Source organism: Campylobacter concisus (genome assembly GCF_001891085.1).
Lineage (GTDB): Bacteria > Campylobacterota > Campylobacteria > Campylobacterales > Campylobacteraceae > Campylobacter_A > Campylobacter_A concisus_O.
Window position 1 is genome coordinate 288357 of record NZ_JXUP01000001.1, and the last position, 57671, is coordinate 346027.

A 57671-nucleotide genomic window follows, 5' to 3' on the forward strand; every position below is an offset into this window, starting at 1 on the left:
TTTGCTTGAGGGCAAAAATCAAACTTTAGTTGAAAAACGCATGGATGAAGTTGAGAAATTTTTTGTAAAAGCCCTAAATGCGTAAAAGCTTAGTTAAATTTTTCATCGCATTTTTTATCATTTTTATCGTTGATCAAGCGATAAAGATGATATTTATAGATGGTTTTTCGTGGGACGGAGAGTTTTTTTCGCTAGTTCTTACATATAATAAGGGCGTTGCATTTTCGATGTTAGCCTTTTTAGATGAGTGGCTAAAATTTATCCAAATCGCCCTCATTTTAGGCGTTTTTGTCTATCTGGTCGTTGAGAAAAAACTGCTTTGCTCGCATGCCATTTGGCTTGGAGCTTTGCTAGGAGCTGGCAGCTCAAATATCACAGATAGATTTATCCATGGCGGCGTCGTGGATTACGTCTTTTGGCATAAGTGGTTTAACTTTGCGGTCTTTAACTTCGCCGATGTGATGATCGATCTTTGCGTGGTGATGATACTTTGGCAAAGTTTTAGGAAAAGGAGAGAGAGTGGGAAATAATATCTACGTCGCATACGCGCTTTGGCTACTTACTGGCTGGCTTGGAGCGCATAGAATTTACCTTGGTAAATTTATCACTGGTTTTTTGATGATGGGACTATTTTTTATCGGTTACTCTTTGCAAATCATCCTCATTGGCTACTTATTTTTGGCTATTTGGGGCATTTGGTGGATCATCGATGCATTTTTAGTTGGCGCTTATGTCGAGAAAAATTTACAAAAAGTCGAGCTAAAAGAGAGACTAAAACTAAAAGATAAAGAGGACGACTTAAAAAGGCTTTACGAGCTTTTTGAGAGTGGTGCGATCAGTAAGGCTGAATTTGAAGCTAGAAAAGAGATACTTTTTAGATAAGGAGACGTTATGGCAGAATATTATCTTTACTTAAAATACCTCCACTATTTGTTTTTCATCTCGTGGATGGCAGTGCTGTTTTATCAGCCAAGGCTCTACGTTTATCACGTAGAAAACATGAACAAGCCAGACTTTGTAAAAGTGGTCGAAGTGATGGAGTATAAGATGTATCACTACATCGGTTGGGTCGCACTCATTGGCTCATTTGTAACTGGCATTTTGATACTTATGGCTATGCCTGATCTTATAAAAACTGGTCACATCCATGTTAAAATTTTAGTTGTCATCTTAATGGCTATCTATCACCTAGACCTTGGACGCTACATGAAGCAGCTCAAAGAAAAACGCTGTAACAAAAGTGGCATCTTTTTTAGAGCCTACAACGAAGTGCCAACTATCGCGATGCTTATCATCATCTGGGTCATGATAGTAAATCCATTTTAAGGGAATTTGATGAAGAAATTTTTAGCATTTATTGCTTTGCCGGCACTCTTACTTGCAGCGACTCAGTACTTTGAGCCGATGCAGATAAAATTTGACAACAGACTCTACTCGCTAGCAGGCTCAGCCAAGCCTGTGCCAAATTTATTCACGCAGGAGTACTTACTGCCTGGCGAAAAGCTAGATAGTTTTAGCTACATGCTCTCGCTAAACACGCTTAAATTTGACGCTACAGTCGAGCAAGCAGTCGAGCAAAAGATAAATGATCTAAAAGAGCTAAAAGCAAAAGGGCTAAAAGTGGCTTATAAAAAGGGCTCACTAGCAAATGAAATTTATCTTGATATCACGATATTTTCAAACCTAAATGGCGTGCCAACAGCCGAGCACTCGATATATCGCTACACCAAACAAGGCGGAAATTTAGTCCTTTTTACCATCCAAAGGCGCGCTTATAAAAAAGAGGGCATTCAAAGATTTGCTGCAAATTTCACAATAGAGTCGCAAGATTTTAGCAAAAAAGCCCTAGCCACACCTTTTCCACAAATCATCAATAGATAGAAAAATTTGAGTGTAAATTTAGCCTTTGCACTCAAATTTTAAAACTAGACTTAATAAATTTATCTAAAAATAAAACGAATAGTTATATGATAGGAAAAACTCAAAAAGGATAGCCTATGATACATAAAATTCTTATCGCAAATCGTGGTGAGATCGCAGTTAGGATAGTCAGAGCTTGTAGGGATTTACACATCCAAAGCGTAGGAATTTACACAGCGCCAGATAGCGAGTGCTTGCATGTAAGGATCGCTGATGAGGCCTATCAAGTAGGCGAAGATCCGATCAAAGGCTATCTTGACGCCAAAGCGATCGTAAAGCTTGCTAAAGAGTGCGGGGCTGATGCGATACACCCAGGATACGGCTTTTTAAGCGAAAACTACGAATTTGCAAAGGCAGTTGAGGATGCTGGGCTTATCTTTATCGGTCCAAAGGCTGAAGTGATAAGAAAAATGGGTGATAAAAATATCGCAAGATACCTAATGAAGAGAAACGGCATACCAATCGTTCCAGGCACAGAAAAGCTAAATGACGAGAGTATGGATGCCATAAAAGAGCACGCTAGACGCATCGGCTACCCAGTCATTTTAAAAGCAAGCGGTGGTGGTGGTGGCCGTGGCATCAGAGAAGTTTGGCAAGAAGAAGATATGCAAGATGCCTTTGAGTCTTGCACCAGAGAGGCAAAGACCTACTTTAATAACGATGAAGTTTTTATGGAGAAGCTTGTCGTAAATCCTCGCCACATCGAGTTTCAAATTTTAGGCGACAACTACGGCAACATCATCCACCTTTGCGAGCGTGACTGCTCTATCCAAAGGCGCCACCAAAAGATTATCGAGATCGCACCTTGCCCATCGATCAGTGAAAATTTAAGAAAGATTATGGGCGTGACTGCGGTGGCCGCTGCAAAGGCTGTGGGCTACTCAAACGTAGGAACGATCGAGTTTTTACTAGATGACTACAACAACTTTTACTTCATGGAGATGAACACTCGTATCCAAGTGGAACATGGCATCACCGAAGAAATCACCGGCCACGACTTAGTCGTTAGGCAGATAAGGATCGCAGCTGGTGAAATTTTAGAGATCGAACAAAGTGACATCAAGCCACGTGGTTACGCGATAGAGGCAAGGATCACAGCTGAAAATGTCTGGGAGAATTTCATCCCAGCACCAGGCACTATCGAGGGCTACTATCCAGCACTTGGTCCATCTGTGCGCGTCGATAGCCACGTCTATAAGGACTACACCATACCGCCATTTTATGACTCTTTGATCGCAAAGCTGATCGTAAAGGCGACCGACTACGATCTAGCGGTAAATAAGCTTGAAAGAGCACTTGAAGAATTTACCATCGAAGGCGTGCGAACGATCATCCCATTTTTGCTAACGATCAGCAAAAGCAAGGAGTTTAGAAGAGGATTTTTCGATACTAGCTACGTTGAGAAAAACTTAAAAACTATCCTTGAAAATACCTATGATGATATGAACAAAGAGCCAAATGACGACCTAGAAGAGGTCATCGTAGAGGCGATAAAAAGATATAAAAAGAAGAGATGAATTTATCTCATTGCGGCTTTGGCGATAAATTCCGCCAAGGCTAAATTTTCGCGCAAACTGCGTAAATTTTAGCTCCGTCATTTGCCAAGGCGTAGAGCCTGCCACCGCTTACTAGTATAATCTGATCTGTAACTAAACCAAAATTTCAAACCCTATCTCTTTTAAAAGCAAGCCATTTCTAGCGCTTATCAAAACTGGCTTATTTTTGTGATTTGCGAACAAAATTTGACCATTAATCCAAGCAAAGTACTCCGTGCAACTGGTTTTAAATTTAAATATCGCCCGTCACTTTTTACATCCACGGCGTAGAGATATAAAGTAAAACATCCCCCTCACACAGATAAACTGGCGTGTGGAAATATGTGCCAAGCTTTAGCCACCAGATAGTTTTGCCTATTCTTGTACTATGCTCTTTAGGCGGCACACTCGCGTTTAAATTTTCATCTTTTGCTTCATTATTGATCGCTGCGCCACCCAAAATTTCTTTGCACTCCATCATAAATGGCGAGCTCATGCGCACGCAAAAGCCTCAAGTTCGTATGTTTTAGCATCGTTATAAATCTCTTTTATGGGCTACGCTGCTTTATCAAGCTAATTTACCTCATCATTAACTCTTTGCAACATCTCGCATTTAGTGATTGCTAGTTTTCTTAGTTATCTCTGCCAGCTTCTTAAATTTATGAAGATTGTGGTCTAAATTTGGGGACAAATGGGTCAAAATTAAAAGCGCACCGAGTTAAATTTGATAAAATTTGCCAAAATTTAGCAGATTAAAGGACTGATATGTTTTTAAAGTTAAACCAGATAGCTCAAAAATTAGATCAAATTTTCTTGCCACTAGAGCAAGAGGGTATGACTGGCATGAGACTCTTGCTTCAAAATGATGTTAAAGCCACCGCACAAGCACTTAAAAACGCACAAGAAGCTCTTGGCATAAATTTCCCAGCTAAATTTACAAAGCTTTTAAGCAAATTTGACCTTGGAAATTTTGAAATTTGCAATGTCAAATTTGGCTCCAAAGGCGATTACGTGAGTGAGCTAGTACGGCTAAATAGCGTAGATGAGTTTGGTGGCAAATGGTGGCAAGGTGAAGCTCGCCCTTTAAATTTGATAGTCTTTGCCGTGGGTGATCCGTGGATATTTTTGCTTGATTGCACGAGTGGCGCGGTCTATGCATGGCTCTTTGGAGATGAGGAGCTTTGCAGCAGGTGCGTCGCAAGCGACTTTGAAAAATTTTTCATAGCGCTTGCCAGCACCTATATAGCAAGACTAAATGATGAAGCCATGCCATCAGCCCAGCATATCCTAAATTTTGTCCAAGCAGACGACACAGCACTTGATTTTTGGCAAGAGATGGCGCAAATTTAGTAAATTTAGGCTCCACTCAGCCTAAATTCTATTTTATAAATTTATCCCAGCGATCGAAACAAAAACCACTTTTTATAAATTTAGTTTCGATATGTAACGCTCATTGCCTAAAATAAAAATATAAAAATAAATTTAAATAAAAATTTTTTCTATGAGAGTTAATATTCAACTACGAAAATTTGACGAATAGGAGCCAAAATGAGCGAGTACATCGAAAAAACGATGGAGTGGATAAAAAAGACCAATCCGGGTCAAGGCGTCTTTGTCCAGGCTGCGACCGAGGTTTTAAATAGCCTCGAGCCGCTTATAAAAAGAGAGAGCAAGTACCAAAAACACGCAATCCTAGAGCGCATCGTCATCCCTGAGCGCACGGTGATATTTCGCGTCACATACACGGGCGACGACGGCAGACCGCAGGTAAATAACGGCTACCGCGTGCAGTTTAACTCAGCCGTGGGCCCCTATAAAGGCGGTATCAGACTGCATCCTAGCGTCGATCTTGGCGTACTAAAATTTCTTGGATTTGAGCAAATTTTTAAAAATTCGCTCACGGGCGTAAATATCGGCGGCGCAAAAGGCGGCAGCACCTTTGATCCAAAAGGCAAGAGCGAGGGCGAGATAATGCGCTTTTGCCAAGCGTTTATGAGCGAGCTATACCGCCACATCGGCAACACTGTAGACGTACCCGCAGGCGACATCGGCGTGGGCGCGCGCGAGATCGGCTATATGTTTGGGCAGTATAAAAAACTCACGGGCAGATTTGACGGCATACTCACGGGCAAAGGCTTAAACTGGGGCGGCAGCCTAGCGCGTACGGAAGCGACTGGATACGGGTTAGTCTATTTTACGCAAAATATGCTGCAAAAAGCTGGGCTTGGGCTAGAAGGCAAAAAATGCAGCATAAGCGGTAGCGGAAACGTCGCCATATACACGGTAGAAAAGCTCTATCAAGTAGGCGCGCTGCCTATCACGGTTTCTGATTCAAACGGATACGTTTACGACGCCGAGGGCATCGATCTAGCGGTGCTTAAAGAGCTAAAAGAGGTCAAACGCGCGCGCCTTAGCGAATACGTTAAATTTAGACCGAACGCAAAATACGTAAGCGTGGGCGAGTACAAAGAGGGCAGAAACGGCGTGTGGGACGTGCCGTGCGACGGGGCGTTTCCGTGCGCGACGCAAAACGAGCTGCATCTAGCCGACATAAAGACGCTCTACGCTAACGGCTGCCGTTTCGTGGCTGAGGGCGCAAATATGCCAAGCACGCTTGATGCGATAAATTTTATGCTAGCGCAAAAGGATTTTTACTTCGCTCCGGCAAAGGCGGCAAACGCGGGCGGCGTGGGCACGTCAGGTCTTGAGATGATGCAAAATGCCGGCATGACCGCATGGAGCTTTGAAAAGGTCGATCACAGACTGCACGGCATAATGAATCATATCTTTGAGCTTAGCTACGAGACTAGCAAGGAGTTTGGCGACGAGGGAAATCTGGTGCTTGGCTCAAATATCGCGGGCTTTAGAAAAGTGGCCGACGCGATGATAGATCAGGGATATGTGTAGGGCTGATTTTAGCTCTTGCTCTATAAATTTGCGTCCAAGCTAAATTTGGACGTAAACCAATATGAAATAAGTTTGGGCTTTTAGCTAAAAGAGAGTTTGCCTTTTGTATAGCAAATTTTACTGACAAACTATCAAATTTACGCTAGTTTGAAGTATTTTATGCAGCGTTCGTTTTGACAAATTCGTGGTGGCGTGATAGATGTGGATTTGAAGCTCGCCTAAATTTAAAATATTGATACTAAGGTGGCGAGCAGATCACTATTTTTAGAGCATTTAATAGAAATTTTGTCAAAAAAGCTGGCGTGGTGGCAAATGGTGGAGTGGCGAGGTTGTGCAACAAATTTGAAAGTTTTTGCCATGTATGCTTTTGCTTGATTGTACGAGTGGTATGTTTATGTGTGGCTGTTTAAAGATGAAGAAATTTGTAGCAGGCGCGTTGCGATCGAGAAATTCTTATAGTGTTAGCTGGCATCGATATAGCAAGGCAAAATGAAAAAAGTTCTGGTAGAGAATGAGCAAACACTAAATTTTATCCAAGCAGATTATAGGGTATTTGATTTTTGCCAAGAAATGGCTTATAAAATTTAGTAAATTTATGCTCACCCAGCCTAAAATTCTCTTTTATAAATTTAAACTACAAACAAGCGAATTTTTTAGCAAGTTTAGCCTGCTATTAAGCGAAATTTAACTTAAAATGTTAAGCACAAGTACCATAAACTTAAAAATTCACAAGAAGTTATCAAATTTACTCTAACAGGTTACCCTTACCTAGCCAAATTTCAGCAAAGCGCCCATGTAATGGTTGGCAGAAAAAGGATGAAGCAAATTCTAGTAAGCAAAAATTAAAATTTGCTCCATTTAATCCACGAACAATCAAATTTATCGTCAAATTTGGTCGCCACATAAAACCAAGAGTAGTCAAAGCTTTTTGTAAAAAGTATTATTAAAGCGATATCCCATTACCAAATTTAGCTAGATATTAGGCAAAATTTAGCTTAAAAATACTCACGCAAGCACTCAAATTTTGTAAGCTCACAAGAAATATTTTCAGCACAACATCCATACGAGCGATAACAAAGCGGGTAAATTCCAGCAAGTAAAGACCAAAATTTACTAAATTTAAACCACATCCAAATTTTGCCTATCAAATTTAACCATAAGGTATATCAACCCTGCAAACGCCTTTGCATAAATTTAACACATATAAAAATGATAGGATTTTTGGAAAATAATTATTTATAAGTTTTTGTATTAAAAATTTAATGTAACAAAGAGCAAGCCCTAGCCTGCTCTTTGTGAAAATTTAACCCTTTTTTGGAGTTACAAGCATATTTACATAACGACCTTCTATTATAGGCTCTTTGTCGCGGTCAGCCTCATCCTTGATCATCTCCCAGACCTTCTCAAGCATGGCTACGCCAGCCTCTGGGGTGCTCATCTCGCGACCCTTTAAAAATACACGAAATTTAACGTATTTGCCATCTTGCAAAAACTCGCTTGCGTGTTTAACCTTGTAGTTTATATCGTTTTGGGCGATCTTGACAGAGAGTTTTATCTCTTTTATCTCGATGGTTTTTTGCTTTTTCTTAGCCTCTTTTTGCTTTTTCTCTTGCTGATAGCGGAATTTACCATAGTCCATTATCTTGCAAACTGGCGGCTTCGCGTCTGGCGCTATAAGCACTAGATCAAGCCCAAGCTTATTTGAGATCTCTAAAGCCTCTTCTCTTGAGATGACACCGTATGCCGTGCCATCATCCCCTACACATCTTACCTCTCTCGCCCTTATGTCCTCATTGAGCAATACTTCATTTTCCTTACTCAAAAATGTACCTCACTAAGTTTCTCCTTCGTTAAATTTATAAATTCCGCCAAGCTCATATCGCTCTGCGTCCTAGCCTGTCTATCGCGCAACGCAACGCTCTTGTTCGCTACTTCGTTGTCTCCTAGCACGACTATCATAGGCACCCTTTGTTTTTCTGCCGTTCTTATTCTCTTATTTAAACTCTCATTTTTACTTGCTATCTCGCTATCGACGTTGATCTTTCTTAGCTCACGTGAAATTTCTTTTGCGTATTCTAAATGCGTGTCACTAATAGGCACGATGACGACCTGAGTAGGAGCGATGAAAAATGGCAACTCACCAGCAGTGTGCTCAAGTAAAATTCCTATAAATCTCTCAAAACTACCAAGTAAAGCTCTGTGGAGCATTACAGGGCGCTGTCTTTCGTTATTTGCGTCGATGTAGCCTAGATCAAAACGTTCTGGCAAGTTAAAGTCCACCTGTATCGTGCCACACTGCCATTTTCGCTTTAGCGCGTCAGTGATTTTAATGTCGATCTTTGGACCGTAGAATGCGCCGCCGCCCTCATCGATACCGTATTTAAAGCCATTTTCATCAAGAGCTTCTTTTAGCGCTTTGGTCGCCGTTTCCCAAATTTCATCTCCGCCGATCGCTTTTGCAGGTTTGGTCGAAATTTCCATCTCATAGTGAAAGCCAAAATTTTCCATTATCTTGCCAGCAAATTTTAAAATTTCTAGGATATTTTCTTTGATTTGACTTGGCATACAAAAGATATGTGAGTCATCTTGTGCAAATTCGCGAACTCTAAAAAGTCCATGTAAAACGCCACTTTTTTCATGGCGATGTACGACGCCGTATTCGAAAAATTTAAGCGGTAGATCGCGGTAAGACCTGATATCACTTTGATAGACTTTGATGTGACCAACGCAGTTCATCGGCTTGATGCCATACTCTGTCTCGTCGATCGTCGTAAAGTACATATTTTCTTTATAGTTTGCGTAGTGGCCGCTTCTTCTCCACACGTCAGCCTTTAAAAGCTCAGGTCCTCGCACTGGCTCGTAGCCACGGTCGCGGTGAGCTTTGTATAAAATTTGCTCTAACTTAGAGCGCAAGCGTCCACCATTTGGTAACCATATCGGCAAGCCGCCACCCACTTCTTCATCAAAAGTAAATAGTTTCATCTCGGTGCCAAGCTTTCTGTGGTCGCGCTTTTTGGCCTCTTCGATGATTCGGATGTGCTCTTTTAAGCTCTCTTTATCTGCATAGGCTGTGCCGTAAATTCTAGTTAGCATCTCACGGCTCTCATCGCCGCCAAGATATGCGCCAGCCACGCGTGTAAGTTTGAAAAATTTTAAAAATTTAGTATTTGGTACGTGTGGTCCGCGGCAAAGATCTTCAAAATCCCCTTGCGAGTAGCTGCTCACTTCGCCATCTGGAATTCTTTTTAAGACCTCTTGCTTTAGGTCGTCATCTTTAAATTTATCGCTCATATTAGCTTTGGTTGAGCAGGTTTTGATGATATCAAATTTCTTCTCAGCAAGCTCTTTCATCTTATCTTCGATTGCAGCTAGATCGCTCTCGCCTAGCTTCGTGCCCTCATCATCAACTCTAAAATCATAATAAAATCCATCTTCTACGTTTGGTCCGACAAAGAATTTCGCCTTTGGATAGAGTGATTTGATAGCTTGTGCCATGAGGTGCGCACAGGAGTGTCTGATAACGTGTAGTGCCTCTTTTGAGTTGTCAAAATAGATAGGCTCAGCACTACTCTCACGCCCTGCGATACTTTGAGTATCGACTATTTCGCCATTTAGTTTGTATGCGATGATATCGCTCATTGTTTTTCCTTATATCAAATTGTCTTTTTTACGATAAAAGAACGATTAAGGATTTTATCTAAATGGGCTTTAAGCTAAACTTAATATTTACTAAGCAAATTTTTATAAATTCTTTTTAAATCCACAAGCTTTGATCTATAAATTTATTTATGAAATATATATATTTATATTTAAATGTGTAAATCCCTAAATTTAAAGCTTTTTATTTATATAATTTATTATATTTTAAGATTATGCCTGATAATATTTGTTCTTGAAATGAATTTAGCAATTTCTCGTCTTTGCATTATTTAAATTCATTTTTCTCCCGACAATATTTAGTGCTAGGAAGTGGTTAGCCTAGCACTTTTTTATTCTGCAAAATTTATTAGCATTGGTTGCACTATCTTTGTATAATCTTTTGTATTTAAAATGATCGATCTATCGAGTAGTCCCGCATTAAATGCGATCTCATCGTTTCTTTGTAGTAGCCTTTCATCAACTACAATGTGTAAATTTTTATGAAAGCTAAATGGTGGCACTGAACCAAAAACACAATCTGTCAATGCCAAAACCTCATCTGGACTAGCTAGGCTTGCTCTTTTGCCGTCAAATTTTTGTGTCAAGCTATCAAGATTTGCTTGCATATCGGCTGGCAAAATAGCCAAAATATAAATTTTACCAGCCTTCATCGCTGGCTTTTCATCGCTTAGTAAATAATCATTTAGTACATTTTCATCTTTAAAAATTTGCCTAAATTTCTCCTCATCCACTCCTTTAATAGAGCAAACTAGAGCCTTTGCGCCTTGGCTCATCTTTGTTCCTCTAAGTTTTGCCACCTCTTCTGAAGTGGTCGCACTCTCATGATCTATCACTCTAAATTTAGCCTCGTTTTTACTAAGGAGATCGTGGATTTTATTAAAAATTTGCTCAGACACAGCTCTTTCCTTTGGATAAATTTTAGTTAAAATTATACCGCTAAAACTTACAAAAGGCAGGAAAATGCAGATAAATTTAGATGATATAAAGATCGAGCCAAGTTGGAAAGAGGTGCTAAAAGATGAGTTTTTGAGCGAAAATTTCGCTCGCATCAAAGAGAATTTCTTAAAAGCAAAGAGTGCTGGCGTCGTCTATCCACCAAGTCCACTCATTTTTAATGCATTTAATCTAACGCCATTTCACGATGTCAAAGTCGTAATCCTAGGACAAGATCCATATCACGGCGCAAATCAAGCCATGGGGCTAAGCTTTTCGGTACCAAATGGCGTAAAAGTCCCACCAAGTCTTGTGAATATTTATAAAGAAATTTACGCTGATCTTGGCATAAAAGAGCCAAATAGCGGCGATCTCACAAAATGGGCAAAACAAGGCGTGCTGCTTCTAAACTCAACTTTAAGCGTTAGCGCTGGAGTGGCAAATTCCCACGCTAGCTTTGGCTGGCAGGGCTTTACTGACGCTGTAATAAAAAAGATTAGCCAAAATTTACAAAACGTAGTTTTCATGCTTTGGGGCAATCCAGCTAGAGCCAAAGCACCGCTCATTGACGCTAGCAAGCACCTCATCTTAGAGGCAGCACATCCAAGCCCACTGGCTCGTGGCGCATTTTTTGGCTGCCGACACTTTTCAAAGACAAATATCTATCTAGCAAACCATGGCAAAACGCCAATAGACTGGGATCTAAACGTAAAAATTTGATCTATTTTTTTAGATCATTTAAAAGTTTGTTTGTCTCTTCAAGCTTTCTTTTGCAAAATTTCTCATCTTTGTTTTGCAAAATTATGGCTTCTTGGCCGCTTTGTCTTTGTTTAAACTCATCAAATTTAAGCTCAAAAAGCCTTAACGCCTTTTCATCATTTGCGAGTCGTTTGCTCTCTTTTGCATAAAACTCGTCAAGATAGAGCCTACTTTGCTTGATATATTCATTGCAAACATCGTTTGCATGGACTAAATTTACGCCAAGTAAAATGGCAAAAATAGCTATTTTTTTCATGTTTTTCCTTGAAATTTTTGCGTTATACTAGCCTTTAAGCACTTAAATTTTAAAATGCTTTTTCAAAAAGAGGATAAAAAATGAGACGAAAAGATAGAGAGCTAAGCCGTGAAGATGGCTTAAAAATCATAGATGAATGCGAATATGCGGTAATTTCATGTGTGGATGATGAGGGAGAAATTTTTAGCGTACCGATCTCGCCTGTTAGAGTTGGTGAAAGTATTTTTATACACGGAGCTACCGCTGGCTGTAAGGCAAAACTACTTCAAGATGGACGAAAAGTAGAGTTTGTCTGCGTTAGTTTTAACAAGGTCCCGCATCTAAGCGAAAGCGAGCTAGATGCGATAAAAGACGATGGCAAGGCACTTGGAGGCAAGGTTTTTACGACTGAGTACAAAAGTGCCATCGCAAAAACTAAAGTTTACGAGATCACAGACGAAGCTAAAAAATATGAAATTTTAAAAATTCTCAGCCTAAAATATACAGCTTATGCGATGAACACCTTTGAAACAGCGGCTCAGTATGGGCTAAAGATCACTAAAATTTATGAGTTTAAGATAGAAAGTCTTAGCGCGAAAGCTAAAATTTTGCCAAAACCAGCAAAGTAAAGGAGTAAATTTGAGCTCACTTGCACTGATGTTTAGACCAAAAAACTTGGATAAAATTTGCGGACAAAAGGCGGTTAAAGCGGCATTTTTAAAATTTATAGCCTCTAGCAAAATCCCACACTCCATCTTTTATGGTCCAGCAGGCTGTGGCAAGACGAGCTTTGCAAGAGCTGTGGCGAGTGGGGCAAACTACGACTTTTACGAATTTGATGGCGGAAATTTAAAGATAGATGACTTTCGCAAAATTTTAAAAAACTACGAAAACGCCTTAAATAAGCCACTCTTTTTCATAGACGAGATCCACAGACTTAGCAAAACCCAACAAGAAGCACTGCTAATTCCCATGGAAAACTACAAAGCCCTAGTCATCGGCGCTAGCACGGAAAATCCCTTTTTCACACTAAGCTCAGGCATCAGAAGTCGCTCGATGCTATTTGAGTTTAGGCCGCTTAGCAGCAACGACTTTGAGGAGCTTCTTGGCAAGATCAGGGAGCAAATTTCATTTAGCATAGATGAAGAGGCAAAGGAGTATCTCTTTAAAAGTAGTGGCGGCGACGCAAGAGCTATGCTAAATTTATTAGAATTTGCCGTCACACTTGATGAAAATGTGAGCTTAGAAAATTTAAAAACACTTCGCCAAAACGCCCTAAAAGAGGGAGCAAAAGAGGACGACACGCACTACGAGCTAGCAAGTGCTTTTATAAAAAGCCTGCGTGGCAGCGACGAAAACGCCGTCATATACTATCTTGCAAGACTCATAGACTCTGGCGAGAGTGCAGACTTCATCGCTAGAAGGATGGCGATATTTGCCAGCGAAGACATCGGCAACGCAAATCCAAATGCACTAAATTTAGCTGCCAGCACGCTTAGCGCGGTAAAAGAGATAGGTTTTCCAGAGGCTAGGATCATACTGGCTCAGTGTGCTATCTATCTAGCCAGCTCGCCAAAGTCAAACTCCAGCTACAACGCGATAAATGCCGCACTAAGATACGTGCAAAGCGAGGAAATTTTAAAAATTCCACCATATCTAAAAAATCACACAAAAGAGAGCAAGGACTACCTTTATCCGCATGATTTTGGCGGCTGGGTCGAGCAAAAATATCTAGAAAAACCGCTCGTTTTTTACAAAAGCAAGGGCATAGGCTTTGAAAAAACGCTAAATGAGTGGCTAGAAAAGATAAGGTCTAAGGGCTAAATTTTGGGCTTTACTCTGTCGGATTTATGGAGCAAATTTTAAAAGAAATGTAAATAAACTAGCAAAATTTAGCGTACATCGCAAATTTAAAGATAGAATACGTGCCTTGGGATAGATTAACGACGGCTTATGGCAGAGCAAGCAGCTTTCCAGAAATTTTTAAACAACTTTGGGCGGCGATCGGCGAGAAAAATTTGACGCAAAGTTTGGCTACCGACAGGTCAAATAGCGGATAAAATATGGCAAATCCAGCAAATAACAACGAAGCAAAATTTAACGCCAAAGCTTTTTAAACGCCTTTGATAAAATTTTCAACAAAACCAATAGCCAAATACGTTTTGCCAAGTTATATCCACGCAATAAAGATTGCAAATTTCTCACAAAAGCCATCTAAAATACATAAAAACCTAATTTTAAGATCCAAAAATCAAGAAATAATTTTAGTCCTCATAAGCCGTCTTTGCGGAATAAATTTAGAAATTATCAATCAAAAAACGCCTTAGAGCGTAAAAATATTGGTCACAAAATCTTGTTAGTAAAAGCAAGTTCACCGCGAGTAAGCCGAAAACTAGCGCAAAATTTTAAACCAAGCTAAAAAATTTTTCTTATTTATTTTAATTTTATATTTTTTTAAATATACTCGCTCTCTAAACTACACCAATGAAAGTCAAGAAAATGCCTACAAATTTTGCTGAAATTTTAAATAATTGCGTTGAGAGTATAAATTCATTTCTTTGGGGTCCATACTTCCTTATCGCCCTACTTTGCGGCACTGGACTATTTTTTACTATTAGGCTTGGGTTTGTTCAAATTTTTAAGTTTAAAATGGGCTTAAAAGAGCTTTTTGGGAATTTCTCGCTTCACGGCGAAGCTGCTGGTAAGGCCGGTATGAGCCAGTTTCAAGCAGTTGCAACTGCGATCGCCGCACAAGTTGGCACTGGCAATCTAGTAGGTGCGACAACAGCTCTTATCATGGGTGGTCCTGGAGCGATATTTTGGATGTGGTGCGCTGCGTTTTTAGGCATGGCTACAAATTTTGCTGAAATTTGTCTAGCTCAAATTTACCGCACAAAAGACGATAGCGGGCACACGATAGGCGGTCCGGCATTTTATATAAGTCGTGGATTAAAGGGAAAATGGGCAAAAATTTTAGCTGGCTTTTTCGCTATCGCTATCATTATCGCACTTGGATTTATAGGCAATATGGTGCAAGCAAACTCGATCTCAGATGGCTTTAAAGGTGCCTTTGGCATACCTCAGTGGATAACTGGAGCTTTTTTAGCAATCGTCTGCGCAGTCATCTTTATAGGTGGCGTAAAGGCGATCGCAAGAGTAGCTGAAAAGATCGTGCCTTTGATGGCTTTACTTTATGTAGGTGTTGGGCTAATCATTATCGCTTTAAATTTTCACGAAATTCCAGATGCAGTTTTGCTTATCTATAAAGCAGCATTTGATCCTTCAGCTGCGTGGGGTGGAGCGACTGGAGCTAGCATAGCGGCTGCGATGAGATACGGCATCGCAAGGGGTCTTTTTAGCAATGAAGCTGGCATGGGCTCAACTCCGCACGCACACGCCGCAGCTAATGTCAAACACCCGGTCGATCAAGCAGTACTTGGCATAATGAGCGTATTTGTAGATACTTTTATCGTTTTAAATATCACCGTTTTTGTAGTGCTTACTGCAAATGTTATTAGCTTTGAAAATGGCAAAGCAGTCTTTACAGGCATAACCTTAGTGCAAGAGGCTTTCTCATCGCATATCTTTGGCAAGGTTGGCGGATATAGTTTCGTAGCTGTTTGCCTATTTTTCTTTGCATTTACAACGATTCTTGGATGGTACTATTTTGCTGAGATCAACGTAAGATACCTTCTTGGGGCAAAAGCGGTCAGAGCTTTTCAAATTTTAGTAGTCGTTTTTGTATTTTTGGGAAGCTTGCAAAAGGTTGATTTTGTCTGGAGCCTAGCAGATATGTTCAATGGCTTGATGGTCGTACCAAATTTAATTGCCATCATCATTTTAAGCCCTATCGTGGCAAAGCTTTTAAAAGATCACGATGCTGGCAAAGAGTATGATGTGAAAGATTATTTGAAATAAATCTTTACCGCATCTTTAGAAAATTTACTAATAATTAATTTTTAAATCTCTTGTTTAGGATGTTTTATTAGAAGTGGTGGCCCCGAATGGACTCGAACCATCGACCACTACCATGTCAAGGTAGTGCTCTACCAACTGAGCTACGGGACCAAAGATTTGGGATTATATTTTATTTTCTATTTTATTTAGCTTAATTCCTTGGTAATTAAATTTATTTATAACCAGTAAATGCAATGGAAAAATTAGAATTAGCTGGCGCTTACTTTGTAGTTATCGGCAAAGATGAAAACTACCCGGTCAATATCGGCAACTCACATGTCGTCATAAAAACTCCTTTATAGCGATAAAGAGCTAAAATGTGTAAGCTGTCTCTATGATACAGGTCACAGCACTGGTTTTAGAAACTACCTTGAGTACTGGAAGCCTTCATATAAAATTTACGATAAGAAGATGCTTGAAAAGAGGATAGAAACTAAGCAAAAATTCTTCAAAGATGAGTTTAAGCCTACAAAAGATGAATAGGAATTTTTAAAACAAAAGGCCAATAAGAACAATATAAAAACTAGTTGGTGGACTAGTGGGTTAGAAGTCTAGCTTAAAAAACTAACCAGCTTGTCTTAGTTTTTATTATTTAAATCACGATAAGTTTGCTAAAATCCAGTCAATATAAATTTTTAAATTAAAAATCTAAAAATGGCAATGTGCTATTTCCCAATAATAATCTTTGCAAGTCTTTCATTCTTTTCATTTATATTAAATTTTACTTCAGCTATTTTTCTGCTTTCCATACCCATTTGGACTATCATTTCTGAATTTTGTATAAAATAAATCATCTTTTGTGCCAAAATTTTACTATCAAATGGCGGCACCAAGAATCCATTTACTCCATCTTCAACAGTTTCTTTGCATCCTACACTATTTGTGGTTATTACTGCCCTTCCTATCGCCATAGCTTCCTGCGTACTTCTTGGTACACCTTCTCTGTAATACGAAGGCAAGACAAAAATGGAACTATTTACTATCCGTTCTTTTATATCATTTACGAAGCCAGGATATATAACTACGTCACTATCAAGATAAGGTTTTAGCTCTTCTTGCGTTAATCCAAATGGATTGTGCTCATCAAAACTACCAAATATATAAAACTTTACATCTTTATATTTTTCTTTTACGATTTTAGCTGCCTCTAAATACTCAAATATTCCCTTTTCTGCAAGAAGTCTTGCTATAAAAATAAAACTTATAGGATCAGTTGGTGCTTTAGTATATGAGAATTTATCAAGATCAACACCTATACCGCCTAATATATTTATGGACTTTACTTTTATATCAAATCTATCAATCAAGTCCTTTTTATCGTCATTATTTAAAAATATAAGCTCGTCAAGAAATGGTAGTGAAATTTTATATAAAAGAACTTGTATAGTTTTGATGATTTTCGCCTTTTTTGTTTGCCCATTTTTATAAACCGTAAAAGCCCCACCGAGCCCTTCTATCATGCCTACTATTCGTGGTACTCTTGCTATTTTTGCGGCTATAGTTGCAAAAATAACTGGTTTAACAAAAAAAGAAAAAATCGCATCTGGCCTATGCTGCCTAAATAGCTTAACCAAATCATATGTAGCAACGAGATCTTTACATGGGTTTAGTCCTTTTGTATTTAAAGTGTGGTCAAGCGGTATTGCACCTAATGAGATTATTTTTTTTCTACTTTCTTCATTGTAGTCACTAACTAAACAGTAGACATCATGCCCTTTTGATACAAGTAGTTTTATGAGCTCTTCTCTGAAATTTATCATCATAGACGAGACATTACCGATTATAAAAATTTTCATAGCAACTCCAATCATATGAATCTAAAAATTTCTAAGCCTAATAAATACTTTTTTTGCAAAAACAAAAATTTGCGGAAACCCTATAAAAACAGTGCTATATAAAATTTTATAAATTATATTTCTATTGATTTGAAAAACATATTTTATATTATTTGCTTCTGGGCATATGGCATTTATTTGTTTTTTAAAATCACTTTCAGAATAATCCAAAGTAAATTTTAAAATAGTAGGAATGTGAAATTTAAAATATTCATCGAAAAGATCTTTTTGTATCAAAAAATTCTTTACAGCTCTGCTAAAATCAGCAAAATCATCAAGAGCTTTTTTATTATTTGAAAAACTACTAGAAAGCGAATTAGGATTTGTTCTATAGTGATAAAATGGTTTTGCAATGTGAGTAATTTTTTTTGCCCAATAAAAAAGCTGTAAATTTACAAAACTATCTTCACAGTGCGAAAAATATGGAAATTCAATATTTTCATAAAGCTCTCTTTTAACCAATTTATCACACATGGAAACAGAAATTTCATGAGATAAAATAGCTTTTACGAAGTTCAAATTAGACTTTGGATGATTTTTTGTATAAAAAAAACTTTTTGCGATACTTTTTTTATTAAATTCTTTAATATAGTCAAAACAAACTATGTCCGCATAACTTTTTCTAGCTTCATTAATCAAAGAACTTACCATATCTTTATCGACCCAGTCGTCACTATCTACAAACAAAACATATTTACCACTTGAAGCATCCAAACCGTATTTTCTAGTAAGACTTGATCCACTATTTTTTATATTGTTGATAATTTTTATATCATCTTTTCTATTTGGGTATCTTTCAATAATATCCTTCAAAATTTTCATAGAACTATCTGGAGTGCAATCATTTACAAAAATGTACTCTATATTGTTATAGTCTTGCTCTAAAAGCGTAGTTGCACATTTTTCTATATATTTCTCCACATTATATATAGGAACTATTATAGAAACATTATATTTTTCCATTATTTGCCTTTGAGAACACTAGCTACGCCAAACCAAAAATAGCTATAAAATATAGCTCTAATATCTTTATGGCAAATAAGATTATACAACCATCTTCTACCAAGTACTTGTTTTAAAGTAGTCAAGTCTACTACTTGTTTATTCTCACTGGCTTTTAAAATTTTATCAAAGTAGTTCTTTATACGTTTTAATTCGATTTTATTATTTTTTATTCTTGCATTATCGGATATTATAAAATGTACTTTCATATCTTCTTCGTTTATACTTAAATCAACTGCCTTAAGAGCTTCTTTAAAAATATCTTTTAATACGTTATATCTTTTTGAACAATCCTTGTCTGATAATCTTGTAATGCTTGTTTCTAAAAATCTATATTTTAAGAGTATTTCTGGGATATTATAAAATTTACCAACCTTTGCAAGCTGAGTCCAAAGATGATAATCTTCTGCATTTTTAAACCTTTCATCATACAAAATATTATTATTTGTAAAGGCATCTTTTCTAATCATTACTGATGGATGAGCAAAACAACAAGAAACAAGCAAATTTGCTTTTATTTGTTTGTCGTGTTCAAAATATCTAGCAACTTTTTCATTTATATTTTCCCCAAAAATATTTATCCAACTTCCGCAAACAACTATATCTTTTTCATGCTCCATCACCTGCAGTTGTTTTTCTATCCTAAACGGCAAACTTATATCATCTGCATCCATTCTTACTATATACTCACCTCTTGCTTTTGCTATCCCCTCATTTAAGCTCGATATTAGTCCTCTATTTTCCCTGCTGACTAAAACTATGCGATCATCTTCATTCTTATATTTTTTAATTATTTCCAGGCTCCTATCATTTGAGCCATCATTGATAATGATAAATTCAAAATTATTATATGTTTGTTCCAATATGCTTCGTATAGCAGCATCTAAATATTTTTCAGCATTATACACAGACATCACAACAGACACGACTGGATTTTTATTAATGTCTATCATTTTTTATATTACCCTTTAATACACCATATATTCTTTTTGCTATACAAAAAAGCCCAATACCTTTTAAAAAAATTATTAATTTTGCCCTAGCCTTTATATTTATATAGAATAAGTCCTGTTTGATTCCATTTATTAGTTTCTTTAAATTATTATTTTCTATCAAAGCTTCCATTATTTTACAATCATTTATATCCTTTTTTTCATGGCGATTTTTTTTCATTTTATATAATTGAGCAAATGATACAAATTTTAAACCATTAAAATAAAAATAATTTGCTGGATTGTAAATAATATCGCTTTTTTCTTTTTTATGATACATCAATTCTTCATCGTGGGCTTCAAATTCCTTATTCTCAATTTTTATGCTTGAAAAATAATCTATATCACGAGATTCTCTTAACCCATAAACGGATAAGATTATGCTGCCATCCAACACTACATCATCAGTATTAAGTTTATTATCCACTATAAACTTCTTAAATTTATCTATATTTCTGTGAGTGGCAATATATTTATTTGGTTTTGCATAGTTTAAAAAGTGAATACTGTTATCATTTAAAACTATATGTGATGCTCTTATAGCTTCTTCTTTAGTGTCAGTTATATGTATAGAATGTTTTCCAATATCAAAAATATTTCTTATTTTATCTTTTATTTTTAATACATTATTTAAACTATCTTCTTGAAACACCACAATTCTTACCGGATTAAAATTAGTAAAACACTCTATAAGCTTGCCTTTGGACCCACTAAAATTATCCTCTACTCTACCCAACCACTCTTCTCCATAATATATTTGAGAAAGTAAATTGTGCGCACCATTTGGATTAAGTTTTATCTCTTTTTTATATACTATTCTTGGAACTATTTCTTCTATTTCTTCGTCATGTCCTTGTGCCGTAGGCCATATAAAGGCAATGTATGTATTGTTAGCATATTCTATAAATTTAGTAACTACAGCATCTAAGATTTCATTCGACACATTTCGCTCATAGAAAAATTTATAGTTATAAATATGGTCTGCAGTCTCTATTTGCACACATCCAACATCTATATCCATATATATAGCACTAGAAACCCTATGTGCTCCATTTGCTATAGACTTATTTTTTGAAAGTGGCACAATAGTTTTACGACAGTCAAATCCATTTTTCTTAATACACTCAAAAGTAACATCAAATTCTTTTATGAAAGAATTAATACCATTTTTGTTTTTATTACCAAACTCAGTAAAATTCCCCAAACTAAACGCACGTATATGCTCTTCATAAACTTTTTTTGCAAAAGCACTATCCTTATTTATCATATCAAGGTATAAAAGTTTAAAGGCTAGGTCCAATCTAGTATGAGTTAATAAATTTATAGCTTTTATTGTTTTAATTTCATAATAATCCTTGATTAGATCTCCTTGAAAATGTGGCTCAATTAGTTTTTTAAGATCATTTATAGCAATATTCATTTAAATGCTCCCTAATAATCTCTACTTCTTTTTTATATTTGGGATATTTTTCCCAAAGTCTAGTCCAATTTTTAGATACATCTGGATTAAAATATTGTCTTTTTTTTATATGTTCTTCTTCTGCTAAACCTAGAAAATTATACAAACGCTCTAATGACTTATCATACTCGTATATAAGTTCTTCTATCATCATATAAACTACATTATCATTTTTTTTCTCTGTTTTTATATGTTCCCTCATTGTCTTATACCAATTTATATATTCATATATATTAGTTGTGTCGCAGATATAAGATGCGCCATTCCAGTGCGTCTCATTCAACAAAAAAAGATCCCTTGGATCACGATCTACTACAATTACTTTTAAATTATCAACATAGTTAAAATATCTATTAGTATTAATAGACGGCACCAATTGATCTATGGCAATAAATTTATATTTATTATCTGTATCCAATAAACTAAAAAGTTTGCTAGTATACTTTTTAGTTTCGATATAAAATCTGTTTTTATCTGGAATAGAATAATATTTATCAATCAGACGTATCTTTGGTGAAAATTCAAACGTATCTTTTTTTAATATTTTTTTTATCCCAAGCTGCATAATCGGATAAATTTTAAAGTACCATAGTTTCAAAAAACTATTACTTACTTCATAATCACTCAATGCTTTCCTAAATCTTGCATCAACTAAAGAATTAATATATTCATTTGAATATTTAATAAAATTTTCACCAAAAAATTTATTATAAAAAGCACTATGGGTTTTTATATATTTAATAAATTTGCTGATTGCCATACTAACTTTAGATCTATGATTCCCATCTATTAAATAATACTCTAGATCAGATACCCCATCATAGTCTTGCAAGAACCAAAATTCAGCATCACCCATAGAAATTCCAGAATCAAACTCTTTAAGTAGATCAGTTATGGCACTACTGCCCGTACCACCATAGCCAGTAGAGGTAATTATTTGTTTATGCATTATTCTTTCCTAAAATTGGCTTCCATTTAGGTGATATATTTTCTATATGAAATTTCTTTGCATACTCTTTAGACATTTTTCCAAACTCTAGTCTAAGATTAAAATCATCTATCAATTTCTTTAAATTTGTCGATAAAGTAGCAATATCTCCAGTGCGACACACTAGTCCATTTTTGCCATGTTTGACTAAAAATTTAGCTCCGACATTATCAAAGGCTACTATGGGCAAGCCACACTCCATGGCCTCTATTACAACCATACCATAGCCTTCTTCTATGGAAGACATTACATAAATTGAACTATCAATATAGTATTGTTTAATATCGAATTGCTGTGGTATAAATTCAATATTTCTTGTATCAAGCTCTTCACATATTCTTTTGAGATTATCTTCTTCCTGTCCGCTGCCGATAATCCTCAGTCTCCACCCTCCAACATCATCACAAATTAATTTCCATGATTTTATCAATAAATCAAATCCTTTCACTTTGTCAAGTCTTCCTACAGCTAAAACATTTTTTTGCATCAAATTACTAGGATTTTTAACATAAAAAGTGACTGGATTTGGTATATACACTATTTTACTTGCGATCTCTTGCCAATAATCTTTAAAAATTTTATCAATTATTTTTCTTTTAAATGTTTTCTTAACGGTAGAACTATCAAAACTATCGTAATCATTATGTAATGCAATAACATTATCAAACGTACAAGCTATCATATAATTTTTAAAATTATCATACAGTGTTATAAAATCACTACTTCCACCATGAGCAAAATAAACCAATTTTATACTTTTATCTATCAAACCTATTTTTTTGAGTAAATACAGGTATGGTATATATAGGGCTTTGTTGTAAATGTGTATTTCATTTTTTCTTTTATCTATAAATTTAAATATTTTAAAAAAAGTCCTAGTTCTCGACCGTTGTTGAAATTTATCAATACCCAAGATGGAATATTTAACTTTTTTATTAAAATCATAGAAAAGAGATACATCAATATTAGATACTATCTCTACATCGTAGCCTTTATCTATAAAATGATTACTCCATAAATTGATAACTCTAGCTGGTCCACCAGCTTGCATTGTAGAGTTTAAAAAAACTATTTTCTTCATTATTTGCCTAGTATTTTTTGACAGTTGCAAGCAAACCAAAATGATCTAAAATATTTCTAATTCCATTTTCAAGAAGGAATAAAACATTTTTAGCTTTTATTTGAAACGAATTAAATTCTTTCATTTTCTACCATCATTTTTAAATCTGCCGATTAACAAATCCTATCCTAATCTTTTTGAAAATTAATTTTAATAAATCAATAAAATTATCTATTAAAACAAATAGATTTTTTAGAACTATTTTTCCGTCTGCTATCTCTATATCATTAGCAATATTATATGTATGAAAAGCTATATAGCCTTTTGGTGGATAAATCATTTTAGATACTTCTTCTTCATATTCTGTGTCGGTTATTTTATTGACTTTCATAAAATTAATTTTATACCCATATCTCTTTTTACAATCTTGGGAAACTCTAAAGAAGCCAGACTCACCTTCTATAAACCGTCCCCCATTTCTAACAAATTCTTTATCTGTAAGCACTGGGTTATTATGAACCTCTACGAAATCATCGTTTAAAAGGTCATTAGACTGATATATAGATAAATTCTCAGAGTGTAAACATCTACTATGAGCATAAATACTAGTAAATAAATAAACTTTTTGATCTTTAAACAAAAGGACATTGTCTGCTGCACTTATATCATTTACTAATGTTTTTATTTTTACTATACTATATGGAAAATTTATAAATTTATACAAGTCTATTGTTTTGTTTTCACTACTTTCTGGAATCATGTAATATTCATTTTTATATAAAAAGACATTTGGAAATGATAAGTGGTATTTTTCATTCAATATAACTCTTATGTTTTTAATTCCATTACAATTCTGACAATACTCTCCAGCGCATAAGTAGCCGTGCCTTTTTTTTATATCAAATTCTTCAAAAAATATATAATACTTACCATCTTTATATACGATAAATGGGTCTGCTCTACTTACATCTTTTGGTTGTTTTAGTCTGACCCATACACTTTCATTTGACTTTTTTATCAAAATACACCACTGATGTGTCTTAAAAAGATTCTCGATAATTTTTTTTATAATATTAAACATTTTTTACCTTAATAGCATAAATTACCGAATCAATATAAAGATTGGTTGTTTTTTGACAAAACTTTAAATTTAGTAATCCAATTAAATTTAAGAAAGGAGTAACTAACAATTTTAAAATTCTTCTTAGAAACTTAAAAGTAATTTTACCAATCATATCATTAAAATATACGTTTGCTAGCAAAAATAGTGAGCTTAAATTTGGATTTGTTTTTTCTCGTTTTATAATTTCAAATCCATAATCAATAAAAAGCTTTTCTGCGTAATAAGTAGAAAATTTTCTCTCGGAGTGCTTTTCGCCATCAAACCATATAAACGGTACAGAAATTAAAATTTTACCGTTAATTCTTAGTACTCTGTTAATTTCTTTCATAATATTCTCAATATTATCTGCCTGGTATATAGCCTGAAAACTAACAAGACCATCAAATGAACTATCCTCAAAAGGGAAAGTATTACCATCATAAAAAAAATCGGCATTGTTCTGCCCCCCCCCTATTAGTTCAAGACCTATATATCTCTTACATTCAAATAGATCGATATAAGGTTTTGTTCCGCAGCCTAAATCCAAAATAGAGCCATTAAAATTTTTTGAAAATTTTTGAATATATCTCCAAAGTTCCTTTCTCTCTAAAAAATTTGCATTTAAAAAGAACTCTAATATTTTTGGATTCCAGTCATTTCTTTTAAACATTACATAACCTTATAACTTTTTTTATAGAATTAACCCAATTTTCAAGGCTATATCTTTTAGCCATATTAGAATTTATATATGAATTAATATTATCTATATACTCCAAATACCTTTTATCTTCTATGCTAGATATAAATGCATGCATTTCATCAATAGAATTAAATTGTCTAAAATCTACAAAACATTCTTTCGGGATAATTTTTTCAATATTTGGTGCCCCCCAATAGATAGGAACCGTACTGGCCAAAAAACAATCAAATATCTTTTCACTAACATAATCTTCCACATTATTTGCATTTTCAAAACAAATCACAAACTTGTACTTACTTATAGTTGCTATCTTGTCTTCAACAGTGCCTTTATAAGAGATCCTTTTAGGCGCCAATAGTTTTGAGCTAAATATAGTTTTATTTCTAATTTTTAGTATATATTTATCCCACCCATAGCCATACAAATCAAAATCATTAATATATTTTTTTTCAAACCATCTAATGATTTTAAATCTATGTGAGTACAATTCCCCTTCTATATTTGATGATAGATTACTATTAATCAAAACACATAGCTTTCTATCTAGATAGTCTTTAACTGTTGCCCTTTCTGAAAAAACATACCTTGTAGATGGGAAGAAAAAATACTTTTTATTATCTATTAAACTATTTTTCCATGTTAGAATAAAATCAAATTCTTGGTGTCGTTTTTTATCGTAATTGATTTTATTTATAATTTCTGCTTCTCGTAACATTACTATTGATTTTGTTTTTTTCTTATTTATGATCTTGTTTATACTAAAAGTCGGCATATCCAAAAAGATACAAATGTCCGGATCAATGTTTTGTTTTTTATATATATCTAGAGTATGAATTTCATACCCTATTCTTTTTAAGTCATTAGTCAAACTAACATATTCATTTGTTAATGGATATTGAAGCAAGAAATAATCATCGTTTACTCGTTTATCGTATTCACAATAAAATGCTATTGTTTTCATATCTATAGCAACTCTCCACCAAGAGATTGCTTTAAGTAATCTTTATGCACATAGATATCATCCAAGCCGATTATTCTTCCCCATAAAACAAAATCATTTTTTAACATAATTTTTCTTATTGACTCATCTCCATAAATCGGAGAGCAAGGAGGGTTATTTTCTATAGTTAATACATTAATTCTAACGGCATTAAAATCAATTCCTTCTAATACATTTAATTCGTGCCCTTCAACATCTAATGATAAATAATCTATATGAGTAATATTTTCCTCTTTCATAACTTCTCTAAAGGTCCTAGCCTTCACTAAAATTTCTTCCGTTTCATATTCATAATCTATAGTTCTTGTTTCTTTGACAAAAGAAAGCATGTCTTCCCATCCGGTGGTATTTTTTACAATAGTAAAAACCATTTCCTTTTCAGCATCAGAAAGAGCATAAGAAAAAAGCTTTGCCTTCCTGTGCCTAATCCAAAGATCAGCCAGATACGGCAAAGGTTCAAAGGCTACACCGTGCCAGCCTAATTGCTCGAAATATAAAGTATTATTTATCTTTAACGGATGATTCCCGCCAATGTCGCAAAAAAAACCATCTTTTTTATTTTTAAAAAAATTTTCATATATGATATAATCTTGATTATCTTGTGAGAATAATTTTCTATTGCCCTGAGAAATAGGACCAAATATTTTTAAGTTTGGGTAGTTATCTTTTAACTTATTAATAACCTGTTTTTTTCGCATTTCACTCAATTTTCTATATAGTCTTGGCATTATTATTTTTGCCATTCTTCTAATTTTAGATTGCATTTTTATTCCTTAATATTATTTAGTGGTGTCCAACATACTAGTTTTAAATAATAATATTCTCTTAATTTCGGATCCAACAAATCAAAAACATAACTTACACATATTAGTGTAATTAGTGTCGCCATAGCAGCACCAACAACACCATGTGTATTAATTAAAATATAGTTAAGTACTATATTAATTAATACACCAAATGTGCTTTTATATAAATACCTTGACTCAAATTTTTCAACATAGAGTATTTTTACAAAAACTGCATCAATCGATGCAAAGATAATACACCATGAAAGGACAGATAAAATATGCGGGGCACTAGCAAACTTTTCACCATATAATATTGTAATAATAAAACTACTACAAAAGGTCATTATTAAGGCAATCGGAATAGATATCCACAATACCAATCTATAAAGTTTTTCAAGTAGTTTTAAATAGCTGTCTTGATTTTGTAATTTTAATTCTACTAATTTTGGATATATAGAAGCCACGATAATACTAGGAATAAAATAAAACAGTTCACTAACTCTTATTGCTGCTGCATAGTTCCCATTTGCATCGTTCCCAAGCATATGTTTTATCATAATTTGATCAGTTCTTGTATATATAAATGCTGTTATAGATACCATAAGCATTGGTATAGAAATTTTTATATATTTTTTTAACAATACTTTTTCAATTTTCCAACCTAATATATTTCCGCCCTTGTAATTATATATAAACAAACAACTCAATGCTAAAAAAAGACTATCGAACACAAGCGCATATGCAAAATACATTAATGGCATACTAAAATAAACTAATAATATTTTTATAAAAGATGAAACCAAAAAACCTGTATTACTAGCAAAAACTATATATTTTGATAAAACTCTTGCTTGGAAAAAACTTTCAATTAAAATATAAAAAACTTGAAAAATAACAGTTATTGCCACTATATTTACTAATAACCTAGTTTGAGATTCTTTATAAATAAAAAAACTTAATATAAAAATAACTCCCATGGATATAATAGACGAGGCAAACATCATAAAAAATGCGGTTCCAAGCACCTTATCTACATTATTTTGATCGTTTACAATATCTCTTACTATAATTTGACTTAGACCTAAAGAGGCAAATGCAATAAATATACTTACAAAGCTCTGAGCATATGAAAGCAAACCAAACCTTTCTGGGCCCAAATATCTTGTTAAATATATAACTACAAAAAAAGATATTAACATTTTGAAAATCTTATCAAAAAGTAAATATGATGTATTATTAAAATATTTCATAAACTCATTATTTGATTTTAATGATTTTATTTTTTTAATCATCTGTTTAAATACTCTTTTAAAATTACAATAAAATCTTCAATATCTTTACTATCTATCTGCCCTATATTTGCAATCCTAAAAGTATTAAATTCTGCCACCTTTCCAGGGTAAATAGTAAAGCCTCTCTCATAAAAATAATTATGCATATCATTGAAATCTATACCATCAGGTATATGAATAGAAGTGATAATTTTAGAGTGATATTTGTCATTTACTAAATAAGTTAACCCCATCTCTTTTAGGGCTTTTATTAAAGTTTCCCAAGATTTACAATACCTCTTGTATCTATTTTCTATACCCTCATCTTTAGCTTCAATAATAGCTTGTTTAAGGGCGTATATGGTTTGTACTGGTGGAGTAAATCTCATTTGATAATTTTTTTTAAAATTATCATACTGTTCATAAAGACTTAAATAAAAAGTTCTTGGTGTTATGTTTTTTAACTCATCCAAAGAAGATTTTTTAGCAACTACAAAACTGACACCGGCCATACCTTGAATATTTTTGTTACTACTAGAGGCCAAATATGAAATATTTTGTTTTTGCATATCGATTGGGATAGCAGCATAAGAACTCATAGCATCTACTATAAACTCTATATTATATTGTTTTGCCAATTTTCCTAAATCACTAAGGTTATTTAAAATACCCGTAGTAGTCTCGTTGTGTATAACAGCAAGATGAGAAATGGAGCTATTATTTTGCTTTATTACTTCCTTTACTTTTTTTAAGTCCACTGGCTCTATAGATGAACTTTTAAATTCTATATATTTTATCTTATATCTTGATGCTATTTGACACATTCTTGTTCCATAAGCACCATTATTTATAATCAGTATGCTCTTATTGTATGGAACAACGGAAGTTAATATAGCTTCTACAGCTGCTGTACCACTTCCACCAAATAATACCGTGGTATAGTCATTAGTATTAGCAACAATGCTTGTAAGCTCAGACGAAACATATTCCATGATATCACCAAATTCTTTTTCTCTTGGGCAAATATCTGGTACAACTTGAGCCGTTTTGACAGTATCGGTTGTTGTTGCTGGCCCTGGATTTAATAATATATTTCTTTTAATTTTCATATTTTTTGCCTTTATTTTAGGTAGTATTTTTTCAATTGCTCTTCTTAAATGGTCTTTGTCATCTATCTCACACCATATAAGACCGTTTATCTTTTTAACAAAAAATGAACTTTTACTTGAAATTTTAGCCATGATATTTTCATAATCTATTTTTAGATTATCTTGTTTTTCAAAGGTCTCACACATAATCTTATAATTTTTTAGTGAAACTTTCGATATCCCAACAAGTTCTCCGTATATAGATCCTAATTCTTCTCTTTTTTTTGACAAAGAAACAAGATTATAATTTTCATCGATCTCTATATATACTTCATCATTCGAATTTGTTTTATCACTTACCAAAACAATATTGTCCAATTCATCTTCAAGAAGAAATTTTAATGCATCTTTTTCATATAATAAATCAGATTCAAGGAGCAAAAAATCATCATTTAACTTTTCTTTCATACAATAAAGAGTATACATACTACTAGTTATCTCGTACTTATCACTTTTAACTGTTTCTATTTGTGGATAATTAAGTGAAAATTTTTCATATATTTCAGCCAAATAGCCAGTACCTATATATATTTTTTCAATTCCACATGATAATAAATTATCTATACTTCTTTTGACAAGAGAAATGCCTTCTATTTCTAAAAGACCTTTTGGTTTTAATTTTGTCCTTTCTTTTAATCTACTTCCGAAACCTGCTGCCAGTATAACTGCTGTATTTATCATATCTTTTTTTAAAATATCCCTTTTATTAAGTTTATTTGTATATTTTTAATTAAATTTATTAACTTTTATAACTTCTAGTGGCGGTCTTGGCACTTCATTGTCTAGACCACACTTCACATGGATAAATTTTAATCCTTTAACATTTCTTACTTTTTGTTCAAATTCTTCAACACCATAAACTATGTTATCAACTACATATAGTCCACACGCTTTTGCGATGCTTATATAATCTAAATGCTTTTGATATGTACTCTGTCCACCGGTAGATTTATTTGACTCATTATCAAATAAAACGTAAGTTAAATTTATGTCATTTTTATATCTTCCAGCAGTAGTAAGTCCTCCCATATGCATGACAAATTCTGCATCACCACCACATACTATAACATTTTTACCTGCCTTAGCAGCTCCAAGTCCAATACTTAAAGCTCCACCCATATTTCCAACCATATAAAAATTATTTGTATTTTTCATAAATGTATACATTTCTCTTGATGTGTTTCCAGTGGTTCCAATAATTAGCACATCATTATCTTTAAAAATTCTGTTCAAAGCCTCTAAAAACTTGCTTCTAGGAATATAAATAGACAAATCCAATTTATTTTTATCCTCAAGCTCAACTTTAGTAAAACTATTTTTTTCTATAATCCCAATAGTTGGTGTATTATTGCAGATTTCAATTTGTCTTATGGCATCATCAATATTATTATTATTTAATATCTGGCTGTTATATCCATATGTAGATATAAGAGACGGCAATCCTGTTGCTAGATGCTCATGTTGTATTTCACTATCTCCATCACTATACGTTCTCCAACTAGATAAAATCGGAAAAGTAATATTATATGGTTTTAATAGGCTGGTAATGCAACTACCCATGTTTGTAATACCACTGGACTGGACTAATACAATTGGCTTTTTATCTGCCATTTTTAAACCAGATGCTATACTGCAAGCAACTGCCTCACTGGCACATGGGACATACTCAATATTCGGATTATTTATTGCCTCATTTATAACATATTTTATAAAACTACATGGAACAACGCAAAGATGTGTATATCCGTTCGCTATTAATCTACTAATAAAATCTCTTGTATCAAGTGCCATTATTTTGTACCTGGTATCAGTTCTAAAATAGCCTTTATGGGCATACAGTCAGGTTCTGCTTCAAGCGACCTTTTATGTTTTAAAATAGACTTTGCAACCTTCATCATACCTGGATAAGCAGCCCTTAACATATGGTTTGCATATATCACAACATTTACCCCCATTTCAGAAAATTCATCTATTGTAACAGTATTAAATGATGTTGGAACAACTACTATAGGGGTACTATTGTCTTTTTGTCTAAACTCTTTTATAAAATTTATTATTTCAGTTGGGTCTTTTTTTCTTGAATGTATCATTATTCCATCTGCGCCAGCATCTATATATGCAAAAGCTCTTTTTAGAGCATCTTCCATACCTTTATCCAAAATTAAGCTTTCAATTCTAGCAATAATCATAAAATCATCTGTAATTTGTGCCTTTTTGCCAGATTTGATTTTATAACAGAAATTTTCTACAGTATCTTGTGTCTGCTCTACTTCTGTTCCAAAGAGAGAATTTTTCTTTAATCCAGTTTTATCCTCAATAATTACAGCGCTAACTCCAATTCTCTCTAATGTTTTAACAGTAAATTCAAAGTGTTCCGGTTTTCCTCCAGTATCTGCATCATATATAAGAGGCTTTGTTGTTACTTCAAAAATCTCATTTATGGTTGTTAACCTGGCTGTAGTATCTACAGCCTCAATATCTGGCTTGCCTTTTGAGGTAGAATCAGTAAGTGAACTAGACCACATGCCATCAAATGTTACAATCTCTTCATCTTCTAGTACTTCACTAGCATTTTCAACAATAAGACCGCTTAAAGCATTATGAACCTCAAGTATTTTTAAAACTTTTTTTGCTTTTAGTAGTTTTTTTAACCTGCTTTGTCTGGCAGTAGATGTTATGCCTAATTTTTTAATATTTTCCTTTACTTTTATTTCATTTATATCATGACTATAAGGCACTTCTATTAATTTTCCATTCCATTGTCTTAATAATTCTAAAACCTCTGTACGATATTTTTTTTGATAACCAAATTGCCAATCATCACCATGAATAACAAAATCTGGTTGTATTTTTAACAAATTATCTTTATAACTGGCACTATCTTGTGGAACAATATTTTTTATCATAGAAAAATTTTCTAGAACTTCTTTCCGTTTATTATAATCTAAATAAGGAATATCATTTAACTCACCACATGCTTTTAATGTCAAAAGACCAACTGTAACTTCTCCGTATTTTGCGGCTTCTTTTAAAATTTTAATATGTCCGGCATGTACCAAATCAGCTATTATACTTACATAAACTTTTTTCATTTATTACTTTCTTTATTTTTTAATACCACTTATAAAGCATCTTTATTCCATCTTCAAGCTCTACTTTATGTTTCCAACCAAGAGAGTGGAGCTTAGAGGGGTCCGTTAGTTTTAACATCGTGCCATCAGGTTTGCTATCATTAAAGCACAGCTCTCCTTTAAAGCCAACTATATTTTTAACCAAATTTGCTAGCTCTTTTATAGATATATCTTTGCCAGTACCTATATTTATATGCGTATTTCTTATCTCTTTGCTATTTTTGTCATAAGTATCTTTAAAGTCTCTATTTTCCAGTAAAAATATGCAAGCATCGGCCATATCTTCTGAATATAGAAACTCTCGCCTAGGTTTTCCTGTGCCCCAAATTTCTACTCTATCTTTTGAAATACCAAATTTACCAAGATAAGCCATAGCATCATTTATATCTTTTGCTTTTAGATCTTTTACCACTGCGTCAAATTTTTCTTCGCTTAAAAGCTTTGCTAGGTGTATCTTTCTTATAAGTGCTGGCAATACATGCGAAGTTTCTAGATCAAAGTTGTCGTTTGGACCATATAAATTTGTAGGCATAACAGATATAAAATTTGTGCCGTACTGTAAATTATAGCTCTCACACATCTTCATGCCGGCTATTTTAGCGATCGCATATGGCTCATTTGTGTATTCAAGTGGAGATGTCAAAAGTACCTCCTCCCTCATTGGTTGCGGAGCATTTTTAGGATATATACAAGTACTTCCCAGAAATAGTAGTTTTTTTACCTTATGCACATAGCTTTGATGGATCACATTATTTTGAATTTGCAAATTTTCATAGATAAAATCAGCTCTATACGTGCTATTAGCCACTATTCCGCCGACCTTTGCAGCAGCTAGCACCACATACTCAGGCTTTTCTTTTTCAAAAAACTCATAAACTGCTTTTTGATCCATTAGATCAAGCTCACTATGAGTTCTTGTGATTATATTTTCATAGCCTTTTGATTTTAAATTTTTCACTATAGCAGAGCCTACCAGACCCTTGTGCCCTGCTACATAAATTTTGCTATTTTTATCCATTTTTTACTCAAAATAGCTCATTATCTCATATCCGCCATCTTTTAGATAGACATCTTTTGTCATGAGCTTTAAGTCCGATTTCATCATATCATTTACTAGGTCTTGAAGGTTAAATTCTCTCTTCCAGCCTAGTTTTTTCTCTGCTTTACTAGGATCCCCAAGCAGCAAATCAACCTCTGTTGGTCTAAAATATCTTGGATCCACACAAACCACAGTTTGTCCGATATTTAAATGGGACAAATTTAAATTTAACTCTTTTACTTTTTCAAAATTTAGTGAGTCCACGACTCCTACCTCATCTACGCCAGCCCCTTCAAATCTCAAATTTATGCCAGCATAAGCAAATGCAAATTTTACAAAATCTCTAACCGCTGTTGTTTGTCCAGTTGCTATAACCCAGTCTTCTGGCTCTGGAGCTTGCAGTATCATCCACATCATCTTCACATAGTCTTTTGCATGGCCCCAGTCTCTTTTGGCGTCTAAATTTCCAAGATAAAGCTTGTCTTGAAGCCCAAGCGCTATCTTACTAGCTGCCCTTGTGATCTTTCTAGTTACAAATGTCTCACCTCTAACTGGTGATTCGTGATTAAACAATATGCCATTACAAGCAAAAATACCATAAGCCTCTCTATAATTAACCGTTATCCAGTATGCATACATCTTTGCGACTGCATAAGGGCTTCTGGGATAAAATGGCGTCGTTTCGCTTTGCGGCGTCTCTTGCACTTTTCCGTAAAGCTCAGATGTAGAGGCTTGATAAATTTTAGTCTTTTTCTCAAGTCCTAATATCCTTATAGCTTCAAGCAATCTAAGGGTGCCTGTGCCATCAGCATTTGCGACATATTCTGGCGTCTCAAAGCTAACATGCACGTGACTCATGGCAGCTAGGTTGTAAATTTCATCTGGCTGTACTTCTTGGATGATCCTTGTTAAGTTCATAGAGTCCGTCATATCACCATAATGCAAGAAAAAATTTCTATTATCAACGTGTGGATCTTGATAGAGATGATCTATTCTGTTTGTATTAAAAAGGCTCGTTCGCCTTTTTACACCATGGACTATATAGCCTTTTTTTAGTAAAAATTCTGCCAGATACGATCCATCTTGACCAGTTATACCAGTTATTAATGCTACTTTTTTATCCATAAATCACCTTTTAAAATCATCATCTAGGCGAATTATATCATCTTCACCTGTATATTCGCCGACCTGAGCTTCTATTAAAACCACAGGAATTTTTCCTTCATTAGATAGTCTATGAACTTCACCCATTTTTATATAGATAGACTCATTAGGACAAACGAGTCTAGTTGTCTCACCGATCGTCACAGTAGCACTTCCTGATAGCACTATCCAATGCTCATTTCTATGAAAATGCTTTTGCAAAGATAGTCTTTTGCCAGGTTTTACCTCTATTATCTTTATCTTATAACCATCTTGATTTTCAAGGACAGTGTAATTTCCCCAGGGCCTATTTGTCGTAACATGGGCATTGCAAAGCCCAGAGCTCTCCTCTTTTAAAATTTCCACCACATTTTTTACTTTTTGGCTAGAAGATTTTTTAGATATTAAAAGAGCATCTTTTGTATCAACAACAGTTAGATCATCGACATCTATCAAGGCTATTTTTTTCCACTAGATAGGACTAGATTATTGTGAGAATTTATCTGCACCAGATCGCTATTTATTGTGTTTCCATTGATATCTTTTTGTAGCTGCTCATCCAAACTATCAAAACTTCCAAGATCACTCCAAGATGCATCTAGAGCTACCATTTTTACGATATCTGACTTTTCCATTACAGCATAATCTATGCTATTTTGTGGGATATTTTGCATATCAGTAGTGTCTATTTTAATATCAAATTTGTCTTTTTTTGCGTTGTCAAAAGCTACTTTGCATGCTTCAAGTATCTCAGGAGCAAAAATTTTCATCTGATCCAAGAAAACGCCTGCCTTAAAGACAAACATACCTGAATTCCAGTAGAAATTTTGATCTTTTAGAAATTTCACCGCTCTTTCATAGTCTGGCTTTTCATAAAAAGCCTTTACATCACCATTATAGCCCTCTATATATCCAAATCCCGTCTCAGGTGACCTTGGTTTTATACCAAAAGTAACTAAGAAATTTTGCTCTGCTAGCTCCTTTGCAGCTTTTACGCTTGTGTGGTATGCTTTAATCTCTTTTATCAAATGATCTGAAGGGGTTACTAAAACAATCTCATTTGGATCAAGTGCAAGGCAAGCTAATGTGATCGCTGGTGCAGTATTTCTACCAACTGGCTCGAGAAGATATTTAAAATTTGTGATATTTAAATTTTCTATCTGATCCATCGCCAAGTAGTAGTGATCTATATTTGTAATCACAAATGTATTGTCACAAATTTCGCTATTTCGTAGTGCAGTTAGCTGAAAAAGTGACCTATCGTCAAATAATTTAATAAATTGTTTTGGCATCAAAGTCCTGCTAATAGGCCACAACCTCGTACCAGAACCACCACATAATAATATATTTGTCATAAATTTTATCTACTTTAAAATGAGCTTAAAAATCTTATATAATTAAAGCCAAAAAAGACTAAGAACTTACTAAAACCATATAAAATATAAGTTTTGATAGCTTTTAAACTATCAAAACACCTCCCTCATCTTATGCGTTAGCTCTAGGCTCGCTTCTATCTCAGCTTTTTTTGCCATTACGCTCTCTATATTGACACCGACATTTATGCCAAGCTTTTTAGCAAATTCATAAAGCTCTGCAAAATTTTCAAGGCAAATTTGTGATGCCGTGGCTAAAAAATCATCACTCTGAAGCATCCTTTTTTCGCTCTTTTCATCAACACTTATGCCAAGCCACTTGATAAAATCTAGTGTTTTTGGCGTGCCACAAGTGGTAAATGTCAAAATAATAGGCAAATTTAACCCACTTTTTGCCACGCTTGTTAGTAAATTTTTAGCCAAATTTATATCAAAAACCGCCTGTGAGATGAAAAATTTTGCCCCCATTTTGGCCTTTTGGCTCATCCTTTGCTCTTCATCACCTTTTTTTGCGTGCCTCTCAGCTATACAAACACCGCCCACTACAAGCTCTTTAAACTCGTCTCTAGCGATCTCATAAGCACGCTCTAAGCTCATTTTAGGTTCTACTTTGCCAGAAGCAACACCGACAAAGACATTTATATCGCTACTACTTTTGGCTAAATTTGCTCTAAATTCGCTCTCATTATATTTGTTCGCAACTCTATAAAATATGCTTGGTGTTTTTAAATTTAGATATTTTGAATAGTAAATTTCAGGGCTTAATGTATCACTAAATTCAAAGGTTCGCTCGCTTTTTATGCGGCTACTTTCATCTTGGATCTCGTAAAGCACCAAGCCATCAGCCTGCACATCCGTGATCCTCTTGTCCCACTTTGCGGCGATCTCTTTAAGCTTTGCCTCGTCAAATTCAGCCTTTGCCGGCGTTAGGCCATAAAGCACTATGCCACTTTCATTATTTATGATCTTATCTTTTAACATTTTCTAACTTTTTTTGAAATTTCAACGGAGTTTAGCGCCTAGGCTTGCTAGACGCTAAAATTTGAATTATAGACCTCTTACGATCTTGACAGCTTCTACCATGTTTTTAAGGCTTGGCTCGACTTCTTCCCATTTTCTAGTTTTTAGGCCACAATCTGGGTTGATCCAGAGTTGCTCTTTTGGCAAGACTTCAAGCAGAGCTTTAATCTGAGCGACGATCTCCTCGACACTTGGCACACGCGGGCTGTGGATGTCGTAAACGCCAGGTCCGACCTCTTGTTTGTAGCCAACGGCTTTGAAAATTTTAAGTAGCTCGTTACCACTTCTTGCAGTCTCGATACTGATAACATCAGCGTCCATTGCCTCAATGGTCTTAATAATATCGTTAAATTCAGAGTAGCACATATGCGTATGGATCTGTGTTTTTGCTTCAGCCGAGCTTACTGAAAGTTTGAAACAATCAACCGCAAATTTCTCATAAGCTGGTATATTTTCAGCTCTTAGCGGATAGCCCTCTTTAAATGCTGCCTCATCGACTTGGATCACTCTGATGCCTGCATCTTGAAGGTCTGCGATCTCGTCATAGATACAAAGTGCAAGTTGTTTTGCTACCTCGCTTCTTGGCAGATCGTCACGCACAAAGCTCCAGTTTAGCATCGTTACAGGACCTGTTAGCATGCCTTTCATTACGTGTTTTGTGATGCTTTGAGCGTATTTCATCCACTTAACAGTCATCGGCTCTGGGCGGCTTACGTCACCAAAGAGAAGTGGTGGCTTGACGCAGCGGCTGCCGTAGCTTTGTACCCAGCCATTTTGGCTAAATGCATATCCGCTGATCTGCTCGCCAAAGTACTCGACCATGTCGTTTCTCTCTGGCTCGCCGTGTACTAGCACGTCTAGGCCGATATCTTCTTGGAATTTCACGCAGTGATCGATATATTTTTTGATGCCTGCTTCATAAGCGGCCGCGTCGATCTCGCCTTTTTTGAAATTTTGGCGAAGTACGCGAAGATCAACCGTTTGAGGGAAGCTACCTATCGTTGTTGTTGGCAAGATGCCGTATTTTAGTGTTTCGCGCTGAATTTTTATGCGATCTTCAAATTTCTCATCACGCTCAAATTTGCTTAAATTTTTGATGCGGTTTTGAACGCTATAAGAGTGGATGAGCTTTGAAGTAGCACGAGTTTTAACAGCATTTTTGTTCTCTTCGTAAATTTTTGTTTCGCTCTCATCAAGCTTCTCTCCGTTTGCTAGTTTTGTGATGATCTTGATCTCGTCAAGCTTCTCAACCGCAAAGCTTAGCCAGCTTTTGATCTCTGGGTTTAAATTCTCTTCATATTTTAGAGTGTATGGCACGTGAAGAAGCGAGCATGAAGTGCCGATGTAAAGGTCTTTTCCGCCTATTTTTTCTGAAATTTCACCTACAAGTTTTACTTTTTCATCGATGTTGCTCTTCCAGATATTTCTGCCGTCGATCACGCCAGCAAATAGCGTCAAATGGCTGTTTTTGATAGTCTCAAGTGCTTCGAAATTTCTCTTACCGTGGATGAAGTCAAGTGCGATGCCGTAAATTTTAGTTTTAGCCACTTCGCTAACTGCTTTAATCGCATGCTCAAAATATGTCGCAAATACGATCTTAACGTTGCTAGCTACGCTTGTTAGCTCGTTATAGACCTTTGTGATAAGTGGCAAAAGATCGCTTTCGTTTTTGTCTGTTACAAAGATCGGCTCGTCAAACTGCACTAAAATTTCATCATCAAGCTTAGAAATTTGCTCAAGTAACTTTTTGTACTCGCTTACAAGCGCGTCAAGATGCTTAAATGGGCAGCTGCCGTCAGTCGTCTTTGAAAGGGCCAAAAATGTGATAGGGCCGATCAAATTTACCTTGCCTTTTACGCCGTTAGCCTTCGCCTCTTTGTATTCATTTAAAATTTTGTCTGCTTTTAGGCTAAATTTACTCTCGCTGCTAAGCTCTGGCACGATGTAGTGGTAGTTTGTGTTAAACCACTTTGTCATCTCCATCGCAACGCCATTTTTATTGCCTCTTGAGCAAGCAAAATACTGCTCCAAGCCGCTTAAATTTGCAAATCTTGGAGGCGTAGCGCCAAAAGCGATGATGTTATCAAGCATTAGGTCATAAAATGAAAAATCATTAACGCTAATAGCCGAAATGCCAGCGTCTTGTTGATATTTCCAGTGTCTTTGGCGAAGCGTCTTTGCAGTCTCTTGCAAATTATCTTCGCTAAAGCCCTCTTTACCAGCCCAAAAGCCCTCTAATGCGCGCTTTAACTCTCTTTTTTCACCGATTCTTGGAAAACCTAAAACATAACTTTTTATCATTTCTATCCTTTTTAAATTTCTATTTTAAATTAAATCTGTGCAAAACACAGCAACCTTGAATATTTTTATGCAGGTACAAGGGGGCTAGAATTACGAAACCGTCCCCTTATCTCTGCGACCCAAACCCCCAGCATGTTCAATGTTGTTGTGCTACGCACAAGTCTGGGTCACCCAAAACACGGCGGATGACACCCGCTTCTTCTTAAACTAAAGTAAAATTTATAAAAAGCTCTACTAAAAAGATCCTTGCCAAATTTTAAACACTGCTTAGCTTTGCTATTAAAAATGCAGTTACAATGCAGCGGACCTGCTAGCAAAAATGGATTTATTTCAATGTGAAAAAATGTAAAATCATTTAAAAATTTGCGTGTTTTTTGAAAATCGCTGATATGTTTTTTGCCGAGATTAATGAGCTTTATGCATGGGACAAGGCATCAGCGTTTTTCCTTTGTAGTGAATTTTTGTCGCATTATAAACGCTCTTTGCCAAATTTTTGTTTAAAGTTTGGGCGCTACTAAATTTCGCGCCCAGAATGTTTAGTCTTTTTTGCCTTTATTTAGGGATTTTAGCTTAGCATCCATATCAGCTGTAAGCATAGTAAAGACCTTATTTGTAAGCTCCTGAGTTAGATCCTTAGCCTCTTGCATTGTCTTTTGGCTAAATTCATTTAAGAGTTTGTCCGCTTTTTTCTTATCTTTTTTATAAAGTTTGACGTACTCATCTTCAAATTTAGCCTGTTTTACCGCCAACTCTTTTTCAAATTTAGCGTATGCCTCTTTTACCACTGGCGAATACTTCTCATAGTCAGTCATCACAAGGGTTTGAAGCTTTCTATAAACCCAGTATATCGAAGTGTCATCAGCGTCGTATGAGCCGTCTGAGTAGCCTTTTATAAAGCCATCAAGCCCCTCGTAATACGGCAAATAAACGCTAAGATCAGCCATGCCAAGAGCTACGTAAGTCACACGGCCGATCTCTTTTGGTAGCCATGGGCGCACCTGCATGACGTGAGACTCGTATGTTCTAAAGACGCTTATGGCGCGGTAGACATTTTTCTTATCTTCGTCTTTGCTAGCGTAGTTATCAAACGCAGTGCCGTTGTAGTGGGCTCTCATTGCAGCTTTTAGATCTTCAACGCCTAATTTTTTCTCTGGTTTTAAAAATACTGGAAATTTCTGACCATCGGCGAAGTCTTGTTTTAGACTTGGGTTAAACATGCTTTGTACCCAGCAAACGCGTGGGTAGTTGTAAGTCACATCTCTTTCATCATCCCTTGTATAAGCCTTTGTGAAGTTAAATTCGCCATCTTTTGCAGGGTCATAAGTCTTGTTATCAATCGCAAATTTAATGACGTCTTTTGCGCCCATGAAATTTGGATCATTCTCTTTATAGGCGTGAAGTCTGCCTTGGTTTGCAGTGACGAAATACTCATCTGGAGCGATCTTTGTAGCGATCCACTTGTGACCTGTACCTGTTTCAAAGTACCAAAGCTCGTTTGCGTCAATAAATACTACGCCAAAGCCTTCTCCGGCGCCCTTTGTCTCAACTATCTCACCAAGAAGCTTAACGCCATCTTTTGCACTCTTCATACGTGGCAAAAGCACGTCTGGGATGTCATCTTCGGTGATACCGGTCTCTTCATTATATGGATCGATCTTTAAAAGCTCATCTTTTGCGTATATGGTCTCGGTGCCACTTAGTCCAACGCCAGCTTCATTGTAGCCGACAGCTCCGTGAAGTTTTGTGTGAGAATTTGCGATGGTTGTGTATCTCATGCCATCTTTTGGGAGCGGATATGTAAAGTCATTTGCGCCGTCATGCGCCTTTGAGCTGTGCATGCCAGTTTGATTTTTCGTAGCTGGATGTATCAAAAAGACTTGAGCTTTTATAGCCTTGCTATCTGCGCTCCTAGCGACCAGCATGGAGCCATCATTTGAAGCTTTATCTCCTACTAAAATGGTAGTGCATGCCAAGCTACTTGTGCCTAAAATCGCACTCATAGCAACGATTGATGCAAGAATTTTGCCTTTCATTATTTACTCCTTTAGTGAAATAAAATTTCTTTTTGTGATTATATGTAAATTTTAATAATTTAATTATAAATTTTAAAATTCTTTTAAGTTTAATGTAAATTTATTGCAAATTTTGTCTAAGTGAAATTTAAATTTTCTAAAGGTATTTTCGCTATAATCCAAAACTTACGCACTTGCGTATAAAATTTCAAAAAGGATTAGCATGCCAAAGATGAAAACCGTTCGCGGTGCTGCTAAGCGCTTTAAAGTAGGTAAAAATAAGATAAAAAGAGGCTCTGCTTTTAGAAGCCATATCTTAACAAAAAAACCTAGTAAGCGTATGAGAGATTTGCGTGGCCCAAAATACGTGGACAGCACAAATGTCCCAGCCGTTCGCAAAATGCTCGGCGTATAAGCAGCTGTAGATTTAAGTTTTTGACAAAAAAGTCATTCAAACTCCCCCAAATTTAGGGGCAAGACTCACTTTGTGAGCGCCAATTTGTAAAAGGATAAATATGGCAAGAGTAAAAACAGGCGTAGTTAGAAGAAGACGCCATAAGAAAGTTTTAAAGTTAGCACGTGGCTTTTTCAGTGCTAGACACAAACATTTTAGAAAAGCTAAAGAGCAACTAGAGAGAAGTTTAGTTTACGCATACCGCGACAGACGCCAGAAAAAACGTGATTTCAGACGTTTATGGATCGTTCGTATCAACGCAGCTTGCAGACTAAACGATATTAGCTATTCAAGATTTATCAACGGCTTAAACAAAGCTAAGATCGAACTTGATAGAAAAATTTTAGCTGATCTAGCTATGAATGACGCGAAGACATTTGCGGCACTTGCAAAACAAGCAAAAGATGCTTTGAAATAACACCTTTTCTCCGCTTCGGCGGAGATCTTCTTTTTTTTAAATTTCTATTCAAATTTTTATTAAAATTTATTTTTCGAGTTTTTAACTTAGTTATTTTGTATTCAAATTTCAAATTAAAGCCACTATAAAAATTTTACTTCATCAGCTAGGTGCAAATTTAATAATATAAATTTGAAAAATTTGCTTACCATTACTAGCCAAACTAACCAAGTGTAAGTATAAAACTTGCTCTAAAAACTAAATTTCAATACTCGTATCAAAGCAGTGTTTCACCGCTCCACTAAATAAAATTTTGCCGCTTTCTAGTCTAAGGCCAAGCTCCTCGCTACTTTTTGGATAGACTTTTAGGCATTGCGCTGCGTTTAAATTTAAAGTAGCGCCGTAAAAGCAAGCCGCCATGCCAGTGCCACAAGCTAGCGTCTCGTCCTCTACACCCCTTTCGTAGGTTCTAACCTTTAAAACTTCGCCCTCAAATTTGGCTAAATTTACATTTGCGTTGTACTTTTGACGAAGCGCCCTGCACTCTTTGACGTCAAATTCATCTAAATTTTGCGTGAAATTTACAAGATGAGGCACGCCAGTATCGTAAAAATACCAAGTTTTGCCGTTTTCATTTAGTGGCTCGCTTAAAATTTTTGGACTTGTTAGCACAACCTCGACGCACTCACCTTTCACATTTGCCATCACCTCGCCGCTACCAGTTAGCAAGGCAAATTCGCTCGATCTTACGAGGCCATTTAGATAGGCATATCTAGCAGCCGCGCGTGAGCCGTTGCCACACATAGCAGCATAGCTTCCGTCGCTGTTGTAAAACTCCCATTTCACGCCCTTTTCGTAAGGCAAAAGTACGATGAGCCCATCAGCTCCCACGCCGTTTGTTCGGCTACAAATTTGCCTTGCTAGCTCACTTCTATCTTTGCTCAAAAATGTATGAAATATGACAAAATCATTGCCACTAGCGTTGTACTTTGACACTTGCATTATTTTTCCTTTAAAATTGCTCTACTCTTTTGCTAAATTTATATAAACTCAGCCATAAATTTGCCTTAGAAATTTCTCTAGTTCTTGCTCTAAATTTTCTTTATCGCCACTATTATCTATTATAAAATTTGCCTTTTTTCGCTTTTGCTCGATATCCATCTGAAGCTCTACTCTAGCTTTTGCTTCATTTAAGCTTAGCCCATTTCGGTTCATTAGGCGGCTTAGCAAAAGCTCTTTTGGTGCGTAAATCACGGCAACATTTTTAAACTCAGCGTAGCGATCCTCTTTTTCAAAAAACAAAGGGATATCGACAAAATAAACCTGCTCCAAGCACTCAAGTTTCGTAGCGCGAGATAAAATTTCTTCCTTTATCTTTGGATGCAAAATTTGCTCTAAAATTTTTAATTTTTTTGGATCATTAAAAACAATGGCACCAAGTTTTTGACGATCGATCTTACCAGCTTCGTCTAAAATTTGCTCGCCAAAAAATTCCACTATCTCACATTTACAAATTTCAAGCTGTTCATGAGCGATCACGTCCGCATCAATCACGCTAAAGCCTCGTTCTTTTAGTAAATTTATAGCCGTGCTTTTACCGCTAGCGATCGAGCCTGTGATGACATAAGCGTTTGGAAATTTCTGCAAACTCGCTCCATTTTTGAAAATTGATGACAATTTTAGCAACTTTTGGCTAAAGTTTTAAAAAATTACAAAAAAGGGCAAAGATGATAAGCTATAAAGATGCTGGAGTGGATATAGATGCTGGAAATAGCTTTGTTGAGGCGATAAAGCCTTTCGTAAAATCTACACAGACACCAAACGTTATAGGTGGCATTGGGTCATTTTCAGGAGCGGTCAGACTACCAAGCGGATATAAAAATCCTGCCATTTTAGGTGCGACTGATGGCGTTGGCACGAAGCTTCGCCTAGCTATCGACGCTAAGAAATTTGACGGCGTGGGTGAGGATCTAGTCGCAATGTGCGTAAATGATCTCATCTGCAACTTCGCCACACCACTCTTTTTCCTCGACTACTACGCGACTGCAAAGCTTGAGATAGAGAGTGCCAAAGAGGTAGTAAAAAGCATCGCAAATGGCTGCAAAAAGGCACAATGTGCGCTTATCGGCGGTGAGACAGCCGAGATGCCATCGATGTATGAAAAAGGCGACTTCGATCTTGCTGGATTTGCCGTTGGTATCGCTGAGGCTGATGAGATCGACAGGAGCAAATTTGTAAAATCTGGTGACGTTTTAGTCGCACTTCCAAGCAGTGGTCTACACTCAAATGGCTTCTCTCTTGCAAGAAAAGTGGTAAGCGAGCTTGGACTAAAATTTGATGAAAAAGTAGGCGATAAAAAGCTCATCGACGTGCTTCTTGAGCCAACTAGAATTTACGTTAGCGACTTTTTAAGATTAAAAGATAAGATTACGGCAATGGCTCACATCACCGGTGGTGGCATAGTTGAAAACTTACCTCGCGTCTTTCCTGCTGAGCTTGGTGCAAAGGTGCAAAAAAGCGCTATAAAAACGCCTGAAATTTTTAAAATCATCGCTCAAAAAGTAGAAGAAAGCGAGATGATGAGAACCTTTAACATGGGCGTTGGCATGATATTGGTTGTGCCAAAAGAAAACGTAGATGCTGTCCTAGCTAATAGCGATGGCTACGTGATCGGTGAAGTAGTAAATGGCAAAGGCGTAGAGCTAATTTAATGCAAGAAAATAGCAAAAAATACTTGCTAAAGACCAAAAATAAGAGCTTTTTTGATCTTAACATTTATGAATATATAGGCTGTATTGGCGTGCTAGAAATTGATATCAAAAAACTTGATCTCTATAATCACTGGTGCAATGTCTCACGTGGCTCAACTATGCTTTGCGTCACGCATGATAGCGGCGAGAGTGACAACCTAGTCTATCTATATGACTGGGAGAAATTTAGCCATATCTACATAAATACAGGAAATTGAGTTGGCAAAGCAAAAGGCAAAAATCGCACCTATTTGGGCTAGAGTAAAGGCCTTTATCATCGATCTTTTTATCATCGGTATGCCGATATTTTATGCGACAACATATATTGTGCTTGATGGCAAAGAGGCATTTTTGCATAATCAAATTGCCATTTTTGGTGCAAATAGCCTGATCTCACTTATAATGTGCCTTTTTTTTAGCATAAAAGCACAAACTCCGGGCTACAAAGCACAAGAAATTTATCTAATAAACCTAAAAACCGGTAGAAAACTAAGCTTTTTTCACACCATCTTGCGCCAAATTTGCTTTGCCTTTGCTGGCTTTAGCATACTTGGACTTTGCCTTTGTTTCTTTAGAAAAGATAAACTAAATCTGCACGACATCATCACTCACTCAGCTGCCGTGCAAAGATCAGAGGGATAAATTTTTACTTAGCTCCATGCCAAAGTAGGCGATTTTTACCAAGTTTTGTATCTATGCTCTCTTTTATGATAGAGCAAATATACTCTTTTGAAAGTTGTATAGACTCCTCTAAGCTCTTGCCCTTTGCTAAAAAGCAAGCAAGTGCAGTTGAAAAGCTACAACCAGTCCCACTCATTACAAGCGGATTAACAAGTGGGGTTTTAAAATTTCTTAGCGAACCATCTTTTTTATAAAGTGTGTCTATACTACTATCTTCGCTGATATGTTTCTTTACGATAACATCACAAGGCAAATCTTTATATTCATCACCAAAAAGCACATTTGCCTCATCTAAATTTGGAGTAGTTACCGTAGCTAAGCTCATTAGCTCTTTTAGCTTTGCCACCGCACTATCTTTTATAAGCTTGTGTCCGCTTTTTGAGACGCAAACTGGATCAAGCACTACTTTGGTATTTTGAGTTAGTAAAAACTCACGCACTACTTCCATAATCTCTTCACTAAATAACATGCCTATCTTAATCGCATCAAAGCTAAATTCTTCTGCAAGCGTATTTAGCTGATCTTTGACAAAACTAGGTTCTAAGCAAACTACACTCTTTACAGCATCCGTAGTCTCAGCGACCAAAGAAGTTACCGCTGTTGTACTATAACAATTAAGCCTAGCACATGTTTTTATATCTGCTTGAAGCCCAGCTGTGCCACTATTACAAGAGCCTGCGATGATTAGAATTTTTTTCATCGTTTTCCTTTAAAATTTTTGGCTTATTATAGAGGATATTATATAAATTTGAGTTTTTTGAAAACAGAAGAAATTTGAGCAAAAAGCTCAAATTTATGAAAGTTTATTTAAGTCGTTATCGATATCTATATATATCGTAGTTGCGTTAAGATTTGTATGCTCAAAGCTAGTATCTACCTGCTTATCACTCTCTTTATGTTCATTCATTTTAGCTAAAAGATCATCTTCTCTTAATCCATGCTCATTTACTAAATTTGGATCTATTTCATTAAAACTAATATTTACGCTAGCCTCATCATTTGGCTCTTCTTGCTCTAAATTGGTTGCGCTAAGAATATCATCTACTTTTTCATTTATATGATCTAAAATCGATACATAATCATTGCCAAGAAGTGCTTTAAACAATGCGTCAGTATCTATGCTAGACTCACCAATATCATCACTTACTACGCTACTATCTAGCCAAAGAGTATCGTATCCGTTTATTGATATATCTTGTCCATCATTCGCAGTGATTGTAATGCTTGAGCTTTCACTCTCGCCCTTTATAGCCTCTCCGATATATACTTTATCATTTACGTCTAAAACTCTTACATGATCATTTTGGTCTATCGCTACAACATCAGATGAAACACTTTTAACTATACCAGCTACTGCTGCCATCTTTATTCCTTATTTTTATTTGTCCGTATTTTAGTATATTTAATTACTTTTGTATATTGTACTATGGTACAAGGTGGCGATAATTCCAAATCATTCAGATTTTGTGATTAAAATATATCCACTCTCGCTGATGTTTTTAAATTTCACGCCAAGCTCGCGTTTTAGGCGAAGTATCACATTTTGGATAGCCGCCTTGCTAACATCGCTTTCATAGACAAATTCTTCTATCATCTCATAAGTAACTAGCTTATTTAGGTTATAAGCAAAGAGCCAAAATATCTTATTTTGCAAAAAGCTAAGATAAATTTCAATGCCGTTTTTATAAATTTTCTCTCTTTTTAAATTTATACTCACCTCATCGCTTAAATAGACTAGCTTTTCATCTCGTTCAAAACTTAAACTAATAAGCATTGCTCTAAGATCCTTCATATCAATAGGCTTTTTTAAAAAAAGCATCGCCCCTTCCTCCATACTTTTTATCAAATTTTCATCGCTATCATAAGAGGTAAAGACGATAAATTTTTGGTGCGGTTTTGTACGCTTCATCTCATTCATCATCTCAAAGCCATTAAGTACTGGCATGTGAATATCGCTCATCACAATATCAAAGCCTTGCTTTTTAAATTTCTCTACGCCATCTTGTCCATTGCAAGCACCAATTACCTGTTCGCAATAAGGTTTAAGCCCGCTAATAATAAGCTCTCTTGCCATATCGTCATCTTCAACTACCAAGACGGACGTCTTTTTTAAAATTTCTAAGACTTCTTGCATTTTAGTCCTTTAAATTTATATCAAAACTTAGCTCAAACACCGTTGGCTTTGCGTTATTTACGAGTCTTACGTCGCCATTTAGCTTTTCTTGCGCTAGCTTTTTAGCAAAATAAAGTCCTATGCCATTTCCTTGCTTTTTGGTGGTATTTAGCCAAGTAAAAATTTTCTCACTCATTTGCTCGCTTACGCCATTTCCATTGTCATAAACTCCGATGTAGCACTTATCTTCAAAGCTTCTAAATTTTATCTCGATGATACGCTTTAGTGGCTCATCTTTGTAGCTTTCGACAAGTGAGTCTTTTGCGTTGTGTATTAGGATTAGCAAAATTTGTTGGATTATATTTTCTATCTGACGAACTTTTTGTTCATTAAAGCCGCTAAATTTTACACTAACATTTGCACGGCTTAGCTCTGTATGCATGAGAGTTATTAGATTTTTAATGCTTGTTTGTATCTCAAATTCGCTCACATTTTCAGCGCTTTTGTAAAAATTTCTAAAAATTTCAATAGTACTTGAAAGAAGTTTGACCGAGCTTTGTCCTTTTTCAAGTAAATTTATTAGCTCCTCGTCGCTTAATTTACCTTCTTTTTTTAACATTATACACGAGCTTAGCATTAGTTTTAGCGAATTTACAGGCTGAATGAATTGATGATTGATACCACTTATTAGCTCGCCGGCCTCACTCATTTTGGCTCTATGAGTTAGCAATGTTTCATACTCATCTTGTATCTTTTTTATCTTGTTATACATAAAATTATGAAGAATATTTGCTAAAAATGTGAGCGCAACGAAGGCAAAGAGCAAGCTTAGAGCATTCTTTAAAGCTTCTTTTGTTAAAGCTGAAATTTCCTCTTCATTATTTGTGCCAGCTCCTATGAACCAATTTATCGTTGGTATCTCAGCTACTTGGATTAAATTTTGTCCTATTTTTAAGCTTGTAATGTCTTCATCTTTTAAAAACAACTCTTTAAATTTCTCCTCGATCTCTTTTTTTAAAGCAAGATCAGGTATCGATGTTAAAATTTCACCGCTATGAGTCACCAAAAATGAGTAAGAATTTGGCGCAAGACTAAAATTTTTAATGCTATTAAAGATATTTTCTATACGCACGACGCCACAAAGTGCTGCTTTAAATTTCGCTTGTTTTGTGACTGGAACGCATAAATTTAGAGTTGAGCCTTTTAAAATTTTATGTTTTTGCATGAAATTTACGCTTGGGGTATTTGTATTTTTTGTTTCGACATACCAGATAAGCCCTGCTCTTTCGCTCTTTGGCATAACTTCTTCTAAAATTTTCTCTCCATCTACAAAAATTTCTCCATCATCCCTTAAAAGCTGCATTAGATCAAATTCTTTCGCGTTTTGCTTAAAGAGCTTTATAAAGCCAGCTATCTTTTCATCGTCATCTACGATGTCTGCATTTTGTATAAATTTTGACGCACGAATGAGTGAATTTATACGCTCATCAAGCCAAATTTGAAAGTTATTTACGATATTTTTGCTAACTGCTATGTTATTTTTATCAGATAGCTCTATGATTTTCTCTTTTGCATTGCTATAAATATTTAGCCCAAGAAGTATTACAAAAAGGCTAGCAAGCAAGATGATGGCGTAGATTTTAATATTTTGTGATTTTAAATTAATACCCATGCGTGCAGTATATCCTAAGTTAGCCCAAATTTGGGCTAACTAAATTCATTTTAAAAAGGATAAAAGCTTTGAAACGAGCATAAGCGCAAGCACTATAAAACAAATGCCAAATCCAAGTAGCGTACAATCAGCCATCGACATAAATTTAGACGACGGCACAAGATACCAGCCGTCCGCATAAAGATCAACTATGCTCTTTTGCAAATCGCTTAGCACCGCTCCGTCAGGCACCATAGGGCTGTCATATCCGCAGTCTCCCGTTGGCATAAACCAGTCAGGCGCCCACTTCTCAAGTGGCAAACCAAATGGATAATGTGGCTCAGTAGAGCAGCCCTGCACACCAAAAGGATCATCGCCATGCACCGCATCGTGGATTTTAGCTAGCTTTACGCTATACATTATGCCCTGCACCGCTCCCCAAAAAGCAAAGACATAGCCAATTAGAGCAAATAGTAAATTTTTAGGATTTATCATAGCGATCACGCCGCCAAGTGCCATACATAAAAATGCAAAACGTATATAGACGCACTGCTCGCAAGGTGGCATATAGGCGTAGTTTTGAAAGAGCGAGTGCGCGATAACGACAAGTGCAACGCTCACAAAGACTAAGATCGCCCAAGAGATGCGTGAGTCTTGAAATTTAGCCATTTTTTTAAAAAAGCTCATGTGATGCCTTATTTTTTAAGAAGCTCTTCGATGAGTGCCGCCATGCCATCAAGCGAGCTGATTGATTTTGTCATGATGAGGTATTTGCCATTTACGACAAATGCTGGCACACCTTGAATTTTAGCCACGTCATAGCTCTCATCCCACTTTTTAAGTAGCTCAGTCACTTTTGGATTAGCTAGCTCTTTTTCATAATCAGCCTTACTAACACCAGCTGCCTCAAGTCCGGTCTTTAAAAAGCCATCAGCGTCTTTGCCATCGCTCCAGCGCTCTTTTTTGTCGTGATAAGCCTTGTAGTAGGCAAATTTAGCCTTTTTAAATAGCGAATTTTCATCAAATAAGCCGACACCTTTTGCCTCGTCCATAACGATAAGCACGGCAAAAACCTTGCTCGCAACCTCACCATAATCGCCCTTTGTCTTTAGGTGAAATGGCTCGTATTTTAGTCCAGAGATTTTCTCAACTACCTTTGGAGTGACGCTCTTGTCGTACTTGTAACAAAATGGGCAAGCGTAGCTAAAAATTTTAACTAGCGTATTTTGTCCCACACTTAGGGGCTTTTCAAGCTTGACGTAGTCCTCACCCTCACTAAATGCACTAGCACTGATCGCACCAGCTACCGCAACGGCAAAGATAGCCTTACTAAATTTAGATAAAAAACTCATGATAATCTCCTTTAGATGATTTATTTTGAGTTATTCTACAACCAAGCTCAACCGCAAATTTAACGCTAGAATAAATTTTGGCTGAAATTTATAAGACATTGTATTGATTAAAAATTTAATTTTTACTAGAGCTTATCTCATTTATTGCTGATAATGCATTTAAAGCACTCGGATAGCCTATAAATGGTATAAGTGTCGTAACAACGCTTATTAGCTTAGCTCTATCGTTGCCGATGCCAAAATTTGCAGCAATGTGCCCTAAAAGCTGTGGTTTTGCAAAGCCAAGAGTCGTGATATAGACAAATGTCAAAAGTTCTCTAAGCTCTAAACTAAGCCCATCTCTTGCATAAAAATCGCCAAAGCAGTTTTGCGATAAAAACTCCATTATATGTTTTTGATCATTTGGCATTGATGCGATAAATTTATCAACCGCTGGGAAAAGTTTTCTTTGTATCTCAAGGCCTCGTTCGCCTCTGCCTTCTCTTGATTTTTTAGGCATATTTTCAGGCTCTATATAGCGCTCATTGAAAATTTCATCGGCTAAAAATATATAATCTTCTACCTTGCCAAGCCCAGCATAAGGCACTGCTTGATATAAAATTTCTCTTATCTCTTTTGCTGATATGCCTACGTTTAAAGCGGCCCTAACGAAGCTTTTAAATGAGCTTTTTGCGCCTTTACTCACGCAAAGAGAGGCGATGATAACCGAAAGCCTTGTTTTTTCATCAATATTTATCACTTCACTAATATCACCTAAAAAATTTAAATAATCCTCTAAAAAGCTAGCATTACTCTCTTCAAGCTCACTTTTTGAATCAAACCAATTTTCATAAATCTTCTTTGCATTGTAAGTTAGTGTCATAAGTTCTGCTCCATTGTTTGGGGCTGATTATAAGTACTAAAGCGTAAATGCTAGCTTAAGGTCCAAAAAGGCAAAATTTTTAATATAAATTTAGATTTTAAGCCATTATAAAGTTTATCGTGATTTTTATGTTATAAGGTTTTATTACAATTACGAAGGACGCAATATTTTTTATTACTCCTTTTACCTATTTTAAGCCTTGGGCATTCCAAGGCTTTTTCTAAATTTTATAAGCTTTATGAGTAGAGTTTATAAAATTTATCCAAAGGAGATGTTATGAAAAAGACTTTGAGTTGTGTTGCACTAGCTTCGGTGCTTTGCTCGAGCGCTTTTGCGATAGGCGGTCCAAGCGGGGCTAAACTAGACTACGCTATAACTGGACAAATAGGCGAAGTAGTGGTAAATCCATACGATACTGCCCCACTTACAGCAGTCATCAAAAATGGCGGCTATACACTAAGCAATGCAAAAGTAACCATCGTGCCAAAGCAAGGCGGTCAGGTGATAAGCTACAAAGTGGCTGATAAGCATCTTCGCACACATGGCGGCATCCCAGTTTTTGGCATGTATCCTGACTATCAAAATACCGTTGAGGTCGAGTACGACAAGAGCTACAAAGGTAAGACTGAGCATATAAAAGAGAGCTATAAAATTTACGCTCCAGCCATCTACCTAGAAAGCTCAGGCACGCCAAATCAAAAGGGTGCACTATTTGACAAGATCGAGGTTACTAAGCCTGCGAGTGCTAAATTTGCAAACCGCCTCTACTACGTAAATAACTTCGTAAATAAAACAGGCAAGGGCACAAAAGTCGTTTGGAACAACCCAGCTGGCGGTGCGATCGAGTGGAACTACAGCCCAAATAACTTCATCCTTGATACAAAAGGCGAGGTTAGATGGTACCTTGAGCCAAGCAAAATTTACGATCTAAAGCAGCCATTTCACGCTGGCGTAATGATGGGCTTTAAGCAAAATGACGACGGCGCTATGACTTGGGGATATGGCCAAAGATACGCAAAATACGACATCATGGGTAGAGAAATTTTTAACCGCGAACTACCAGCTAGCTACAACGACTTCTCTCACTCGATGGACGTAGCACAAAATGGACACTACTTCTTGCGCGTGGCAAATGCTGACTACAAAAGGGCTGACGGCAAAAACGTAAGAACAGTGCGCGACGTGATCGTTGAGCTTGACCGCGACGGCAACGTAGTTGATGACTTTAGGCTTTATGAAATTCTTGATCCTTATCGCGACATCGTGCTAAAAACGCTCGATCAAGGTGCAGTTTGCCTAAACATAGACGCTAAAAAAGCAGGTCACACAGCAAGCTCTGATGAGCTTCAGTCTATGGATACGCATGATAAATGGGGTGACATAGTTGGTGCTGGTCCTGGACGCAACTGGGCACACGTAAATAGCGTGGATTACGACCCAAGCGATGATAGTATCATCATCTCAAGCCGCCACCAAGACGCAGTTATCAAGATCGGCCGTGACAAACAAGTAAAATGGATCATGGGCGCTCACAAGGGCTGGAGCGATAAATTTAAAGATAAACTACTTCAACCAGTTGATAGCAAAGGCAACAAGATCGTCTGCGAAGATGAGTACTCAAAATGCCCAGGATACGAGAGCGACAAAGGTGGCTTTGACTGGCAATGGACGCAGCACACGGCATTTAGGATAGATAGCAAGTCTAAAAAAGGCGAAATTTATCTAAGTGTCTTTGACAACGGCGACACAAGGGGCATGGAGCAACCAGCCATCGCTGGCATGAAGTACTCTCGTGCGGTCGTTTATAAGATCGATGAGAACAAAAAGACCGTTGAGCAGATCTGGGAGTACGGCAAAGAGCGCGGTAAAGAGTGGTATAGCTCGGTTACTAGCCTTACGCAGTATCAAGATGACCTTGATAGCGTAATGGTCTATTCAGCTGTTGCTGGCATGCAGTTTGACATCGCAAAAGGTCGCCCAGTAGGACTTCCTAGCCCGCACATCGATGAGTTTGAGTGGGGCGCAAAAGAGCCTAGCATCGAGATAAAGATGACAAATGCTATGGGCTATCAGGCGTTTCCATTTAGCTTGCAAAAAGCTTTTGAGAAATAATCTCTCTTTTCTCCCCTTTTTGCCAAGTGCAAGAAGGGGAGTCCTTGCTATAAATTTAATCTATCAATAATAGATAAAAATCTACATTCGCTCATAAATTTTAAAGCTCTAAATTAGAAATTTATATTGTAAGGATATTGTTTATTAAGGCGATAACATATAGTATTAGCACCTATATATAAAAATATATATTTAACATAAGGAGAAAAAATGAAAAAATTTTTCATGGCTTTAATGGTGCTGCTTGCAGGCCTTTTGCTTAATGCAGCCGAGTTTAGAGATGTCAAAGACATCACTGGCGACGTCGTAAAAGTTCCCACAAAAGTAGAAAAAATCGCTACGCTTTAGTATGCGAACAATCAAATCATATTAATGCTAGGCGGCGTAGACAAGATAGTAGCGACCACCGATCTAATCAAAAACAACAAATGGTTTGCGCACGTTTATCCTAGGATTTCAAGCATCCCAAACGGCGTAAACGGCAAAGACTTACAGGTAGAAGAGCTAGTTAAACTAAGCCCAGACGTCGTTATAGCCGCCGATAAAAAGAACAAAGAAGAGCTAACCAAAAACGGTTTTACCGTGCTTTATCCGTCGTTTACGAATCATGCGGATATGAAAAAAAGCGTATCTATAATGGCTGAAGTCATAGGAGGCGACGCGCCGAAGATCGCGGAGAAATTTAACGAGTATTTTGACGGTAATCTTAAAAAAGCGCTAAGCAAAACGGATAAGATCGCTGCGCCAGATAGACCCAAAGTACTTCACATAGCAGACGGCAAGAATTTATTTAAAGTTGACGGCGCAAATACGATCATAGACGAGTGGATAAGAGTCGCAGGCGGCCAAAACGCGGTTCAAAAAGCAGGAAATATGCTTGAAATCAATGCCGAAGAGATACCTAACGCAGATCCAGACGTCATCATCGTAGGCAGAGCCAAAGCTCCAGAAATTTTGAAAAAAATATATGAAAACCCTATCTACGCAGACACTAACGCTGTAAAAAATAAAAGAGTTTACGTAAATCCTACCGGCGTTTTTAGCTGGGATAGATACAGCGCCGAGGGGGCTTTGCAAATTTTATGGGCGGCTAAGATATTACATCCTGAAATTTTTAAAGATATAGATATAGCAGCTGAGACAAAGAAATTTTATAAAGAATTTTTACACTACGAGCTAAGCAACGATGAAGTAAATTACATCTTAAATGGCTTAGACCCAACTGGAAAATAATTTATCCTTATGGCGGTAAATTTATCTACATTTACCGCCAAATTTTAATCCATTTTCAGCCTTTGTTCATTATTCAGACTTACTGATTTGATACATGCTAACTACTACTTAAATGACTAAAAATTTGTGGATTTGATGCTAGTTAAAAATATAAACAATTATAAAAATTTAATGACAAGAAAGAATACCCCAAAGGAATTTCCTTTGGGATTAAAGCGTTTTGGTTTAATTTTTAAAGATCAACGTGTACATCGTTTTTAACTTCGATTATAGTTGTACCATTGCTATAAAGAGTATAGCCTTCGTTTGAGCTTGGATGACCATTGTCCCAACCACCATCAGTAAGTTTTAGCCTATCACCTTTGTCACCATCTATTCTTAGTGTACTCTCATTACTATCACGTAGTATATCTTGAACATTGCTAGCTGTAAGAGTTAAGTTTGTGTTTTCTCCATTAGTCATATCTAGTCTTTCGATATTTCTTACATGACTAAAATCTATGCTATTGTCAGCAACTTTTAATGTATCATATCCGGCTCCGCCGTCGATAGTCGTATTAATCAGCGTTGCGCCTTTGTCTACTATGATAGTATCATTACCGGTTTCACTCATTACGCTATCACCATATATAGAAGAATTTTCAAATCTAGCTCCAGCTTTGATATGGATCGTGTCATCACCGGCATCGCCCTCTATACTAGCGTTATCAAATTTTCCAGAGTTAACGAAAATTTGATCACCTCCTACTCCACCGTGTATGCCGCCGTCTTTAAATTCTGCTCCGTTAACATTTATTATATCGTCGCCAGCATCTGCATATACATTAGCTTGATTAAATTTAGCTCCACTTTCTAGAGTTATAGTATCTACACCATTTCCAGCAGCTATATAAGAGAAGTCTTGGAATATAGTTCCCTCTTTTATAGTGATTGTGTCGTCGCCGTCGCCTGTTATTAACTCAGATAAACCTCTATTATTACTATTCATAAACTTGGTATTAGTAACCTCTACTACATCGTTATCCGCTCCAGTATTTAAAGAAGAGCTATCAAATACTATACGATCTTCATCGGTAGCACTCTTACCTTCGATCTTTATAATATCTTCTCCGGCACCAGCGTTTATAGAAGACTTTTCTAATTTTGCTCCAGAATTTATATTTATTTTGTCGATACCACTACCCATATCAACAATAGAATCTTTAAGTGTAGCATTACTTACTGTTAGTGTATCAACACCTTCACCCATATTTGCTGTAAATTTTGCTGTGGCTCCGTTATGTATATTTATCTCATCATCTCCACCATTGCCATCTATTGTTCCAGTCACGGTAAAATTTCCGGCAATGTCTATAACATCTTTATTATTGCTGCCAGCAATTTGTCTAACTTTCGCTTCACCATTTTGGTGAAAATTCATAACTTGCTTACCCAAAGAGTCACCAGACAAGATAGTTACGCCATCTATCACAGCGTCTCCAGTCACATTTAGGGTAGTTTTATCAGTTGTTTTACCGCTGTTATACGAAGAAGCACCTAGTTTTAAAAACGCACTGCTTACTTCGGCATTGCCACTTATGTTTACTTTATCATCAGCTCCAGCACCTGCACCAATGAAGCCACCTTGGACTTTGGCATTACCGTTGATATTTATAGTATCGTTATCTAGATCTCCAGTAACGTAGCCTTCTACTCTAGCGCCGTTTCTAACGTAAATTTTATCGTCGCCGTGTCCGCCTTCGATTTTTTCTGCCACGGTGGCATTATCTACGGTAATAGTGTCTACGCCTCTATCGCCGTGCACCGATTTTACTTTGGCTTTATTACTGATCGTTATCGTAGAGTCACCCGAGCTTACGTCGCCGACGCGAGATACGTCGGTATTTTCTCCGGTGACGGTTATGGTGTTTTTTCCAGTTTCATTATACATGTTGGCGGTTTTAGCATTTGCACCATAAACCCATCCGGCTACTTTAGAGCCACTCTCTACAGTGATAGTATTGCTACCTTGATCTCCAGAAATATTACCTTTTACGTTAGATTTGTTTTGTACAGAGATCGTATCATTGCCCTCGCCCCCTATGATAGCCTCTTTGATATCATTACCTTTATAATCTTTAGCAGCTCGTCCACTTACCGTAGAATTATTTACGGTTATATCATCATTTCCAGAACCACCAAAAATTTCTACTAATTCAGCCCCATTCTTAGCATCAACATTATCGTTTCCAACTCCACTATGTACAGATGTTATCTTTGTATTGTCTACTGTTATGTTGTTAGGAGTATCTGAACCAAATACTTTTAAATTTGAATCAGGGTCTACTATCTTAGCTACAGAGTTATCATCTGGATAGTCTGAAGATTTATTTGTACTAGTTACCGCTAGGTCTTTAGCATTATCTTGACCGATAGCAAGGTTGCCGTCTTTACTTACATACCAGCCTTCTTTATAATCAAATGCGCTAGGAGTAGTAGGATCATCAGGAGTTAGATAATCTCTACCATCAGTATGTCTATATAAATGATATCCATGAGGTATAGAAGAGTGGAATGAAGTTAATAATCCTGATGATATATCTTCTCCTGTATACGCCGACAATGGAATTTTTATACTTCCTGCTGGTAAAGCAGGTCCTGTTGCTTCAGCTCCAGCCCCAACAGCACTTCCTCCACTTACACCAAAGCTATTATCTCCACCTGCTGCTAGAGATAAAGCATCTATGCTTCCTACATTAGCATTTATGTTACTAATGTGGCCTCCTTCTGCAAAGCTAGTAGAAGATAAGCTTACGC

At 36.1% G+C, this 57671-nt stretch carries 56 protein-coding genes, 1 tRNA gene and 1 pseudogene (2 of these 58 cut by a window edge); 21 read left to right on the forward strand and 37 right to left on the reverse strand.

Features of this window, described 5'->3' with window-relative positions:
• From glmM to TH67_RS01530, 6 genes are all read left to right on the forward strand, one after another.
• Positions 1–85, forward strand: the 3' end of a protein-coding gene (gene glmM, locus TH67_RS01505) for a phosphoglucosamine mutase (RefSeq protein WP_004317384.1). Its footprint begins 1256 nt before the window's first position; only the last 85 of its 1341 coding nucleotides appear in the window; its start codon lies off the left edge, out of view; it ends in the stop codon at positions 83–85.
• Positions 78–530 (forward strand): signal peptidase II, encoded by a 453-nt coding sequence (gene lspA / locus TH67_RS01510; protein ID WP_072594038.1) that lies wholly within the window; start codon positions 78–80, stop codon positions 528–530. Before glmM ends, lspA begins: the two co-directional genes overlap by 8 nt.
• Positions 520–882 (forward strand): NINE protein, encoded by a 363-nt coding sequence (locus TH67_RS01515; RefSeq protein ID WP_072594039.1) that lies wholly within the window; start codon positions 520–522, stop codon positions 880–882. The genes lspA and TH67_RS01515 overlap by 11 nt, the downstream gene beginning before the upstream one ends.
• 9 nt (positions 883–891) lie before the next feature.
• The gene (locus tag TH67_RS01520) at positions 892–1326 is read left to right on the forward strand and encodes a CopD family protein (protein WP_072594040.1); all 435 of its coding nucleotides are present in this window, start codon (positions 892–894) and stop codon (positions 1324–1326) included.
• 9 nt (positions 1327–1335) lie between these two features.
• The gene (locus TH67_RS01525) at positions 1336–1881 is read left to right on the forward strand and encodes a hypothetical protein (protein WP_072594041.1); all 546 of its coding nucleotides are present in this window, start codon (positions 1336–1338) and stop codon (positions 1879–1881) included.
• Between the two features lie 116 nt (positions 1882–1997).
• Complete coding sequence (locus tag TH67_RS01530) at positions 1998–3437, forward strand: acetyl-CoA carboxylase subunit A (RefSeq protein WP_054195976.1); 1440 nt, start codon at positions 1998–2000, stop codon at positions 3435–3437.
• Positions 3438–3729: 292 nt separating this feature from the next.
• Here TH67_RS01530 and TH67_RS01535 read toward each other — a convergent pair whose 3' ends face one another.
• Positions 3730–3951 carry a hypothetical protein gene (locus TH67_RS01535; protein ID WP_141081769.1) on the reverse strand — a complete coding sequence of 74 codons (222 nt, stop codon included), beginning with the start codon at positions 3949–3951 and terminating at the stop codon, positions 3730–3732.
• A 269-nt stretch (positions 3952–4220) separates the two neighbouring features.
• Here TH67_RS01535 and TH67_RS01540 point away from each other — a divergent pair, with 269 nt between their 5' ends.
• Positions 4221–4805 carry an SMI1/KNR4 family protein gene (locus TH67_RS01540; protein ID WP_072594043.1) on the forward strand — a complete coding sequence of 195 codons (585 nt, stop codon included), beginning with the start codon at positions 4221–4223 and terminating at the stop codon, positions 4803–4805.
• A 198-nt stretch (positions 4806–5003) separates the two neighbouring features.
• Positions 5004–6362, forward strand: a complete 1359-nt coding sequence (gdhA, locus tag TH67_RS01545; RefSeq protein ID WP_072594044.1) for an NADP-specific glutamate dehydrogenase — start codon at positions 5004–5006, stop codon at positions 6360–6362.
• Between the two features lie 995 nt (positions 6363–7357).
• Here the strand turns inward: gdhA and TH67_RS10260 are convergent.
• From TH67_RS10260 to TH67_RS01560, 4 genes are all read right to left on the reverse strand, one after another.
• A complete protein-coding gene (locus TH67_RS10260; RefSeq protein ID WP_159070044.1) occupies positions 7358–7510 on the reverse strand; it encodes a hypothetical protein in 153 nt (50 codons plus the stop codon).
• A gap of 155 nt (positions 7511–7665) precedes the next feature.
• Positions 7666–8184 carry a translation initiation factor IF-3 gene (gene infC / locus TH67_RS01550; protein ID WP_072594045.1) on the reverse strand — a complete coding sequence of 173 codons (519 nt, stop codon included), beginning with the start codon at positions 8182–8184 and terminating at the stop codon, positions 7666–7668.
• On the reverse strand, positions 8181–10001 hold the full coding sequence (gene thrS, locus TH67_RS01555; protein ID WP_072594046.1) for a threonine--tRNA ligase: 1821 nt from the start codon (positions 9999–10001) through the stop codon (positions 8181–8183). The genes infC and thrS overlap by 4 nt, the downstream gene beginning before the upstream one ends.
• A gap of 350 nt (positions 10002–10351) precedes the next feature.
• Positions 10352–10918 (reverse strand): YbaK/EbsC family protein, encoded by a 567-nt coding sequence (locus tag TH67_RS01560; RefSeq protein ID WP_072594047.1) that lies wholly within the window; start codon positions 10916–10918, stop codon positions 10352–10354.
• A gap of 64 nt (positions 10919–10982) precedes the next feature.
• On the opposite strand from TH67_RS01560, the gene ung reads away from it, so the two are divergent.
• Entirely contained in the window at positions 10983–11675 is a 693-nt protein-coding gene (gene ung / locus TH67_RS01565; protein ID WP_072594048.1) for a uracil-DNA glycosylase, read from the forward strand.
• A gap of 1 nt (position 11676) precedes the next feature.
• On the opposite strand, the gene TH67_RS01570 is transcribed toward ung, so the two are convergent.
• Positions 11677–11970, reverse strand: a complete 294-nt coding sequence (locus TH67_RS01570) for a hypothetical protein (protein ID WP_072594049.1) — start codon at positions 11968–11970, stop codon at positions 11677–11679.
• Between the two features lie 80 nt (positions 11971–12050).
• Here TH67_RS01570 and TH67_RS01575 point away from each other — a divergent pair, with 80 nt between their 5' ends.
• The 4 genes from TH67_RS01575 (at position 12051) to TH67_RS01585 (ending at position 15867) form a co-directional block, all read left to right on the forward strand.
• Entirely contained in the window at positions 12051–12578 is a 528-nt protein-coding gene (locus TH67_RS01575; RefSeq protein ID WP_072594050.1) for a pyridoxamine 5'-phosphate oxidase family protein, read from the forward strand.
• Positions 12579–12606: 28 nt separating this feature from the next.
• Positions 12607–13773 (forward strand): replication-associated recombination protein A, encoded by a 1167-nt coding sequence (locus tag TH67_RS01580; protein ID WP_257638011.1) that lies wholly within the window; start codon positions 12607–12609, stop codon positions 13771–13773.
• A 101-nt stretch (positions 13774–13874) separates the two neighbouring features.
• On the forward strand, positions 13875–14009 hold the full coding sequence (locus TH67_RS10545; protein WP_257638008.1) for a hypothetical protein: 135 nt from the start codon (positions 13875–13877) through the stop codon (positions 14007–14009).
• A 439-nt stretch (positions 14010–14448) separates the two neighbouring features.
• Entirely contained in the window at positions 14449–15867 is a 1419-nt protein-coding gene (locus TH67_RS01585) for an alanine/glycine:cation symporter family protein (protein ID WP_054195966.1), read from the forward strand.
• 74 nt (positions 15868–15941) lie between these two features.
• Here TH67_RS01585 and TH67_RS01590 read toward each other — a convergent pair.
• The 21 genes and pseudogenes from TH67_RS01590 to TH67_RS01700 all read right to left on the reverse strand — a co-directional run bounded on the left by TH67_RS01590 (position 15942) and on the right by TH67_RS01700 (position 41291).
• Positions 15942–16017: transfer RNA gene (locus tag TH67_RS01590), tRNA-Val, on the reverse strand.
• Between the two features lie 554 nt (positions 16018–16571).
• Complete coding sequence (locus TH67_RS01600) at positions 16572–17702, reverse strand: glycosyltransferase family 4 protein (RefSeq protein WP_072594052.1); 1131 nt, start codon at positions 17700–17702, stop codon at positions 16572–16574.
• A gap of 21 nt (positions 17703–17723) precedes the next feature.
• A complete protein-coding gene (locus TH67_RS01605; protein WP_072594053.1) occupies positions 17724–18704 on the reverse strand; it encodes a glycosyltransferase family 2 protein in 981 nt (326 codons plus the stop codon).
• Positions 18704–19696: a glycosyltransferase family 2 protein gene (locus TH67_RS01610; protein WP_072594054.1), complete on the reverse strand. Its 993-nt coding sequence runs from the start codon at positions 19694–19696 to the stop codon at positions 18704–18706. Before TH67_RS01610 ends, TH67_RS01605 begins: the two co-directional genes overlap by 1 nt.
• Complete coding sequence (locus tag TH67_RS01615; RefSeq protein WP_072594055.1) at positions 19683–21155, reverse strand: hypothetical protein; 1473 nt, start codon at positions 21153–21155, stop codon at positions 19683–19685. Before TH67_RS01615 ends, TH67_RS01610 begins: the two co-directional genes overlap by 14 nt.
• Positions 21136–22143: a sulfotransferase domain-containing protein gene (locus TH67_RS01620; protein WP_072594056.1), complete on the reverse strand. Its 1008-nt coding sequence runs from the start codon at positions 22141–22143 to the stop codon at positions 21136–21138. The genes TH67_RS01615 and TH67_RS01620 overlap by 20 nt, the downstream gene beginning before the upstream one ends.
• The gene (locus tag TH67_RS01625) at positions 22136–23263 is read right to left on the reverse strand and encodes a glycosyltransferase (protein ID WP_072594057.1); all 1128 of its coding nucleotides are present in this window, start codon (positions 23261–23263) and stop codon (positions 22136–22138) included. The genes TH67_RS01620 and TH67_RS01625 overlap by 8 nt, the downstream gene beginning before the upstream one ends.
• Positions 23264–23402: 139 nt before the next feature.
• The gene (locus tag TH67_RS01630; protein ID WP_072594058.1) at positions 23403–24323 is read right to left on the reverse strand and encodes a glucosamine inositolphosphorylceramide transferase family protein; all 921 of its coding nucleotides are present in this window, start codon (positions 24321–24323) and stop codon (positions 23403–23405) included.
• Positions 24316–25014: a class I SAM-dependent methyltransferase gene (locus tag TH67_RS01635; protein ID WP_072594059.1), complete on the reverse strand. Its 699-nt coding sequence runs from the start codon at positions 25012–25014 to the stop codon at positions 24316–24318. Before TH67_RS01635 ends, TH67_RS01630 begins: the two co-directional genes overlap by 8 nt.
• On the reverse strand, positions 25007–26005 hold the full coding sequence (locus tag TH67_RS01640; protein WP_072594060.1) for a glycosyltransferase family 10 domain-containing protein: 999 nt from the start codon (positions 26003–26005) through the stop codon (positions 25007–25009). Before TH67_RS01640 ends, TH67_RS01635 begins: the two co-directional genes overlap by 8 nt.
• 2 nt (positions 26006–26007) lie before the next feature.
• Positions 26008–26808 carry an FkbM family methyltransferase gene (locus tag TH67_RS01645; protein ID WP_072594061.1) on the reverse strand — a complete coding sequence of 267 codons (801 nt, stop codon included), beginning with the start codon at positions 26806–26808 and terminating at the stop codon, positions 26008–26010.
• Positions 26809–26810: 2 nt separating this feature from the next.
• A complete protein-coding gene (locus tag TH67_RS01650; RefSeq protein WP_072594062.1) occupies positions 26811–28124 on the reverse strand; it encodes a flippase in 1314 nt (437 codons plus the stop codon).
• A complete protein-coding gene (locus tag TH67_RS01655) occupies positions 28121–29932 on the reverse strand; it encodes a 2-aminoethylphosphonate aminotransferase (protein WP_072594063.1) in 1812 nt (603 codons plus the stop codon). Before TH67_RS01655 ends, TH67_RS01650 begins: the two co-directional genes overlap by 4 nt.
• A 45-nt stretch (positions 29933–29977) precedes the next feature.
• Positions 29978–31042, reverse strand: coding sequence for a thiamine pyrophosphate-dependent enzyme (locus TH67_RS01660; RefSeq protein WP_072594064.1), 1065 nt, complete (start codon positions 31040–31042; stop codon positions 29978–29980).
• Positions 31042–32343 (reverse strand): phosphoenolpyruvate mutase, encoded by a 1302-nt coding sequence (gene aepX, locus TH67_RS01665; protein WP_072594065.1) that lies wholly within the window; start codon positions 32341–32343, stop codon positions 31042–31044. Before aepX ends, TH67_RS01660 begins: the two co-directional genes overlap by 1 nt.
• 19 nt (positions 32344–32362) lie before the next feature.
• Positions 32363–33400: a GDP-L-fucose synthase family protein gene (locus tag TH67_RS01670; RefSeq protein WP_072594066.1), complete on the reverse strand. Its 1038-nt coding sequence runs from the start codon at positions 33398–33400 to the stop codon at positions 32363–32365.
• Between the two features lie 3 nt (positions 33401–33403).
• Entirely contained in the window at positions 33404–34546 is a 1143-nt protein-coding gene (gene gmd, locus TH67_RS01675; protein ID WP_072594067.1) for a GDP-mannose 4,6-dehydratase, read from the reverse strand.
• Positions 34547–34549: 3 nt separating this feature from the next.
• Positions 34550–35919: pseudogene (locus TH67_RS01680) on the reverse strand (mannose-1-phosphate guanylyltransferase/mannose-6-phosphate isomerase).
• Between the two features lie 111 nt (positions 35920–36030).
• On the reverse strand, positions 36031–36918 hold the full coding sequence (locus TH67_RS01685; protein ID WP_072594068.1) for a DNA-binding protein: 888 nt from the start codon (positions 36916–36918) through the stop codon (positions 36031–36033).
• Positions 36919–36984: 66 nt separating this feature from the next.
• Positions 36985–39258, reverse strand: a complete 2274-nt coding sequence (gene metE, locus TH67_RS01690) for a 5-methyltetrahydropteroyltriglutamate--homocysteine S-methyltransferase (RefSeq protein ID WP_072594069.1) — start codon at positions 39256–39258, stop codon at positions 36985–36987.
• A 536-nt stretch (positions 39259–39794) separates the two neighbouring features.
• Positions 39795–41291 carry a C69 family dipeptidase gene (locus tag TH67_RS01700; RefSeq protein ID WP_054195944.1) on the reverse strand — a complete coding sequence of 499 codons (1497 nt, stop codon included), beginning with the start codon at positions 41289–41291 and terminating at the stop codon, positions 39795–39797.
• Between the two features lie 202 nt (positions 41292–41493).
• Between TH67_RS01700 and rpmI the strand changes: the two genes are divergently transcribed.
• Together rpmI and rplT are read left to right on the forward strand one after the other, a co-directional pair.
• A complete protein-coding gene (gene rpmI, locus TH67_RS01705) occupies positions 41494–41685 on the forward strand; it encodes a 50S ribosomal protein L35 (protein ID WP_072594071.1) in 192 nt (63 codons plus the stop codon).
• Positions 41686–41785: 100 nt separating this feature from the next.
• Positions 41786–42142 (forward strand): 50S ribosomal protein L20, encoded by a 357-nt coding sequence (gene rplT, locus TH67_RS01710; RefSeq protein ID WP_054195942.1) that lies wholly within the window; start codon positions 41786–41788, stop codon positions 42140–42142.
• Between the two features lie 237 nt (positions 42143–42379).
• Here the strand turns inward: rplT and dapF are convergent, their stop codons facing one another.
• Together dapF and coaE are read right to left on the reverse strand one after the other, a co-directional pair.
• Entirely contained in the window at positions 42380–43123 is a 744-nt protein-coding gene (gene dapF / locus TH67_RS01715) for a diaminopimelate epimerase (protein ID WP_072594072.1), read from the reverse strand.
• A gap of 48 nt (positions 43124–43171) precedes the next feature.
• Positions 43172–43768 carry a dephospho-CoA kinase gene (gene coaE / locus TH67_RS01720; RefSeq protein WP_072594073.1) on the reverse strand — a complete coding sequence of 199 codons (597 nt, stop codon included), beginning with the start codon at positions 43766–43768 and terminating at the stop codon, positions 43172–43174.
• Positions 43769–43848: 80 nt separating this feature from the next.
• Here coaE and purM point away from each other — a divergent pair, with 80 nt between their 5' ends.
• From purM to TH67_RS01735, 3 genes are read left to right on the forward strand one after another with little or no spacing between them, the layout of a single operon-like run.
• Positions 43849–44832: a phosphoribosylformylglycinamidine cyclo-ligase gene (gene purM, locus TH67_RS01725; protein WP_072594074.1), complete on the forward strand. Its 984-nt coding sequence runs from the start codon at positions 43849–43851 to the stop codon at positions 44830–44832.
• Positions 44832–45089 carry a hypothetical protein gene (locus tag TH67_RS01730; RefSeq protein WP_072594075.1) on the forward strand — a complete coding sequence of 86 codons (258 nt, stop codon included), beginning with the start codon at positions 44832–44834 and terminating at the stop codon, positions 45087–45089. Before purM ends, TH67_RS01730 begins: the two co-directional genes overlap by 1 nt.
• A gap of 1 nt (position 45090) precedes the next feature.
• Entirely contained in the window at positions 45091–45513 is a 423-nt protein-coding gene (locus TH67_RS01735) for an RDD family protein (RefSeq protein ID WP_072594076.1), read from the forward strand.
• Between the two features lie 4 nt (positions 45514–45517).
• Here TH67_RS01735 and TH67_RS01740 read toward each other — a convergent pair whose 3' ends face one another.
• The 7 genes from TH67_RS01740 to TH67_RS01770 all read right to left on the reverse strand — a co-directional run bounded on the left by TH67_RS01740 (position 45518) and on the right by TH67_RS01770 (position 51530).
• Positions 45518–46252, reverse strand: coding sequence for a hydroxymethylpyrimidine/phosphomethylpyrimidine kinase (locus TH67_RS01740; RefSeq protein WP_072594077.1), 735 nt, complete (start codon positions 46250–46252; stop codon positions 45518–45520).
• A gap of 93 nt (positions 46253–46345) precedes the next feature.
• Positions 46346–46915 carry a hypothetical protein gene (locus tag TH67_RS01745; RefSeq protein ID WP_072594078.1) on the reverse strand — a complete coding sequence of 190 codons (570 nt, stop codon included), beginning with the start codon at positions 46913–46915 and terminating at the stop codon, positions 46346–46348.
• A 90-nt stretch (positions 46916–47005) separates the two neighbouring features.
• On the reverse strand, positions 47006–47686 hold the full coding sequence (locus TH67_RS01750) for a response regulator transcription factor (protein WP_021090255.1): 681 nt from the start codon (positions 47684–47686) through the stop codon (positions 47006–47008).
• Position 47687: 1 nt separating this feature from the next.
• The gene (locus tag TH67_RS01755; RefSeq protein WP_072594079.1) at positions 47688–49337 is read right to left on the reverse strand and encodes a sensor histidine kinase; all 1650 of its coding nucleotides are present in this window, start codon (positions 49335–49337) and stop codon (positions 47688–47690) included.
• A 45-nt stretch (positions 49338–49382) separates the two neighbouring features.
• Complete coding sequence (gene dsbI, locus TH67_RS01760; protein WP_072594080.1) at positions 49383–50003, reverse strand: protein-disulfide oxidoreductase DsbI; 621 nt, start codon at positions 50001–50003, stop codon at positions 49383–49385.
• 8 nt (positions 50004–50011) lie between these two features.
• On the reverse strand, positions 50012–50668 hold the full coding sequence (locus TH67_RS01765) for a thiol:disulfide interchange protein DsbA/DsbL (RefSeq protein WP_072594081.1): 657 nt from the start codon (positions 50666–50668) through the stop codon (positions 50012–50014).
• Between the two features lie 115 nt (positions 50669–50783).
• Positions 50784–51530, reverse strand: a complete 747-nt coding sequence (locus TH67_RS01770; RefSeq protein WP_072594082.1) for a carboxymuconolactone decarboxylase family protein — start codon at positions 51528–51530, stop codon at positions 50784–50786.
• A 276-nt stretch (positions 51531–51806) separates the two neighbouring features.
• On the opposite strand from TH67_RS01770, the gene TH67_RS01775 reads away from it, so the two are divergent.
• The 3 genes from TH67_RS01775 (at position 51807) to TH67_RS01780 (ending at position 54875) form a co-directional block, all read left to right on the forward strand.
• Complete coding sequence (locus TH67_RS01775) at positions 51807–53642, forward strand: aryl-sulfate sulfotransferase (RefSeq protein ID WP_072594083.1); 1836 nt, start codon at positions 51807–51809, stop codon at positions 53640–53642.
• Between the two features lie 210 nt (positions 53643–53852).
• The gene (locus tag TH67_RS10760) at positions 53853–53990 is read left to right on the forward strand and encodes a hypothetical protein (RefSeq protein ID WP_307781426.1); all 138 of its coding nucleotides are present in this window, start codon (positions 53853–53855) and stop codon (positions 53988–53990) included.
• A gap of 18 nt (positions 53991–54008) precedes the next feature.
• On the forward strand, positions 54009–54875 hold the full coding sequence (locus TH67_RS01780; protein ID WP_374057341.1) for an ABC transporter substrate-binding protein: 867 nt from the start codon (positions 54009–54011) through the stop codon (positions 54873–54875).
• A gap of 232 nt (positions 54876–55107) precedes the next feature.
• Here the strand turns inward: TH67_RS01780 and TH67_RS10265 are convergent.
• The coding region annotated (locus TH67_RS10265; protein ID WP_072594084.1) for a hypothetical protein crosses the window boundary (this coding region is incomplete at its 5' end): on the reverse strand, positions 55108–57671 show 2564 of its 2775 nt. The annotated region continues 211 nt past the right edge of the window.

Excerpts from the sequence above, each read along its gene's own strand:
- TH67_RS01575 (WP_072594050.1), top strand. The coding sequence starts at position 12,051 with ATGAGACGAAAAGATAGAGAGCTAAGCCGTGAAGATGGCTTAAAAATC.
- TH67_RS01645 (WP_072594061.1), bottom strand. The coding sequence starts at position 26,808 with ATGCAATCTAAAATTAGAAGAATGGCAAAAATAATAATGCCAAGACTA.
- TH67_RS01730 (WP_072594075.1), top strand. The coding sequence starts at position 44,832 with ATGCAAGAAAATAGCAAAAAATACTTGCTAAAGACCAAAAATAAGAGC.
- gdhA (WP_072594044.1), top strand. The coding sequence starts at position 5,004 with ATGAGCGAGTACATCGAAAAAACGATGGAGTGGATAAAAAAGACCAAT.
- TH67_RS01605 (WP_072594053.1), bottom strand. The coding sequence starts at position 18,704 with ATGGAAAAATATAATGTTTCTATAATAGTTCCTATATATAATGTGGAG.
- TH67_RS01635 (WP_072594059.1), bottom strand. The coding sequence starts at position 25,014 with ATGTTTAAAAGAAATGACTGGAATCCAAAAATATTAGAGTTCTTTTTA.
- TH67_RS01745 (WP_072594078.1), bottom strand. The coding sequence starts at position 46,915 with ATGGCAGCAGTAGCTGGTATAGTTAAAAGTGTTTCATCTGATGTTGTA.
- TH67_RS01600 (WP_072594052.1), bottom strand. The coding sequence starts at position 17,702 with ATGAAAATTTTTATAATCGGTAATGTCTCGTCTATGATGATAAATTTC.
- dapF (WP_072594072.1), bottom strand. The coding sequence starts at position 43,123 with ATGCAAGTGTCAAAGTACAACGCTAGTGGCAATGATTTTGTCATATTT.
- TH67_RS01540 (WP_072594043.1), top strand. The coding sequence starts at position 4,221 with ATGTTTTTAAAGTTAAACCAGATAGCTCAAAAATTAGATCAAATTTTC.
- dsbI (WP_072594080.1), bottom strand. The coding sequence starts at position 50,003 with ATGAGCTTTTTTAAAAAAATGGCTAAATTTCAAGACTCACGCATCTCT.
- TH67_RS01750 (WP_021090255.1), bottom strand. The coding sequence starts at position 47,686 with ATGCAAGAAGTCTTAGAAATTTTAAAAAAGACGTCCGTCTTGGTAGTT.
- TH67_RS01770 (WP_072594082.1), bottom strand. The coding sequence starts at position 51,530 with ATGACACTAACTTACAATGCAAAGAAGATTTATGAAAATTGGTTTGAT.
- ung (WP_072594048.1), top strand. The coding sequence starts at position 10,983 with ATGCAGATAAATTTAGATGATATAAAGATCGAGCCAAGTTGGAAAGAG.
- TH67_RS01620 (WP_072594056.1), bottom strand. The coding sequence starts at position 22,143 with ATGCATAAACAAATAATTACCTCTACTGGCTATGGTGGTACGGGCAGT.
- TH67_RS01700 (WP_054195944.1), bottom strand. The coding sequence starts at position 41,291 with ATGAAAGGCAAAATTCTTGCATCAATCGTTGCTATGAGTGCGATTTTA.
- TH67_RS01740 (WP_072594077.1), bottom strand. The coding sequence starts at position 46,252 with ATGAAAAAAATTCTAATCATCGCAGGCTCTTGTAATAGTGGCACAGCT.
- TH67_RS01580 (WP_257638011.1), top strand. The coding sequence starts at position 12,607 with ATGTTTAGACCAAAAAACTTGGATAAAATTTGCGGACAAAAGGCGGTT.
- TH67_RS01520 (WP_072594040.1), top strand. The coding sequence starts at position 892 with ATGGCAGAATATTATCTTTACTTAAAATACCTCCACTATTTGTTTTTC.
- TH67_RS01640 (WP_072594060.1), bottom strand. The coding sequence starts at position 26,005 with ATGAAAACAATAGCATTTTATTGTGAATACGATAAACGAGTAAACGAT.
- TH67_RS01530 (WP_054195976.1), top strand. The coding sequence starts at position 1,998 with ATGATACATAAAATTCTTATCGCAAATCGTGGTGAGATCGCAGTTAGG.
- TH67_RS01535 (WP_141081769.1), bottom strand. The coding sequence starts at position 3,951 with ATGAGCTCGCCATTTATGATGGAGTGCAAAGAAATTTTGGGTGGCGCA.
- TH67_RS01615 (WP_072594055.1), bottom strand. The coding sequence starts at position 21,155 with ATGAATATTGCTATAAATGATCTTAAAAAACTAATTGAGCCACATTTT.
- gmd (WP_072594067.1), bottom strand. The coding sequence starts at position 34,546 with ATGGATAAAAAAGTAGCATTAATAACTGGTATAACTGGTCAAGATGGA.
- lspA (WP_072594038.1), top strand. The coding sequence starts at position 78 with ATGCGTAAAAGCTTAGTTAAATTTTTCATCGCATTTTTTATCATTTTT.
- TH67_RS10760 (WP_307781426.1), top strand. The coding sequence starts at position 53,853 with ATGAAAAAATTTTTCATGGCTTTAATGGTGCTGCTTGCAGGCCTTTTG.
- rplT (WP_054195942.1), top strand. The coding sequence starts at position 41,786 with ATGGCAAGAGTAAAAACAGGCGTAGTTAGAAGAAGACGCCATAAGAAA.
- TH67_RS01685 (WP_072594068.1), bottom strand. The coding sequence starts at position 36,918 with ATGTTAAAAGATAAGATCATAAATAATGAAAGTGGCATAGTGCTTTAT.
- aepX (WP_072594065.1), bottom strand. The coding sequence starts at position 32,343 with ATGAAAAAAGTTTATGTAAGTATAATAGCTGATTTGGTACATGCCGGA.
- TH67_RS01610 (WP_072594054.1), bottom strand. The coding sequence starts at position 19,696 with ATGATAGACATTAATAAAAATCCAGTCGTGTCTGTTGTGATGTCTGTG.
- TH67_RS01755 (WP_072594079.1), bottom strand. The coding sequence starts at position 49,337 with ATGGGTATTAATTTAAAATCACAAAATATTAAAATCTACGCCATCATC.
- TH67_RS01625 (WP_072594057.1), bottom strand. The coding sequence starts at position 23,263 with ATGAAGAAAATAGTTTTTTTAAACTCTACAATGCAAGCTGGTGGACCA.
- TH67_RS01650 (WP_072594062.1), bottom strand. The coding sequence starts at position 28,124 with ATGATTAAAAAAATAAAATCATTAAAATCAAATAATGAGTTTATGAAA.
- TH67_RS01775 (WP_072594083.1), top strand. The coding sequence starts at position 51,807 with ATGAAAAAGACTTTGAGTTGTGTTGCACTAGCTTCGGTGCTTTGCTCG.
- TH67_RS01570 (WP_072594049.1), bottom strand. The coding sequence starts at position 11,970 with ATGAAAAAAATAGCTATTTTTGCCATTTTACTTGGCGTAAATTTAGTC.
- purM (WP_072594074.1), top strand. The coding sequence starts at position 43,849 with ATGATAAGCTATAAAGATGCTGGAGTGGATATAGATGCTGGAAATAGC.
- TH67_RS01585 (WP_054195966.1), top strand. The coding sequence starts at position 14,449 with ATGCCTACAAATTTTGCTGAAATTTTAAATAATTGCGTTGAGAGTATA.
- metE (WP_072594069.1), bottom strand. The coding sequence starts at position 39,258 with ATGATAAAAAGTTATGTTTTAGGTTTTCCAAGAATCGGTGAAAAAAGA.
- TH67_RS01525 (WP_072594041.1), top strand. The coding sequence starts at position 1,336 with ATGAAGAAATTTTTAGCATTTATTGCTTTGCCGGCACTCTTACTTGCA.
- TH67_RS01630 (WP_072594058.1), bottom strand. The coding sequence starts at position 24,323 with ATGTTTAATATTATAAAAAAAATTATCGAGAATCTTTTTAAGACACAT.
- thrS (WP_072594046.1), bottom strand. The coding sequence starts at position 10,001 with ATGAGCGATATCATCGCATACAAACTAAATGGCGAAATAGTCGATACT.
- rpmI (WP_072594071.1), top strand. The coding sequence starts at position 41,494 with ATGCCAAAGATGAAAACCGTTCGCGGTGCTGCTAAGCGCTTTAAAGTA.
- TH67_RS01660 (WP_072594064.1), bottom strand. The coding sequence starts at position 31,042 with ATGGCACTTGATACAAGAGATTTTATTAGTAGATTAATAGCGAACGGA.
- TH67_RS01655 (WP_072594063.1), bottom strand. The coding sequence starts at position 29,932 with ATGATAAATACAGCAGTTATACTGGCAGCAGGTTTCGGAAGTAGATTA.
- TH67_RS01765 (WP_072594081.1), bottom strand. The coding sequence starts at position 50,668 with ATGAGTTTTTTATCTAAATTTAGTAAGGCTATCTTTGCCGTTGCGGTA.
- TH67_RS01670 (WP_072594066.1), bottom strand. The coding sequence starts at position 33,400 with ATGGATAAAAATAGCAAAATTTATGTAGCAGGGCACAAGGGTCTGGTA.